Here is a 57,671-nt window from a genome sequence, read left to right on the forward strand (position 1 = left end):
TGACACCGGCCGAGTTCGCTCAGACCATCAACCCGCGACGTGATGCGGGCTCACGCAGCCGGAATGGCTCCGCACCGCAACACGCCGCTACCGCCGCAAAGGCAGCAACCGAAAACCGCCGGAGCGAACTCAAAACTGGATAAAACTTGGGGGCAAGGTCAAGCAGGTCTGTAAGCGCCATCTGCGCTGCCAGCCGCTCTACAGGTCCATCGGCGGCAATGCGGGCCAGTTGATCGCCGGCTCTCCGGCGTTGCCTTGGCCAGCAATGTCTTCAGGTCATCGAGGCGGAAAACCGTTTGTTCGATTGTTGTTTTGTAAGCATGTTACGGTTCACCCGTTGATCAGCGCCAGCGCTTCGTCGTGCAGTTTCGAGTTGGCCGACGCGAGAACCCGGCCATCTGAATGGACCGATATAGCCTTTCCATCCCAGTCGGTGATGCAACCGCCTGCACCCTGCACGACAGGTACGAGTGCCATGTAATCATAGGGTTGCAGCCCCATCTCCAGAACCAGATCGCAGTGTCCGGAGGCGATGAGGCCGTAGATGTAACAGTCGCCGCCGAACCGGCGCAGCCGCGTTGCCCGTGACAGGCGCTCGAAGCGATCGGCATCGCCACCGGTGAACATGTCGGGCGAGGTGGTGTAGAGGCGGGCCTCCGACAGGCTTTCGCAGAGGCTGCTTTGGGCGATGCTTCCGGAAAATAGCGTCCCGCCTGGTGAACCGATCCAACGCTCCCCCGTTGCCGGGATATCGATCAGCCCGCAGAAAGATTTTTCCTCGTGGGTCAGTGAAATCAACGTGCCGAAAAGCGGAAAGCCAGTGATGAAGCTCTTGGTGCCGTCGATCGGGTCCAGCACCCAGGTGAAGGCATCACCCGGTTTGACGCCCATTTCTTCGCCATGGATGCCATGGGTTGGGAAACGCTCTTCGATCATGTCGCGAAGCTGCTTTTCGATTGCACGGTCAGCCACCGTAACGGGGCTCTCATCGAGCTTGGAGATCACGTCCAGCGGCGTGCGGAAATAGGAGAGGGCGAGGGGACGCGCGGCATCTGCCAGTTCGCCGGCAAAGGCGAGATAGGTTGCGGCGTCCGCCGGGCTGATTGTATCAATTTGCATCAGACAGCCTTCAGGAAAAGCGGCCAGCGGGGATCGTGGATGATGGAGCGGGCGCGCATGTGCTTCCAGATCCCGTATTTGTAGAAGTCGAAGTGGAGCGTCGATACTCGGTTCTGCACCATGGCCCAGGTACTCCATTTTATATCAGCAAGCGCTTTGTGCACTATCAAGCGGGCATGCTGGGATTTGTCGTAGCGGCCGAAATACTCCTCGATAATGGCGCAGTCGATGTCTTCGGGGAAAAACATCTCGCCGCTCCAGATTGCCAGATCGTAGAGGCGCTCGTTGTTCGATGCATATTCGAAATCGATCAGCTTGATCGACTTGTCGTCGCCGATGAGGAAATTGCCCGGCATCGGATCATTAAAGCAGGCAACGAGATCGAGGCCTGATGCCTCCAGCGCTGCACGTGCCTGTTTGTAGGACCGATAAAGCCAGTCGTGGTCCAGCGGCCAGTAGCCGCCGAGCTCGCGCACCTGGGTGAAATGCTCCTCAATCATGTCGAACACGGTCTTGGTTAGCGGCAGGGCCGGGGCCTGATGAAAATGGCGATAGACCCGCACGGCTTCATTGCGGATTGCCGGATCTGCGAAATCGCGATGGGTGGACGGTCGCCGTCCCTCGATGAACTCGGCGATTTCGATGTCCAGATGATTGAGGTAGTCGAATGTCCTTGGGCCGACACCAATGGCTTCCGCCTGCTTGCTTGCGGCCGCCGCGGCCTTGCGATCGATGAACATTTCTGTGCCGCGACCGGGTATCTTCAGAAAGTAGCCTAGGTCTTGCCCCTCGACATCGATGCGGAAATTCGTGTTGCTGATCCCGCCGGATACGGCGCGGTAGCTGAGGCGTCGCCCTTTCCATGGCTCCACCTGCACGATGGCAGCCTCCACCGCCCGCTCGGCATCGGATCGCGCCATTCCCAGTTCCTTCATCACCGTGTTCCCCTTTTTTGTTTTTCAGAGAGCCCGCAGTTTTGCCTCGAAATCCGGATGGCCAAGCAACATCCGGCATCGGAGAAACCGCCAGCCGGCATATTTGAGGAATTCGATGCCGCGCGGAGGTGAGCGCAGTTCAAGCACCAGACTTCGCAGCGCCCAGTAGAGATCATCGGCGGCAGCATAGGCGCGGCATCGGCTGAAGGCGTGCTCGCTGAAGGTTCCGTCGTGCATTTCCAGCAGCGGCTTCATCTGGCTTTCAAACTGGTAAAGTTCGTTCATCTGCACACCCAGTTGGTAATAGGGGTCGATGTCTGCGGCCAAGTCGAAGTCGACAAGCTGGATCGCGCCATTCGGACCCAGCATTACATTCGATGAATGGGGGTCGCCATGGGCGGGTTTCAAATCGATGCCGGAGGCTTCGATGGCCTGACGGATCGGCGCCATCCAAGACAGCAGCCACTCTGCATCGCCGGGCAGATCCATCGCGCCCTCAGTGACGATTTCCCAGAGCTGCGTGATCCCGTCGAAAACGGACCAGCTGTGGCCGAGCGATACGCCTGCGGCAATCTCCTTTTGCATGCCGATGAGCCGTGCGACGGTTTCCGGCTGCATCAGGTCATCGATCTTCGCCGCTTTCCAATCCTCCCCGAGCGCGGTGAAAAGCATGCTGCAGCTGGCGGCATCATATCCAAGCGGTTCAGGGGCAAAGCCCAGCTGATGGAGGCGCAGAGCTGCGGCAAAGGCTGCCTCGCCGTCCACGAGATCGGCAACCTCATCCAGACACAGTCGCAGGAAAAGCGGCGTGTCGCCATCCTTTGCCACAACGAGGAAGCTTTGCGATTCCACGGCGTGGTAGGACGGCGATGCGACGGCCGGTATTGCGGGTATGCAGGAGGGTGCGTCTCCCAGTCTATCGGCGAAGGCGGCAAGAGCCTTTTCGACCCGGCTTTGCACCCCAGTTACGGCAGATCCCGGTTTCGTCATTCTGCCGCCTCGCTGACTTCCATCACCTGAAGGCCCTCGCAGGCAATTTTGTAGAGTATGTCGGCCAGGATTTGTGTTCCCAATGCCTGATCTTCCGGCGAGGTGAATTCGGTAGGATGGTGGATGACACCGTCCCGGCTCTGTACGGCCAGAACCACCGCGGGGCATACATCCGACATCGCGACAGCATCGTGACCGCCAATGGTATCGAGATGGCGAGCCGTCTGCCCAAGGCGCGCGGCAGCATCTTCCGCCAGGGCAATCAGGCTGGATGAAAACGGGCCGGCCTTGCGGCGATCGATCGACCGCACCTGCGATGTCACACCAGCCTTCACGGCCGCGTCCTCGATCCGGACCAGCATCTTGCTTTCGGCCTCCGCCAGAACATCAGGTGCGGCTGAGCGCAGTTCGATGAAGAGTACGGCCTCCGCCGGGACCACATTCGGAGAGTTAGGGAAAACCTCAAGGCGGCCTACTGAGGTATGCAGATCAAGGCCATGTTCGGTAGAGATCTGTTTGAGATCGCTAATCAGATAGGCGGCAGCCAGAAGCGCATCTTTCCGGTCTGCCATTGGGGTTGCCCCGGTATGGGCCTGGCGGCCGAGGAAGGCGAGGCGATATTTCGTCGCCCCCCAGAAGCGCGTAAAGATGCCGAACCGCTCTCCAGCATTGCAGAGCGTCGTGTCTCCTTCGATATGCAGTTCGATCAACGCCTCCGGACACTCCACTTTGTCGGTTCCGGCATAGCCGATCTCGTTCAGCGCCTCGCGCACAGATATGCCATCGCCATCGGTGCGGTCCAGCGCCCATTCCAGATCGGCGGCACCGGAAAAGACGCTGCTGCCCAGAAGGCTGGGTTGGAAGCGCGCGCCTTCTTCGTTGGTCCAGTTGACGATCTGGAAATTGCAGGCGGAGAGGCGCCCTTCCGCCTTCAGCCGTTCCTGAACGGACAGAACGGCCTCGCAGGCAGCAATGACCCCGAGCGCGCCATCGAAGCGGCCACCATTCGGCTGGCTGTCGATATGCGATCCAACCATGATGACCGGGGCGTTTCGCCCGGCAAGCGTCAGTTTGCCAAACTGATTGCCGATGGGGTCGATGGCCTGTTCGAAGCCGTTTTCGGCGAACCAGCGGCCAAGCCAGTCGCGTGCCATGCCATCCTCGCGGGAAAGCGTCAGACGGTTCATGGAGCCGTCGGGTCCACCTCCGAAGGTGGAGACGGTTTCCATGAGGAACTGGAGCCGTTCGGCATTGATGGGGGTCGGGGAAGCGGGAACGTCAGGCATGTATGATTTCCACGTTGGATTGGTTGAATTGGTCGGAAAATTCCCGGGCCATCACACCGCTCGTCACAACGGCGTCGACGTCGGTGAGGCCAAAGGTATGGATGGAGCCGAGCCTTCCGAACTTGGAGCTGTCGGCCACGACGACGGAACGTTTCGCCTGCGCCTTGGCAACGCGCCGCAGGATTGCTTCGTCCTCGCCGAAATCCATGAAGCCCCGTTCGCTGTGAATGGCGCTGATGGCGATGATGGCCAGGTCAAAGAAATGCTCCTTCAGGGCCGTCACGGTCTCGTGGCCGTAGGTCGCCTGGTAATCGGGGCGCATTCTGCCGCCAAGCACGCGGATGCTGGCATGCTGCATGTGGAAGAAATGGGCGGCCACCGCCAGCGAATTGCTGACGATGGTGATGTCCTTTCGCGCCTCCAGATGCTTCAGGCAAGCGAGCGTGGTGGTTCCGGTATCGATGAACACCTTCATGCCATCTTGAACCAGCGTGGCGGCGGCCTCGCCGATCCGTGCCTTTTCGCGTGCGCCAAGCCGCAGGCGATCCGAAAAAGGTTGATCGCTTTCCTGCTGCTCAAGGACCGCCCCGCCATAGACGCGGCGGGCATAGCCGCGCGTTTCAAGCTCCTTGAGGTCGCGCCTGATCGATTCCTGGCTGACCTGTAGATGATCGGCCAGTTCGTTCACACTGACGCGATGATTCTGCTTCAGCATGTCCAGAATGACCCTGAGGCGATTTTCCGTGAAACTCATGAATGCACCTTGGATGAGCAGTGTCGCGGCACCGTCGAGCCGGGCCACGAAGGTTTTCAGGTCGAAACCATGATTTGAGCGGTCGGCATGTCTCCACCGGCGACGGATGGCACGAGGTGACAGGCTGCGAAATCCTGGCTGCCGCGAACGGTGAGCGCTGGTGGCAGGCTGCCGCATTTCTCCAGTGCACGCGGGCAGCGAGACTTGAAGCTGCAACCGGGAGGAATGTTGATCGGGCTTGGCGGTTCGCCTTCCAGCAGGCAATCCTCCGGCTGGTAGCGGCGTTCTTCTAGCGTCGGCATCGCGCTCAGCAAGGCCATCGTGTAAGGGTGGCCGGGGTCGAAAAACAGTCGCTCGTTGTCCGCCAGCTCGAATACCTCGCCTAGATACATCACCGCCACGCGGTTGCAGACCTTCCGCACCATGGCAAGATCGTGCGAAATGAAGATATAGGTGAGATCATATTCCTTTTGCAGCTTCTGGAAGAGATCAAGCAGCTTGAATTGCTCCGTCTGGTCCAGCGCCGAGAGCGTTTCATCCATGATGAGGATTGCCGGCTCTAGAACCAGCGTGCGTGCGACATTGATACGCTGGCGCTGACCAGCGCTCAGACCCAGCGGCAATTCCTCGTAGAGACCGGCGGAAAGCCCTACTTCACCCATCACCTTCAGAACACGTTCGCGGATCCTTTCGCCGTCTTTCCAGCCATGGGTGCGCAACGGCTCCTCCAGCATCCTGCCGACAGAGGTGCGCGGTGGCAGTGAACCGAAGGGATCCTGAAGCACCATCTGGAGCTTCTTGCGAAAGGCCAGAAGATCCTTGCCGCCAAGGCTTGCAATATCGTCTCCGCCGCACAGAATCTGGCCGGAACTCGGCAGTTCAAGCCGGCTCAGAAGGCGCATCAGCGTGGACTTTCCGCAGCCGGATTCGCCGACGATCGCAAAGCTGTCTCCGCGGCGGATATCGAAGGTTACGTTGCGCACGGCCCGCACGTGGTTGAAGCCGCCGAAGCCGGTGCGCCTCCTCACCTTGTAGACCTGCGATACATCGCGCAGGCTCAGGACCACGTCGCGCTTGTCGTTCAGCCGCGGCATTTCGTTCTTGCCGATCCAGATCTTCGGCGTCTGTTCGACAAGCTCCCGCGTATAGGGATAAAGCGGTGCTGCAATCAGCTGCTCCGTTTCCTGTTCTTCAACGATGCGGCCTTCCTCCATCACAAGGATGCGGTTGCAGGCTTCACGCGCCACAGGCAGCGAGGATGATACGAAGAGAACCGCCGTATCGAAGTCGTGGGACAGTTCCTTCATCAGCCGTATGACCTGAGCCGCCACGGTAACATCGAGTGGCTGGGTGACATTGTCGGCAACCAGCAGAGCGGGATTGGTCGCCAGAGCATCAACGATAAGGGCTCGCTGCATCATGCCGCCGGAAAACTGCGAGGGGTAATCTCCGAACCGGCTGGCGGCAGAGGGAATGCGCACGGCATCCAGCAATTCTATCGTGCGCCGCCGCGCCTCCTGCCGTGTGGTGCCCGGCACAACGGCGCAGATCTTTTCAACGATTTGTGCGCCGACAGGCAAGGTAGGGTCGAGGGCACCCATGGGATTTGCCCCGACATAGGCGACGCGCCTGCGCAAGGTGCGCATCTCCATCTCCGAGAGGCCATATATGTCCGTGCCTTCGAACAGCACAGTGCCGGACGAACGGGCAAGCGGTGCTTCCAGCCAGTTGACGACCGCCTTGGATAGGACGGTCTTGCCCGAACCACTTGCGCCAACAACGCCAACGATTTCGCGCGGGGCCAGCGTAAAGGAGATGGAGTCGATAATGAGCCTTGCCTCCCCGGCTCGACCGGCGGCAACAGACAGGTTTTTCAGTTCAAGAAGCGGCTGGCTCATTGATCGGACCCTCCGTGAATGGTGTTGCGGGCGCGTTCCAGTGAGGCACCGACAAGGTTGATGCTGGTGAGCGTCAGACCCAGGAAAACGCCGGGCATGGTGGCGATCCACCAGGCGTTGAGAAGATACTTGCGGCCATCTGCGATGATATTGCCGAAGGTGGGGGTGGGCGGCTGAACGCCGAGACCGAGGAAGCCGAGGATCGATTCGAAGATCATCATGCGGGCAACATCCAGAACCGAGGTGAATACGACCGGCGGCAGCAGTAGCGGCACCAGCAGGCCGAGGATGATGCGAATGTCCGTCGAGCCTCCAAGCTTTGCCGCGCGAACATATTCGCGCTGTCGTTCCGTCATGACGATACTTCGCATGATGCGGGCATAGACCGGCCAGCTCGACAGCCCGAGAACCAGAATAATGGCCGGTATGGTGGGCCGGGATACGCCAAGCACTGCAATGGCGAGGATAATCATCGGAATCGAAAGCTGCGCATCGGTCAGGCGCATGATGAGCATGTCGATCCGCCCGCCGAAATAGCCTGCAATGGTACCCAGCGCACAGCCGATGAGCAGCGTGACGGCCACCGAAGAGATGCCGATCAGGAAGGAGTAGCGAAGGCCGACGAGCGAGCGAACCAGCATGTCGCGGCCGATCTGGTCCGTGCCGAGCGGGTGGAGCCAGCTCCATTTGTCGCCAAGGAAGAGAGGCGGAAGCAGCCGGGCGCGAACGTCCATCTTCGTCGGGTCGATGCCGCTGATTTCCGGATAGAAAGCAGCGGCGATAGCCAGAATGAGAAAGATTGCAAGCCCGATTCGGAAGCCGGGAGCTGACACGGCACGGTCGAGGATACGTCGCGCTATGGAGCGGCCGGCAGATTTGGCCACGACCGGAGTCTCGAGTGCGGATGTGATGGACATCAATATTCAAGCCTCGGATCAATGGTGGTTGCGACGAGATCGACGGCGATGTTGATGAGCACGAAGATGGCGCTCGTCACGATGGCGATGCCCTGGATCAGGGGGAAATCGCGCTGGAGGACTGCATTGATGGTCAACAGTCCAAGGCCCGGATAATCGAAGATGTATTCAACGATAATCACCCCGCCGAGCAGGCTGGAAAACTGCACGCCAAGCAGATTAAGAAGCGGCACGGATGCATTGCGCAAAGCATGATTGAAGATGATGCGCGAGCGGGCAAGGCCGCGCACGCGCCCGACCGAAACATAGGGCTCCATCATCTGCCCGGAAACTGAACTGACCAGCGTGCGGATCAGCACCGGCGACAGTTCCACCGCCAGTACGATGGCGGGCAGGATCGTATAGGCAAAGCCCTGATAACCAATGGCAGGCAGCCAGCCGAGCTTGACGGAAAACAGCAGCGCCAGCACGATGCCGAGCCAGAAATTTGGCAGCGAAATGAAAATCGAGGAGATGTAGAAGGCCAGTTTGTCTGGCCAGCGGCCAATGCCAAGCCCTCCTGCAATGCCAATGATTGCGGAAAATACAAGCGCAATAACCAGCGTGACGGCGGCCAGTTGAAGGGTCATCGGCAGGGCGTCGAAGATCAGGTCAAAGACTTCGGCCCGTTCGCCGCGGGTCGTGTCGTTGAATGTCGCGCCGCCGGTCGATGCGCCATTGGCTGGCCGCACGAAGGACTGCCCGAGATCGCCATGGACCACGCCGCCCATGTAACGGCCGAACTGGACAAGGATCGGATCACGCAGACCCATGTCGGTGGCGATCTTTTCGATCAGGGCTTCCGGCGCCATCCCCCCGGCCATCAGGCGCACCGGATCACCCGGCACCACCCGAAGCAGGGTGAAGATCAGCAGGGAGACGAGGAAGATGATGATGATGCCCTGAATAAGGCGCCGTAGCAGGAAATTCACGGTGAACATTCTGTCGTTCCCTTGAGGATTCACGGGAAGGCCCGCACGCCGGCAAAGCGCGGCGTGCGGATGAAAGGTCTCAGGTAGCGGGCTTGGAGGCGTCGATCGACCCGTCCGGGTAGATGTACATGCCTTGGAAGTCCTTCTGCATGGCGTGAATCATGACGGAGGTGAACAGCGACAGGCACGGCATCTTGGCAGCGATCAGTGGCATCGTCTCTTCTTGGAGAACCTTCTTTCGCTCTTCGAGCGTTGGTGCGTTGCGCTCCTTGTCGAGGCTGGCGTCAAGGTCCTTGTCTTCAATGCCGCATATGCGATGCGAAGAGGAATGGAAATGCGTGCGCAGAACCAGGTCCGGCTCCGGCGAGGCCGTAGACCAGCCGCAGTCGACCATGTGGCCGGGACCGCCGCCGGGGCGGTGATAAAGCTGCTCATTCCAGGCTGCCGGTTCGAGCACGGTCAGGCTTACGTCAAATCCCTGCTCCTGAAGCATGGCTGTAATCAGTTCGCCATATTCCTTGGTCTTGGGATAGAAGCCTACGGACGTGATGTATTCCAGCGGGGGCAGGCCCTTGCCATTGGGGAAGCCTGCTTCTGCCAACAGTACCTGCGCCTTTTCCGGATCGTATTTCGGATAGTTCGGAAGGTCGACATAGCCGAACTTCACCGGTGAAACGAAGTTGGAGGAGGCGTGGCCAGCCGAGCCCATCAGTTCCATGACCAACTCGCGGTTGATCGAGTGGCAGGCGGCGAGGCGAATGCGCGGATCGTTGAACGGAGGCTTCGAGCAACGGAACCAAAGATACTTGTTTTCGACCGAGACGACTTTGTTGATGTAGATCGCAGGATTGTCTTTGATCGAATCCACCTGTTCCGGCTCCAGACGCTCCACGATGGAGGCCTGGCCGTTCATCAGCGAGAGCATGCGCGTGGTGGAATCGCCCGTGAAGGTGAAGTTGATGCCGGGGATGGCTGGCTTGCCTTTGAAATAGCCATCGAATGCTTCCATCACCGTGTCATTGCCGCGCTGGGCCACGAACTTGAACGGGCCGGTGCCGTTAAGGCGCTGCGACAGCGGACCTCCGGGGCCGCCGGCCACATCCTTGGCCGACATGATCGGCAGGAAGGAGGCGAGGAAGATGAAGAGGTGCGCGGGATATCCACCCTTGGAGGTATCGACAATGACCGTATAGTCGTCGGGTGTCTCTATGGTCAGCGTTTCGCTCGGGCCCGGATACCACTGGGCCGGCCGGTCGGTGCGTGAGCCATACTCGAACGTCGCCTTGACATCCTCGGCCTTGAACGGCTTTCCATCGTGAAACACGATGCCCTGGCGCAGCTTGATCTGGAGGCGATGCGGGTCAAGAAGCTTTATCTCGGTCGCCAGCTCGTAGACGACCTCGCCGGGATTATCGAGCTTCATTGGCGTGCGGGTGAGGAAGCCCATGACGAAGCCTTCGATATTCTTCTGCGAAAGCGTCGTATGGGCCGTCGGATCCCAGTTGCCCGTGATGTTTTCGGCGGACAGGAAGGTCATGGTCTTGCCGGTTTGTGCAAAGGCCGACGAAATGAAGAAGTCAGGATTAATCTGCATGTAGCCTGCGACGGCGGCTGCACCCGCTGCGCCTTGCAGGAAGCGACGACGATTGAATTCCGAACCCATTGAGTTCCCCTTTTTCTTTTGGAAACCGTCATACCAGTCAAAACGGTCAAAACGGTCAATGCAAATGACATGCCAGGTGGGGATTGAGGGATGGTACGGGTCCTTTGAAGGGTGGCGTGTGTGGTTTTTGAATGTTTAAGCGGCCGCGTGATGTTTTTTTATGCGGCGCGATAGATCGGCCTCATGCATGCCGGAAGGCAGGGGGGCATGCTGCATCACAGGACGGATGCTGAGTGTTGTGCGAGCCATGATCACCGGCTTCAGGACTCATACAGAACCGGAACATAGCGCCGCCTTTTGGGAGCACATTGACGAGCAGTACAGCGACCATTGAAACGCACCGCGCCTGCACGATGACTGGCGCGATCTGAACACATGAGGTCCGCGCGAGCGGATGGGAACCGATGCAGACCAGGAACGACGGAACCCACGATATCTTGCCTGCGGCCGTGCCGATCACACGATGGCCAAAAGATCAGCAGAAACACGACCGATTAGGAGTGCAAGATAAAGCGAACCGGGGTTCGCCCGAGCTCCGCTCGTAAGTGATTGTCTGCACATTGTTTTCCAGAGGGAAAACGGGGAAGCGTCGAATATCGCGATGTGAGACGAATTCCAGGATCGGCTGATTTTCTCTGTGCGCCAGGATGATAGCGGCCAACTGCCGCGAGGTGCGATACCCCAATCTATGGGCTGCAAGTCTTGTTCCGCCCACCTGCGATGACGGTAATTCGCTGCTTGTCAGGCCGAGGGCCAGCGTCGAACCTGCCGATATGGCAGATCGTGACGACGACAGTTTCCGCATCAAACCGGGCCGACCGAAGAGCCGGGGCGCCCACGCCAGCCTGCACTCGAAAGCGTTCATCACCCAGGTGAAGATTGCCGTGCGCAAGGCTGGCGGAAACCCCGATCGGATTGGCGGGGAGTCAGACAACGGGAGCGGGCACTTCAATGCCCGAGGCCGTGGCGCGAAACTGGCGCCGTCGTTTGCCAAAGGCGGTGGAGCCTTGACGCGCGCTGGCAGCGGCACCCGGTTCCGGTCGCGGCGCGTCGTCGTCAAGGCGCGGGTGGTCAAGCTTGCCCCGCAGCGGGGTCAATCGCGTGGTTCAAAGTTCCGGGCAACGACGGCCAAAGCGGTCGATGCGCACCTGCGCTATCTGGAACGCGATGGCGTCACCAAGGATGGCGAGAAGAGCAGGGTCTATTCCGCATTCGAGGACGAGGACGACGGCAAGGCATTCGTCGAGCGTGGACGAGACGACCGGGATCAATTTCAATTCATCGTCGTACCCGAAGATGCAGTCGATCTGGGAGACCTGCGATCCTTCACCCGTGATCTCATGAAGCAGATGGAAAGCGATCTGGATACTCGGCTGAATTGGGTTGCCGTCGATCACCACAATACTGGTCATCCCCACACCCATGTCTTTGTCCGGGGCGTTCCGGAGGATGGCCGCATCCTCAATATTGCCGGCGACTATTTTGCCCATGGGGTCCGCTACCGGGCCGAGGCACGGGTGACGCTGGAGTTGGGCCAGCAGAGCGCGTTGGAGGTCGCGGAAAAGCTGCGGCATGAGGTGGAGGCCGAGCGCCTGACCCGGCTCGAAAGGATGCTGATCGCGGAGAGCCAGGAACAGGGCATCATCGATGTGCGTCTCGATGCCTCCGGTCGCTACCCGGTCCGGGCCAATCGAGCCCTTCTAATCGACAGAGCCAAGCGCTTGGAGCGGTATGGCTTGGCGGATGAGATCGACTCTGGTCGATGGACGATCCGGGACGATGTGGAACAGACCCTGCGCGCCCTTGGCGAGCGCGGCGATATCATCAAGACCATGCATCGGGCGTTGGAGGATCACGGCCTTGCCGATGAGCGTAGTGCCCGCGATTACATCACACACGGCAAAAGCATCACCGAGCCTGTCGTCGGGCGGGTTATGGCCAAGGGACTGGCGGGGGACGAGATGAGCGACCGGCTACATCTGGTCATCGACGGCGTGGACGGTGACGTGCTCCAGGGCCGGTTTGGCGAGCGGGAGTGGTCCCGGGGTGGTTCGCGGTTTTCCTCCGAGCGGGAAGCCGCACCTCGCGCCCGGCCATATCCGTCACAGTCCGGCGGCCGCGATGGAGGTGCAAAAGAGACGTCTTGTCAGAGTTACGGACGCATCACCACCTGTATCTCAGACCGGCCAACGCCGTCCGCTCACTGATCGCCCGCTTCCCGTCTCAGGACCTTCCCCGGATTGAGAATGTTGTCGGGATCGAGTGTTCGCTTGATGAGGCGCATCAGGCTGAGCTTGGTCGCATCGGCCGTTGCCGCAAGGGGGGCGATGCGCTTGCTTCCGATGCCGTGTTCGGCGGAGAAGGCACCGCCGGCGGCAGCGAGGTCGGCATAGAGGATGTCATCGATCCTGTTGATACGCTCGGCCGCGACGTCGTTGCCGCAAGCGTTGATCGCGATGTGGAGGTTGCCGTCGGCGAGGTGGCCGAAAACGTAGGGGGCAAGGTTCGGGTCGAGGCGCTTGAGCGCCGGCAGGCAGCGCGCGAGGTAGGCGTCGAGCTCGGACAAGGGGATGGAAATGTCGTGTGAGGGCGCGCCCGGATGCTTGCGGTAGATGACATCCGTGTCTTCGCGCAGGCGCCAGAGATCCTGTTCCCGGGCAAGCGAGGTGGCGATCACGGCGGAGATCTCCCCGTGTTCGGCGGCGATATCGCAGTAGATCGCCTCGCATTCTTCTTGCAGGCGTCCGGCATCGTTACCGCCGAAAGAAACCAGCAGATAGACGGGATGATCGTTCCGGAAATCCGGCGCCGACCAGCGGTGATGGCTTGCCGCCAGCTGGAAGTAGGTCGCCCACATCGCTTCGGCGGCGCGCAGCGTCCCATAGCCGGCATTCAGGCAACGGCTTATGACTTTCAGCACGGTCGCCACGTCCGGCAGGCCGAACAGCATGGTCGCGGTCGTTGCCGGCAAGGGCTCCAGCTTGATGGCAATGCGCGTGACGATTCCGAGCGTGCCTTCGCTGCCGATGAAGAGGTGCTTGAGGTCATAGCCGGCCGCGTTTTTGACGACGCGGGTGAGGTCCCGGTAGATCGAGCCGTCAGGCAGCACGGCTTCCATGCCGAAAATGCGATGGCGCATGACGCCGTGTCGGAAGGCGGAGATGCCGCCGGCATTGGTGGAGACCATGCCGCCGACCGTCGCCGAGCCGCGGGACGGCAGGTCGATCCCCGGTTCGAGCCCGAGCTCTGCCGCTGCCACCTGCAAGGCCTGCAGCGTCACCCCTGCTTCGACGACGGCGACGCGTTCGCTTGCGCACATCCGGACGATCCGGTCGAGTCGACTGGTCGACAGGATGATTTCGCCCGGCCGGGAGACCGCGCCGTCCACCAGTCCCGTGCGCCCGCCATGCGACACGATCGGCACGCGGTGAACCCGGCACAGCTGAACGACCGCCGCGACCTCTTCCGTCGTGGCGGGCGCGACGAGCACGCCGGCGTCGAGATTGGCGGGGTTGCCGCCGGGATCGATGGTCGTGGCAATCGCCTCGGATTTGCAGTGGGCCGGACCGACGATTTTGGCGAGGTCTTCGAGAAAGCCGGGAGGCAATTCGGGCATGGTCGGTCCTGTCGATAGGCGCTGGGGCTCAGCGGATGCGGTGGCGGTTGAGGTGCGCTTCAAGGAGGTGCACGAGTGAAATCAGAACAAGGTTGACCAGCAGGTAGAAGGCGCCGGCAATCGTGAAGACTTCGAGGATGGCGAAGGTCTGGCTCATCAGCCGTTTGGCCTGTCCTGTCATCTCCAGCACCGTCACGGTCGAGGCAAGGCTCGTGCCTTTCACCAGCAGGAGCAGCTCGTTGCCATAGGCGGGCAGGGCCTGGCGGATGGCGAGAGGGAAGGTAATGCGGCGGAAGCAGAGCAACCGCGACATGCCGCAGGCGCGCGCCGCCTCGACCAGCCCGGTGGGGACCGAGAGAAGCCCGCCGCGCAGGATTTCGGACGTATAGGCGGCGGTGTTGAGGGCGAGCGCCAGCACGGCGCAATGGGTGCCGTTGCCGATGATCCACCAGAGCACCGGATTGGTCTGAACGAAGGGGATCTGGCCGAGGCCGTAATAGAAGAGGAAAAGCTGCACCAGGAGCGGCGTGCCGCGAAAGACCGCGCTGTAGCCCTTGGCAAACCCGGCCACCGCGCGGTTGGCCGAAAGGCGCATGACGGCGAGCAGAAGCCCCAGATGGAACCCGATGATTACCGATGTGAGGGTCAGCAGGAGCGTCAGCCAGAGGCCGTTCAGCAATTTCGGCAAAGCGAGCCAGAAGAGTTCCATGCTCATCGCGCAGCCCTCCGGCGACCCTGCAACCGCGCTTCGAGCCAATCGATGCCGGACTGGCTGACGAGGGTGATCAGGAGATAGACCACGAAGGCGATGGTGTAGAAGATGAGCGGCTGGCGGGTTGAGCCTGCGCCGACGAAGGCAACGCGCATCAGTTCCTGCAGGCCGACGACGGAAACGAGCGCGGTGTCCTTGATGGTCGTCTGCCAGACATTGTTCATGCCGGGAATGGCGATGCGCAGCATTTGCGGCAGGATGATGCGGCGGAAGATGCGGCCACTGGAGATGCCGAGCGCACGCGCCGCCTCGATCTGGCCGGGGGGGATCGATTGCAGGGCGCCGCGAACGACTTCGGTGGAATAGGCGCCTGATATGGCGGTGATGGCCACCACGGCGACGACGAAGGCATAGGCATTGCCCTCCAGCCCCCCATAGCCGAAGGCGGCGGCGACCTTCGCCATGAATTCGACGGAGGAGAAGAACAGGAGGTAGATGACGAGAAGTTCCGGTACGCCGCGCACGATGGAGGTGTAGACATCCACGAGCAGCGTGAACGGAAACAGCCGGAGCCATTTCGCCGTGCCGCACAGCGTGCCGACGATGGCGCCGAGCAGGATGCTGGCGATGCCGAGCATCACCGTCACGGTCGCGCCCCGCAGGATGGCGCCAATCCAGCCGCCTTCCCAGACTTGCAACAATCCGAATTCCATCGACTGTCCCCGTATTCCGTCCACCAATCGCCTGCGTCCCGCCGGCCCGGCCAAGGCGGTCATGGCCGGCGGGCGCTCGTCACGTCACTTGTCGCGTCAGTTCACTTGCAGGGGCGCGAGATGTCCTGCTTGAACCAGGTCTGGCTCGCCTTGGCGATGGAGCCATCGGTGATCAACTCGCACAGCGCCGTATCGATCTTGGCCTTCAGCTCGGTATCTTCCTGGCGGATGCCGACGCCGATGCCCTCGCCGAGGGACGGGTCGAAGGTGCTCTGCACCTTGACATCGACGAGCTGGAAATCCTTGCCATCCGGGCGGTCGAGGAAGTTCTGCAGCGCCGATGCATCGGCAAAGCCGGCCTCGACACGGCCGCTGGCGAGATCGATCTGCATCTGGTCCAGCGTGTCATAGGTCTTCAGGATGGCGTCGGGGACGCGCTTTTCCATGAAATGCGCGTGGGTGGTTCCCGCCTGCACGCCGACCGATACGCCGTTAAGACCCTTCAGCAGCGTCTCGATGTCCGTCGTGCCGGCCAGGGGGGAATCTTTCTTGACCACGAACATGTTGGCCAGTTCGGCATAGCCGATCGAGAAGTTGATCTGCTTCTTGCGTTCGGCGGTGATCGACATGCCGGAGATGATAATGTCGAAGCGCTTGGCCTTCAGCGCCGGGATCAGGCCGTCGAAGGCCTGCACGACGAACTTGCACTCCATGTTGAGCTTGGCGCAGAGCAGGTTTCCGACATCGGCGTCGAAGCCCGTCACGTTGCCGTTGGCGTCCGCCATGCTCCACGGCGGATACTCGCCTTCCGTACCGATGGACAGGACGGTTTCCGCAGCCTGCGCCGTGGAGACGCCCGTCAGGAAGACAGCAGCGAGGAGAAGAGATTTCAGACTCATGCGTTGGTTCCCCTTTTGTGTTTGAGCCTTGTGGTTCATGTCTGCGTCCGGCGCGGCCCGAAACGGGACGCGCGGCTGCGGACGCAGGACGTCAGAACGTGCGCGCCAGGAACTGGCGCATGCGTTCGGAGCGCGGATTGCCGAAGACCTCGGCCGGCTCCCCCTCTTCCTCGACCATGCCGCGGTGGAGGAAGAGAATCTTGTGCGAGACCTCGCGCGCGAACTGCATTTCGTGCGTGACGAGAATCATGGTGTTGCCTTCCTCGGCGAGCTGGCGAATGACGCGCAGCACCTCGCCGACGAGTTCCGGGTCGAGCGCGGAGGTCGGCTCGTCGAAAAGCATCAGCTTCGGCCGCATGGCGAGGGTGCGGGCAATGGCGGCGCGCTGCTGCTGGCCTCCGGAAAGCTGGCCGGGATAGGCGCCGTGCTTGTCGGCCATGCCGACCTTGCGCAGCAGCGCATGGGCATGCTCGACCGCCGCGCCGCGTTCCTCGCGCAAGACATGGACCGGTGCCTCGATGATGTTTTCGAGCACGGTCATGTGGGGCCAGAGATTGAAGCTCTGGAACACCATGCCGACCCGCGAGCGGATCCGCTCCACCTGCCGGCGATCGGCCGGCAGGCTGGAGCCGTCGCGCCCCGTCTTCATCCGGATCTCTTCACCGTCGATGATCAGCTGACCGCCATTGGGCTGTTCGAGCAGGTTGATGCAGCGCAGGAAGGTGCTCTTGCCGGAACCCGAGGAGCCGATCATCGAGACGACTTCGCCGGGCTTCGCCTTCAGGCTGACGCCGGTGAGGACCTCCAACGGACCGAATCGCTTGCGGATGCCGTTGGCCTCCAGAGCCAGCGGGCCGTCGGGCACGACTTTGGACGACGTCGTTGCAAACACAGGCGCGGCCGCGACCGCAGAGGGCAGGCTATCGGCCGTGAGCGCGCCGAGCGCCCGGTCGAAGTGGCTGAGCGCGACATCGACACAGGTGCGCTGCCAGGTGTGATCTTCTGGAATGAAGGCTTGGCGCAGCGCCGTCTTGATGCGCTCGCCTTCGGGCGTCGCCAGCGGCCTGCCGGACCGGTGCAGTCCGTTGTCGTCCCGCACGGTCTTGGCCACCGTCTGCACGTCGAGTGTTCCGCATTCGATGACAAGCGGCAGGATCCGGGCAGCGGGCAGCGCCCGGAGAAGCGCGGCGGAGACATAGCCGGTCGCCGTTGCTGCAATGCCCGTCGTCGTCTCGGCCCCGGTGCCGGTCAGGACGGTCGTCATTGCCGGGCCGAAGATCTCAGCGCCCCAGCCGATGCCGGGATGTTCGGCTTCCGCCACGGCCAGAAGGGCCGGATAGCCGTAGGGACCTGCCCCCGTATGGAGATCGAAGGCGATGATGTGCTTCGCAGCGCCGGCATGGTCGGCGAGGATCGCATGCAGCGTGCGGTTCGACCAGACGGCGCCGTTACCGCCGTAGAAGAGGCCGTCGGGAAAGGCGTACTGCCCCGCCTCGATGATCGGCTGCAGCCGCGCATAGTCGCTGCTGCTCGATGCCTGCGCGTCGGGGGAGGCCATGAGCCCAGCATGGAGCTCCGCATAGGCGGCGTTTTCAGGCGGCGCCGCGCTCCAATCGATGAAATTGCGGTTGAGGTCGACATTGTCTTCGTTGACGCGCCGCGACCAGGCGGTGCCCCAGGGATTGATGAGGTGAATGGCGAGGAGCGCGGTGTCGTCGGGAAGCGAGCGGACGGCCGGCTGCGCGAAGAAGACGGTCTGGGCGGCCGATCCGAACGGGGCCTCGACCCCGTGGGTGCCGGAGATGGTGATGAGGAGTTTGGCGGCATCGCGCCGGCCGAGGAAGGCAACGTCCGTCGCCAGCGCGTGACCATCGGGCCCCGGGAGCGGATGCGGATAGCTGGTGATCGCGGCGCTGGCCGAACGGGCCGCCTGCAGAAAGCGCTGGCGCATCGTGGCCGTGTCGCCCGGCATGAGGGCGGCAGCGGTCGGATCCGGGCAAGCGCCCGCGGGCGACAGGGATGGGCTGTCCGGCAAACCGATCCGGTTCGCCGTCTCAGGACATTGCTTTGCACTCATTTTCTGTTCCCACTGGTCGTTTTTGACCTTTTTTGTCCGTCTGACAGGCTTTCAGATCATCCGGTGACGAACTCCCGCAGCGCGCCGGCGAAGCGCGCATTCTGGTCGTCGGTGCCTACGGTGACGCGGATAAAGGTCTCGAAGCTCCTTTCCCGCCAGGGCTTGACGACGATGCCGCTGGACAGAAGGTGCTCCTGGACGCCGAGGCTGTCGCTGCCCGTGTCGATGAAGAGGAAATTGGTCTCGGAAGGGGCGACGAAGAGGCCGAGGGCGCTGATCTCATCAGCAAGCTTCTGCCGCGCGTGGCGCACCCTGTTGACGCTTGCCCGCATCCAGGCCTCGTCCTCAAGGGCAGCAATTGCTGCGCGCTGGGCGGCGGCATTGACGTTGAACGGCGTCTTGGCCGCCGACAGCACGCGGGCGAGGCGCAGGTCGGAGGTCACGGCATAGCCGACGCGCAGGCCGGCAAGGCCATAGGCCTTGGAGAAGGTACGCAGCACGGCCCAGGCGATGTCGGTACCGGCCAGCATTGCGAGGCCATCGGGCGTATCGGCATCGCGGAATTCGACATAGGCCTCGTCAAGAACGAAGAGCGTTTCCGGCGCAACGGCCGCGATGATGGCCGCAAGGCCGGCCCGATCCAGCGCAGGGCCAACGGGATTGGAAGGGGAGGCGAGGAAGAAGAGAGCCGGCTTCGTCTGAAGCAGGGTCACGATGGCGGGAACGTCGAAGACAAGACCGGGGCCCATGGCGACTTTCTCGACCGTTGCGCCCGCTGCCAGCGCCTCGATCTCGTGCAGGCCGAAGCCGGGCACCACGGTACCGACGCGCGCCCCCGGCCGTAACGCGGCCCGACAGAGGGCGGCGATCATCTCTTCAGAGCCGTTGCCGACGACGACCCGTTCCGGGGTGATGGCAAGCTTGTGCGCCAGCGCGGCCTTCAGCTCCGTGCAGTTCGGGTCGCTGTAGCGTGATGGATCGAACCCGGTGAGCGCCCGCAGGACGGCCGGCGAGCAGCCATCGGCATTCTCGTTGCTTGCCAGCCCCGCGATATCGTCGCGCCCGCTTTTCTCGCGTGCGACGGCAAGGTTCATGCCCGCATTGTAGGGCGGCAGCGCCTCGATATGCGGATTGAGCGGGAGTGGCAGTCTCTCGGCTTTCATCACGGCGTTTCCTTCGGCATCGGTTCCGGGCGGTCTCAAGGGTCAGAGGTCAAGCACGATCGAGGAGACCGGCCGCGAGCAGCAGAGGAGCACGCGGCCCTCGGCCAGCGGATCGAGCGGTTCTTCGTGGTAGGCGACATCGCCGGCGATCAGCCCCTGTTCGCAGGTGCCGCAGATGGCCGCCCGGCAGGAGAAGGCCGGCTCGATCCCGTGTTCCTCCAGAAACGAGAGCAGCGATGGACTGGAACCAGTCCATTCAAGGTCGCGGCCGCTACGCCCGAGGCGGACGGAGATCGCGCCCTCCGGCACGCCGGTTGCTGGCTGATCAGCGCCAGCGACCGTGGTAGCGGCCGCCCTCTCCACCGTCTCCTCGCTCAGCGTCAGGCTCGCGGGTCCGAAGAACTCGTAGGCGATCCGCTCCTTGCGCACTCCGAGCGACAGAAGCAGCGCGTAGAGCGCCTGCATGAAGGGCGGCGGCCCGCAGAGATAGACCTCGTAGTCATCGAGCGGCAGCAGCGCCTGCAAGGTCGCCCGGCTGAGAAGCCCGCTCGAATGGCGCGGCAGCGTGAGGGATGCCGGATCGGCCTTCGGAACGCGATAGCACGTGTGCCGGTGAAGGTCCGGACGCAGCGCCGCAAGGGCCGCAACCTCGCTGCGGAAGGCTTCGACCGCCTCGTTTTCGCAGGCATGGATGAACCAGACCGGCCGGTCGCTTTCCCGCGCCAGCAGATCGAACATCGGCATCATCGGCGTGATGCCGACACCGCCCGAGATCAGCAGCACCGGCCGTGCGCTGGTGCGGTCGAGCACGAAGCCGCCGCGGGGCGGAGCAGCCTGCACCACCATGCCCGGCTCCAGCGCATCGTGCAGCCAGTTGGAACAGAGGCCTGAAGGCACGTCGGCACTCGGGGCCTGCTCCCGCTTGACGCTGATCCGGTAGGTTCCGGTCAGGCGCGGCGAGGAGGAGACCGTGTAGGTGCGCACCACGCTCGCGCCATCCTGTGTTGGCACCTGAAGCGTCAGGAACTGGCCGGCCTCGAAGTCCTGCCATCCGCTTTCATCCAGCGGCTGGAAGACGAAGGACGTGATGGTATCGCTTTCGCGCGTTTTCGAGACCAGCCTGAAGGGCCGCAAGCGCGAGCCATTGGAACCTGTCATCGGGACGCTTCCTATTCGGCCGCCTGTGCCGGTTGCAGCGCGGCCTGCTCTGCGGCGATCATTTGCGCGAGCTTGCGGCGGAAGCGGATCGGGCCGGCGTCGATCTTCAGGTCGAGATTGGGCGTCTGCATGGTCGCCATGCCCTGATGCACGGCTTCCAGCACCACGCGATCTTCCTCGAAGGCGCCGCGCACGGACCTCGCGAAGCCAGCCGAGACCTCGGGATCGTCGGGTGCGAAGTTGCGAAGCTGGAACCAGTAGTACTTCGTGTGGTTCTCATCGACGGGCGTCATGAAGTTATAGCTGTCCATCAGGAAGGTGTTATCGGGCAGCACCTTGCCTTCGCCGCCCGTAAAGGCCGGCGCGAAGATCGCCTTGATGATCGCGTTGCTGGGATAGCGCACCTCGTAGTGCTGCTTGCGATCCGTGTTGCCCGAAAATTGCAGATAGGGCGCGTAGAAGGGCGCGGGTTCGGAATCGATCATCCAGCGCCAGACAGTGACGCCGTCATCCTTGACCGTCGTTTCCAAGGGGGTTTCCTCGCAGGCCGAGCTTGCGAAGGAGGACTGGTGCACCCAGGCGACATGCGAGGGATCGAGGAGATTGTCGGTCATGTAGAGATAGTTGCAGTTGAGCGTCATCGACTCGCCGCGGTTGATCCCCCAAGCCGGATCGTCGAAATGCTCCACCTGGAAAATATCCTTGGGATCGGCCTTCTCGGCCTCGCCCATCCAGATCCACAGCAGGCCATAGCGCTCATGCACTGGATAGGAGCGAACCTTGGCGACGTGCGGAATACGCTCTGCACCCGGAACCCGCGTGCAGGCGCCGGAACAGTCGAAGGTGAGGCCGTGATAGCCGCACTCGACATCGTTTCCCTTCAGGCGGCCCATCGAAAGCGGCAGCTTGCGATGCGGACAGGCATCCTCGAGCGCGGCCGGGCGGCCATCCTCGAGACGGTAGAGAACGATGTTTTCCCCGAGGATACGGACGGGCTTCAGGCTGCGATCAACCTCGTGATCCCACGCGGCAACATACCAGGCGCTCTTGAGAAACATGCATGTCTCCTTGTCTTTTGCTAAGTCATCGTCGCCATCTTTTTTGCCGCCAACAAGTTGCCTTGGGCTGCGTTCTTTTTTAGAAATTCTAAAATGAAGCGGGTTTGAGGGAGAGATTTCGGCATGGGCAAAGCGTCTTTGCGCGCGCTGCAGGCTTTCGAGGCCATCGGGCGTTGCGGCACTGTCAGTGCGGCTGCGCGGGATCTCGGCGTGTCACCTGGCGCGGTCAGCCAGCTCGTGCGCGGACTGGAGCAATCGCTCGGCCTGACCCTTCTGGAGCGGCACGGTCGACGGGTGGAGTTGTCCTCTTGGGGCAAGCTTTATTTTCGCGAGGTCTCGAAGGGATTCCAGCAACTGGCCTATGCCGAGAATGTTCTGACCCGCGCGCGCAACAACAGCGGCATCGTCATTTCCGCTCTGTCATCGGTCGCCAATCGCTGGATCAGCCGCAAGATTTTCGACTGGCAGTCTCTCTGTCCCAACTCGGCCGTGCGCATCCTCGGCCAGGAGCAGGAGCCGCGACTCGGCTGGGAGGATGTCGATTTCCGCGTCACCTACGGGCGACGCTCCTATGTGCACGAACATGTCGGCACGCTCTTTACCGACTGGGTGGTGCCTGCCTGTTCACCGGCTCTGCTGGCGGGACGGACGATCGAAAAGCCGACCGACATTCTGGACTTCCCGTTGATCAATGTTGAATGGGAGTCCGACTACAAGGCCTCACCCCAGTGGCGGGACTGGGCGAGGCTGGTGGGTGCCGATGACCGGGCGGCCTATTCGGGCCTGTCCTTCACGCTCTCCAGCAGCGCCATCGACGCGGCGGCAAGCGGTCGCGGCTTCGTCCTCGCGCAGATTTCGATGATCCAGGAAGACGTCGCCAGCGGCAACTTGATCGTGCCCTGCGACCTTAGAATGAAACTTGCCGAAAGCTACTATCTCGCCTGGGACCGGGCCGCGCTGGAGCGTCCTCTTGGCCAGCAGTTCCACAAATGGCTTCTCAATCTCGGCCGACAGCAGGAGCTGCTGTCGGCACCGAGCGGTGGCGTGCGGTAAACATCGGGTACGACCTGCGCCCTACCAGCGACAGCTGCTGCCGGCGATTCGTGCGGCGGGCCAGCCGCACGGCCGACGCCTCGCCGGCTATCACGCACTGGAATTGCTGTGCCTCGAAACGTCTTACCGTGACATGCCCCCCGGAGTTGACGGCCTGGGAAAGCACCCTCGACCGCTTCATCTGGCTCGACAAGGGCGACTTCATCGGCAAGGCGGCACTGGTGCGCCGGCCCACTGTCGCCAAGCACGCTTAAGCTGTCGATCCTCAACTTGGAGGCCAGACCTTGCTCTTTGCGGTGACAACGTCGCGGCCGCGCCTTTTCAAATCGTCGATCGAGGCAACGCCCATGAGGGCGAGGGATATGGATATCTCCCGTTCAAGAACGGCAATCACGCCCGCGACGCCCTGCTCTCCTGCCGCGGAAAGACCATAGGCATAGGCGCGACCGAGCATCACGCCATCGGCACCCAGACCAATCGCCTTGATGATATCAGTGCCGCGGCGGATGCCGCCGTCCAGCATGAGGCAGAAATCCGGACCAACGGCCGATCGAATTGCGGGAAGGGCGCGGATCGTGCTCGATGCGCCGTCCAACTGGCGCCCGCCATGGTTTGAGATGACAATACCGTCGCATCCGAGCTCGCGTGCCATCGCCGCGTCCCCGGGCGCGAGAATGCCCTTGACGATCAGCTTGCCAAGCCAGCGGTCGCGCAGCCACGCGATGTCCTTCCAGCACAGCGTCTTGTCGATCCCACGCGAAAGGTTGGCTGCCTGCGCCAAGGCGCCGCGTCCGAATTCCGGCCGGTGTTCGATCGCCCGCACGGACGGCAAGCCGTTGAGGGCGATGCCGGCCAGCCAGCGGGGCCGGAGCGCAAGGCGTGCCAGGAGGCCGGGCGTCATCTGCGTCAACGACCGGAACCCGTTGCGCACGTCCCGTTCTCGAATACCGGTAATGGCCGTATCAACCGTCACGAACAGCGTATCGACCCCGGCATGCTCGGCTGCTTGAAGAAGCTCCTCGCAGAGGGTGCGGTCCTCGAGCACGTAGAGCTGAAAATGGAGAGGCCCCTTCGTTTCCGCCCGCAGATCCGCAAGTGAGGCGATGGAGAAGGTGGAGAGGCAGAAAGGGATGCCCGCCGCATGGGCTGCGCGCACCGCCTTGAATTCGCCCTTGCCGGAATACAGGCCGAGAAATCCGACCGGCCCCAGCATGAAGGGCAGGGGATGGCGTACGCCAAGATAGGCGGTGGACAGGTCCTGCGCCTTCGGCTCTACCAGTACCCGTTGCTGAAGGGTGAGCGCGGCAAAGTCCGCGCGGTTTGCCCGCATGGTTTCTTCGTCAAAGGATCCGCCGTCGATATAGTCGAAGAAGATCTTCGGGAGCCGACGTCGCGCGCGTTCACGGTAATCCAGCACATTGACCAGCATTCCATCAGCCTCGATCCGGATCGATGCTATCGAAGAAGCGGGACAGGGTATCCTCGCAGCCAACCGGCTCACTGCCGGCCATCACCGCATATGAAAGACCGATCAGGGATGAAACGGGGTTGTGGCTCGTTGCGCCCGCTCGAAGATTCATGACGAGCGTCGGGCAAAGGAAAAGGCCGAGGCGGACGACGCGGCGCCAGTCGGACGGTAACATGCCACGCACCTTGAGCTCGGCAAGCAGTGGGCGCCACATCGCTTCGCCCTTGACGGCCAGAAGCTCGCGCCTGACGTCGCTTGGCGTGTGGCTGCAGGTGACCTGCAGGAGGTTGCCGTCGAGCGTGGCGCTGGCTGAATAGTGCTGTGCCGCCAGCGAAGGTTCGTAGAGCCAGAGCGGGTGGGCGAGGATGTTGTGAAAGGTGGTCTTCACCTCTGCCAGAAGCGTCGGGATGTTCTCGCCGGCAAAGGCGGGATCGAAGAAGGAGAGGTGCGCCGTATCGCCGTGCGCCTCGTACCAGACATTGGCGTTGTGGGCGTCCCCATGCGCGGTCACCCCACCTGCGCCGGCAAGGCGGTTTGGATTGAGCCGCTCATGGGCTTCATCGAAGAGCGCGCCCAGACTGTCGCGATATTCGGTGCCGTTGATTGAAAAGCGAAGACGGGAGAGGGTCTGCCAATCGAGCGTAAGGCCTGGAAACGCGAACGACTTGCCCACGTAGAAGCTGGCAAGGCGCCCGCCCGGATAGGCGCCTGTCGGCGGGTCGATCAGGCGCTCATAAAAGAGCCTGTGAACCGGCTCGGCAGATACCTCCGCCGCAGTGACCGCATGAAGCGTCTTGCGGTAGACGCCGAGCAACGCCGCGTTCAGCTTTCGCTCGGCATCCACGGCTTTGGCGCGTGCTGCCGGATCATCGTTCAGGTCAAGCGCGCGCAGCACGTCCGAGAAACGAGGGTCCGTGCGCCGCCGGTAGACGAGGATCTGTTCGCCCGGCAAGACCGACATCAGCAGCGGCTGATCGACCGGAAGGCCGGCGCGCGCAAGGATGTCGGCACGGTAGTATTCGCCGCTCATCGCCTCCTCACCTTCCTCCTGGTGGAACTTGAAGAAGAACTGGCCGTCCTCTGTATCGAAGAAGCCGTTGAGCGAGTTGAGACTGTACTGATCGTGGTTGATGGCGACGTTCCGCGCCTCGATCTTGAACAGGTCGCGCAGAAGGTCGGCGAGCATGCACTCGGCCATTCCATCTCCTGCTTTCGCGCTCTTTCTGATTGCCGCGGTGCGGCTGGTCGGCTGGGTCATGGCATTCATTCCGGATAGGTGTTCACTTGCTGCCGTGCAGATAGCGACTGCCGAGAGAATAGCGGCTGCCGACGTAGGTCAGCGTGTTGACGGTGGCGACGATCGGGCCGGTCCAGGTCTTGCGATGCAGGACAAGGCAGCTGTCGCCGGTACGGATTTGCAGAAGACGCGCATGGGTTTCGCTGGCTGGCAGGGCACTGATGAGGTGTTCCACCTCGGTCAGCGGCGTTGCGTTCTGAAGATAGTCGTAGGTCGCGCTGGTCGTGAAATCCTGGTCGACGTAGCCTGAAACAAGACTCGGATTGACGTAGCGCTCCTCAAGCTGCACCGGCAGATCGTTCTCGAAATGGATCACGACGGAATGGTCCACCGGCTTCGTCGTTTCAAACTCGAATGCGAGCAAGAGTTCGGGTTCAGGCCGCATGATGCGTTCCAGAACCACCACTTCGGCCCGGTGACGGCTGCCGCGCGCCTTGATTTCGGTGATGATGTTGCTGATCTCGATCAGTGTCGATTGCGGCCTGGGTGGTGCGACGAAGGTGCCGACGCCCTGGATGCGGCGCAGGTGCCCTTCCGAGGTCAGCTCGCGCAGCGCCCGATGCACGGTCATGCGCGAAACGCCGAGTGTGGAGACGAGTTCGTTCTCCGAAGGAAGACGGCTGTTGCGGGCCCACTTTCCGGTCCCGATATTGCCGAGGACAAAATCCTTGACCTTCTCGTAGAGCGGTGAGGCGGAATCTGAAAGTGCGGTCATGGTCACTGTCTCCGCCTTCGCATCGCGCGCCGGCATTCAAAGGAAGGGGCGCGGCGGATTATTCCGCCACGTCGATGATGGTTTTCAGCGCCTTGCTCTCGCCGCGCAGGAGGCGCTCATAGGCGGCCGGCACATCGTCGAGCGAAGGCAGGACCTCGATGAAGCGCTGCAGTGCGGGTGCGAGATCGCTCAGCAATGCCACGGCTTCCGGCAGTTCGTCTGAAAAGGCATGGCAGCCGATCAGCGAGATTTCGCGCTCGACGAGAATGTTGGGATCGAAATCCAGCTTGCCATGGCTGATGCCGACGAGAGCGAGGCCGCCACCGCCGGAGAGCAGGTCGATCGCGCGGGCAATCGCCTGGATGCTGCCGGTGGCGTCCAAGGCATGGCGAAGACGACCGCCGGAAAGCGCGGCCTCGATCTCGCCCTTGTCCACGGATGTGACCTTGCCGCCCGTGACATCTGCCACCAGCGCGGCTTTCTCGGCGTTGAGATCGGAGAGCAGCAGCGGGCCATCGTGCAGACGGGCAAGAAGCAGCGCGCACAGCCCGCCGATGGTGCCGCATCCTACGATCAGCACCGGCTCACCCCTCGGAACTGCAAGTCTTCGAACCGCATGCAGCGCTACGGCGAGTGGCTCGGCCATGGCCGCGATATGCGGCGAAAGCTGCGGATCGTGACGAACGAGCAGTTTTGCCGGCACCTGTGCTTCCTCGGCAAAGCCGCCGTTGCAAACTTCGCCCACGAAGCCGAGGTTTTCGCACACATTGCTGCGGCCACTCGTGCAGGCCGGGCACGTGCCGCACCACATCCGGGAGTCGGAGGAAACGACATCGCCGATGGCGAGATGGCTGACATCATCGCCGATCGCGATCACGCGGCCGCAGAATTCATGGCCGGCTGTGGAAGGACGGCGGGATATCCATTGTCCCGTGCGGTAATTATGAAGGTCCGAGCCGCAGATGCCCGCAGCCCTGATCTGAAGAGTGACGAAACCGGCCGGTGGAGCCGATGGCTTTGCCACCTCCTCCACACGCAGATCCTTCGCCTCATGAAGCCGCACGGCCTTCATGGCTCAGGCACCCTTCTTCAGGTAGGCATCGCGCACGGGGGACACTGCCAGCGCATGCGAGGAAAAGCCTTCGTAGATCGCCAGATTGTGCGCATGCTTGGCAAATTCCGGATAGGCGGGCGGGGTCACGTAACCGATCGAGCTGCGCTTGACGAAGTCGGTGACGGAGAGCGGGCCGAAGGTGCGTGCCCAGCGGCTCGTCGGCAGAACGGCATTCGGGCCGAGCGCGAAATTGGCGATGCTGACCGGCGTATGCTTGCCCATCAGGATTTCAGAAGCTTCGGTGATATGACCGAGATGGACGAAAGGCTCTTCCGACAGCAGCTCGAGGTGTTCCGGCGCATAGGCATTGACGAAGTCATAGCTCTCCTCAATCGAGGAGGTCAGCACGATGCCTCCGGTCTTGCCGGTCAACACGGTCTTGGAGAAGCTGACGCGCTGGTCGGTCATCTTGGCCCAATGGTCCGGGAGCGCGGCAAGCGCTTCCTCGGCGACACGGCGGCTGTGGGTGACGAGGTAAGCGGAGGAGTCCGGGCCGTGTTCGGCCTCGATGAGCAGATCAAGCGCTGCCAGGCCACCGTGGACGGTGTCATCGGCAAGGATCATCACTTCGGACGGCCCTGCGGGGAGGCCCGTATCGATCACGCCGGACAGCGAACGCTTGGCGGCAACCACCCAGGGGCTGCCAGGGCCGACGATCTTGAGCGCCGGCTGGACGGTCTCGGTCCCATAGGCGACGGCGGCCACAGCCTGCGCGCCACCCACCTTGTAGACGGTTTCAACGCCTGCGAGACGCGCAGCAACGAGCGTCGCGGCATCGACGGTTCCATCGGGCGCGGGCGGTGTGACGATCGCAAGGTTCGGCACGCCTGCGACAACGGCAGGGACGGAGGTCATCATCGTGACGGAGGGAAAGGACCCCTTGCCGCGCGGCACGTAGAGCGCGACCGACTGGATCGGCGTGAAGCGGTCGCCGGCGAAAGCGCCGGGGCGGATTTCCTTCAGCCACATGGCCTCGGGCTTCTGCTCCTCGTGGAAGTGGCGAATGTTGTCGATGCCGAACCGGATGGATTCGATGACGGTTGCATCGACCAGCTTGAACGCCGCGTCGAATTCCGCCTCGCTCACCTTCAGATTGGCTTCCGTTACATTCGCCTTGTCGAGTTCGCGCCCGAAGCGGGCCAGCGCCTTGTCACCCTCGGTGCGGACGGCCTCGAGGATTGGCGCGACCTTTTCGATGAAGCTTGAGATGTCGCTTTCCGAGCGGCGCAGCAGGGCGGCCTTTTCATTCGCGTCGAGCTTTGAATATTCGTAGAAAGACACTGATGCCATCGTCTTGTCCTTGATGTCCGGCCAAAGGCCATGGGTCATTTTGATTTGAGGAAGATGTCGAGACCGACGAGGCGGTCGAGCAGCGCGATCGCGATACCGGCGCAGGCGATGAACACCACCGAGATGGCGGCGAGATCGGGGGTAATGATCGAGCGGATGGAATTGTAGATCTGCACCGGCAGCGTGACGCTGCGCGCATCGACCAGCAACAGGCTGACGAGGAACTCATTGAGCGCGAGAATGAACATCAGAAGCGAACCGGTAATGACGCCGGGTAGCACGGCCGGCAGGGTGATGTAGAGGAAGCGCTGCAGCGGCGGGGCGCCGCAATTGGCTGCTGCCAGTTCAAGGTCGGGCGAAAGGTTGCTGGCACTTGCCGTCACCGCCCAGATCATGAAGGGCAGATTGATGACGGAACAGGCGATGCCGACCGGCCAGAGATTGCCGACCACGCCCATCTGGCCGAACACGAGCATCATGCCGATGCCCGAGCCGATCAGCGGGATGGTGAAAGGCAGGAGCAGGTAGATCTGGATGGAACGGGCAAAGCGCACGCGGTACTTGGCCAGTGCGATTCCAGCCAGCGTGCCGACGGGAATGGACACCAGCGTGCAGATCGTGGCCACGATCAGCGAGCGGAAAAAGGCCTGCCTGAGATCGGTGGCATTGGCGATCTTGCTATACCATTGCAGCGAAAAACCTTCCGGCGGGAAAGTAATGATGTTGCCCGAGGTGAACGAGGCGCCGAGAACCACGATGGTCGGTGCCGAAAGCATCAGGAGGGCGGTCGCGACGAAGGCCCAGATGACGATGGATTTGCTGCGGCTACCGGTCATTTGCGATCGCCTCCCATGGCGAGCGTGCCGGCACCGAAGAGCATGAAGACCACGCCGACGAGGATGGAGCCGACGGCGACGAGCAGCAGAGACAGTGTCGCCCCCAGCCCCTGATCGGAGGTGCGGAAGAACTGGTCGTAAATGGCGTTGGCTATGAAGTCCTGCGTGCCGCCGCCCAGAATGGCGGGAATGGCGAAATCGGTCAGGGAAAGCGTGATGACCACGAGCCCGGCACCGACGAGGCCGGGGCGGGAGAGGGGCAGGACGACGTGCCGGAATGTGCGCACCCAGCTTGCGCCGAGCGATGCGGCTGCGGCCTCAAGCTCGCTCGGAATGGCCGTCAGCGCAGGCGCAAGCATGAGCACGGCGAAGGGCAGCATGTATTGCACGAGCCCGAACAGAACAGCCGGGTAGTTATAGAGCAGGCGCATCGGCGGGACGCCGACAAGGCCGAGTGCTTCGTTCACCATGCCCTGATTGCCGAGGATGATGAGCCAGCCATAGGCGCGCACCACCTGGCCGATGAAGAATGGCAGGAACAGCGCCACCAGCAGGACCTTGCGCAGCGCGGAGGAGGGCGTGCGCACCATCAGGTAGGCATAGGGGAAGGCAAAGATCAGGGTGATCACGGTCACGATCACCGAGCCCATGAGGCTGCGCCCGGCGACGGTTGCGAAGAACGTCTCGGTCAGGGCGCGCTGGTAATTGGCCAGCGTGTAGGTCTCGGACATCAGGAACGTGTTGGTATCCAGCGTCCGCAGGCTCGTATCGCCGATCTGGATGAGGCCGAGAACCAGAAGGCCGACGAGAACGATTGCCGGCAGCAGCATCAGATAGGGCAGGCCCTTCTGGAAGCTGGATGGCCAGACAATGGCCGCAAGGCGTTCGAGCACATCCATGACGCGCCACGTCATGGGATATGCGACACGGGAAGCGCGCATGATACCGATCCTCGGGCGGTTCCGGCAAAGACACGAAGCGCCTTTGCCGGGGGGACCGCGGAATGTCTAAGTCACGAAAAGGGATGCCCGCCGCCACAGGGGACGGCGGGCAGCACAGGGTCTCAGCCCTGCATGATTTCCTTGAACTTCGCGAACCACTGGCTCTCGTTCTCGACCTGGATCTTGGAAGAGATGCGGATCAGGTGTTTGAATTCTTCCTCGGTTGTCGGGTAGGATGGATCGCCAACGAGGTCTGCCGGCGGGGTCACGCCGGGAATGACGCCCGGAAGGCCGAGGCCGTCGAGCCAAATCTGCTGGGCTTCTTTGGTCAGTGCATGGTTGATGTACTGCTTTGCCCAGTAGAGTTCATTTTCCGGCAGGCCCTTTGGAATCCACAGGCCGTCGGTGTCGAATTTGGCGCCCTCTTCCGGAACGACCCAGGCGATGTCGATGCCGTTCTTCTTGGCTTCGCGGGCGTTGGTGGAAATGGTGCAGGCGGCGTCGATTTCGCCCTTCTGGAACCAAGTGGTGAAATCAGGGTCTTCGCCGAGGAGCGGCTGCTGTTCCTTGATCTTCGAGATGAAGTCCCAGGCCGGCTGCATGTTGCCGGGGATATCCTCCAGCTTGCCGCCACCTGCAACCTGTGCCGGGAAGTGGAAGCCGATACCGTCATTGTAGAGCGCGATGCGGCCCTTCAGCTTCGGGTCGAGCAAGTCCTTCCAGGACTTCGGCGCGCCATTCGGGAAGGCTGACGGGCGGTACGCCAGGACATAGACGTAGCCGTAGGTATTGACGATCGGATAGCCGTCGAGGCCGACCGGCTTTGCGAGGTCGGTCGCGTCCTTGAGGTTCGGCAGGTCCGAGAGGTCTTCGGTCACGCCGCGCAGCGCCGACTTCGTGGCGTTGGTGGTGGTGTCCCAGTTGATGTGGATCGGCGGAACGCGCTTTTGCGCGACGGCAGCCCAGACCTTGGGCTGGATTTCGTTGTCTTCGGTGAGGTCATGGCGAACCGCAATGCCGGTTGCCTTGGTAAAGCTGTCGGAGACGCCGGCCTTCAGGGCGTCGACCCAGCTACCGCCCCAGGCCCGGACAATGATCTCGGCCGGCTTTTCCGGTTCCTGCGCGAAGGCGCGGCTGACGCCGAGCGTCGACAGGCCCGCAGACGCGCCGGCTGCGGCAAACGATGCGAGCAGCGTCCGGCGACGAAGCTGGGCTGTCAGGAATTTTTCATGCGACATTATACATTCTCCTCTGGCTCGACCTTCTGAGGGTCATTTTTGAAAGACATGCATATCCCGTGCATTCCAGCCGAGACGAACATCATCGCCCGGGCCGAATTGCAGATGGGATTCAGGATCGTGGTCGAAGACGCGCATCCGCGCGCCCCCCAGGGCCTCGGTCCGGATTTCATAAACCACACGTTCGCCTTCGAAGATGCAGTCTTCGACCTTGCCTTCGACCACCGTCGACAGACCTTCAAGTTGGCTGTCCTTCGGTGCGATACGGATTTGTTCCGCCCGTATGGCACCGGCACAGGTCGAGCCGAGCGCGAGTTTTTCGCCGGATACGGTGCCGGAAAGACGCATGCCGTCGGCTTCAATCGTCACATTCGGCGAGGCAATGGCGACAACCTTGCCTTCAATGAAATTGGTGACCCCGATGAAGTTGGCGACGAAAGCGTTCGACGGTGTGCGATAGGTATCCACCGGTCTCGCCTTCTGCTGAATCTCGCCGCCGTTCATCACGATCACTTCGTCCGACACGACGAGCGCTTCGCGCTGATCATGCGTGACGTTGATCGTGGTGACGCCGAGTTCCTTCTGGATGCGGCGGAACTCCAGTTGCATCTCCTCGCGCAGCTTGCGGTCAAGGGCTGCGAGTGGCTCGTCAAGGAGCAGAAGATCGGGCTCGAACACCAGGGCGCGGGCGATGGCGACGCGCTGCTGTTGACCGCCGGAAAGCTCGTGGATGCGACGACTTCCGTAGCCACCAAGGCGGACGAGATCGAGGTAGCGCTCAACCTTGTCCGGAATGGCGCGGGCGTCATGGCGGCGCATCTTCAGCGGGAAGGCCACGTTCTCGGCGGCCGTCATGTGGGGGAAGAGCGCGAGCTTCTGGAACACCATGCCGATGGCGCGCTGGTGTGGGGGAACGGCGCTGACCGGCTGGCCGTTGATGAAGATCTCGCCGGCGGTCGGCCGATCGAAACCGGCGATCATGCGCAGCAGTGTCGTCTTGCCCGAGCCGGAGGGGCCAAGAATGGTCAGGAAGCGGCCTTTGGGAAGGTCGAAGCTGGCATCCTTGACGGCATGCACAGTGCCGAAGGACATGCAAACGTCTTTCACGGAGACTGCAATCTGGCTGGCGAAGGAATCCGCCGGACGACGTTCGGCTGCTGCAGCGTCCATGACATTTCCCCTATCTCACCCTGTCAGCGACAGGCCACTGCAAGGCGTCTTTCTCCGGTCTTGGTGGCAGGCGACCGGCCGCGCTTGTATTGACTTGTCTATACATATGCCTGCAAATATTGTCAACGTATGTGCATAAATTTCGCGCTGCACCGTTGATTGCGTGTTTTTTATGCAGGTGCAAAAAGTCGGCCTTGCACCTCGCCAGTTCTGTTGCTCCGCGTTCGTAAAGACAAGCACCCAGCGCGGGTGTCCGGTCCCGTTTTTCAACCGTGATGGAGCGTGCCGTCTCAGATCGAGGCCAGATAGCCGCCGTCAACGGGAATGCAGTGGCCGGTGATATAGGCCGCAGCGTCGCTGCACAGAAACACGGCAACGCCGCCGATATCGCTTTCCCGGCCGAACCGGCGCTGCGGGATCTTGTCCAGCATGCGCGACTGCCAGTCATCGTTTTCGTAAAAGACCTCGGTCATGGCGGTGCGGAAATAGCCAGGTGCGATGGCATTGACGCGCACGTTGTGCGCCGCCCATTCGGCAGCCAACGCATGGGTCACGCCAAGCAGGCCGGATTTGGACGCCCCGTAAGGAACGGCCGTGGGAATGCCGACATAGGAGGTCAACGAACAGAGGTTCACGATCGCGCCGCCACCCGTTTCCGCCATGATGCGTCCGGCAGCCTGGGCGCAGAAGAACGCCCCCTTGAGATTGGTCGAAAGGATCTGATCCCACAGCGCCTCGTCGACATCGAAAGAGGTCCGCACGCTTTCGAAGCCGGCATTGTTGATGAGGATATCGAGACCGCCAAGGTGTTCCGCTGCCGCCTTCGTGACGCTGCCGCACGCCTCTACGTCGCGCACATCCTGCGCCAGTGCCGCGCATCGGCGTCCGGTTCTCTCGACAAGGGCCCGCGTCTCTTCGAGCGCCTCGACGGTTCGCGCGGTAATGGCCACATCGGCGCCAGCTTCTGCAAGGGCGGCGGCAATAGCCTGCCCGATACCGCGGCTCGCGCCGGTCACAAGGGCGCGGCGGCCGGAAAGATCGAAATTCGGGCGAGTCATGATGTCTTCCTTCTCCTCTTCGTCATGGGATGGCAGGCTTCCCATGGGAGCATGTCTATACATAATTTGCGAGTCTGATTTCTGGGACTGTGACCGTGAGATCGCACCGATGCATCATGGGGCCTGCAAATGGTCAATCCGGCATGGCCGCTCCGTGACGTTATCTGCCCGTTGTCAGCGTTGAAAACGATCAATCATGAAAGGTGCGAGCGGTGATGTGTCGAGATCGGCGCATCCGAGTTGCCGCATCAGGCCGGAAAGTTCCTCGGTGAAGATCTCCATCGTCCGGTGGACGCCGGCCCGGCCGAAGCCCGCCGCGCCGTAGAGAAACGGCCGGCCGGCAAAGACATAGTCCACGCCGCAGCACAGCAGCGCAAACACATCCGCGCCGCGCCGCACGCCGCCGTCGAACATGACGGGGAAGTCCGGCCCGACCGCTTCGCGTATGGCGGGAAGGCAATCGATGGCGCTGCCGGCGTGGATCGTGCCGATGCCGCCGGGATGGTCGGGGCCCCAGGCCGTCAACAGGTCGAGCGCCTCGGGGCCGCGCACCTCGCCGATCGGAATACGGTCCGGGCGGAGGCGGAGCGAAGAGCGCACGAGATCGGAGAGCGTGGCGACGCCATCCTTCGTCCGCATCGCGACCAGGTTCGGCGCGGCGCATTGCAGTTCGCGCGAATCCTCGATGATGACGACGCGGTCGGCAGTCTTTGCAGCCTCGGCGAGCAACGCGTTGGTCAGCGTCTTCTTGCCGGTGCGGAAACGACCGGCGGCAACAGCCCCTTGAAGCGCTCGCCGGTCTCGGGCAGTTCGGCCGAGACGCGCGGGGCGCCGGCATGGACCTCGGCGCCGACATGATGCGCTACCAGGCGCACGATGCGTTCGCCATCAGCGGGCGACAGTCGTTCGCCGGTATCGGACAGTCCTTCGGAGAGACGGTCGATCCAGATGCGGCCGTCCGGATTCAGCATCACCTCGACGGCGGCGGGATCTTCCAGAAACCGAGCGATTACGGGGCCGAGCGCGGTACGCAGCATTCGCGCGCCGCGCGTCAAACTCTCCGAATTCTGCTGCGATCCCGCCATCCCGTCCCCGATGTCGACGGGGACGACCCAGACGCTTCCCCGACGGGGATGATTAAAAGAGCCGGAAGTTTGGCTGGTTCAACACGTATCTAGCCGCGTGCGGTCATGGCGAAGGAAAGGCGACGATCGGCGGGATTGGCTACAGATCTCGTCGTAGCCGCCTTATGCCGGCATCAAGGACATTCGTGATGAGAACTGGTCTTCAAATCCGGTTTCTTTCATGAACCACGGGTCAATACCATCCAATCTTGACATTTCGTTCTATACCGAAACAATGCGTTTAGGACGGAGATGGCGACATGACGCAGACTGCGGCGCCCATCGGTCATCTCGATATCGCAGGCGACGACCTGAATGCACTCGCGGATTTACACGGTGGCCTTCTCGGTTGGTAAATCACACCGCGCGGACCGGATTATGCTCAGATCGAAACCCTTGGCTTGCGCGGTGCGATCACGAAAGCGCCGGCTGCATCATTGACGTTGGGCGCCATCGTTGACGATCTCGACGCTGCACTTACTGAGGTCATGGCGTTGGGCGGCGCAGTCGTCATGCTGGCGACCGACAACGGCTGGGTGCGGAAGGGACAGGTGCGCGATCCGGCCCGGCCACCTGCTGACACTGATCCAGAAGTGACGTTGGAAAGTGGTGCCCTCGACGAAGCCCTGCGGGCGCTGGGGCATCTCGACAGGCGGGCTATTTTGCGCGTTTACCTAACGGAGGAACAAGCGGCGGGGGATCTGGCGGCGCTATCGGATCTGTCGCTGGCCACCGTGTCCGAACATCTGAAGGTTCTGCGAAAGTCGGGCCTGTTGCGGCTGGATCGGCGGGGCCGGTTCTGGATGTATCGGACCGACGCCGCCTTGCTGGATGCGGTGACTTGTGCGTTCCAAAAACTGGGAGATCCATGATGGGGCGTGAGGCACTGATCCATGCGGAGATCGGCAGCGAGGCTGGAGAGGTGCGCGCGCTGCTGGAAAGCACAGAGATGATCCTGCGCGGAGAGATTGGGCGACGCTATCCCAAGGAGGCGATGACGGAGGTCACCGTTGTCGGCGGCGTCCTCCACTTCCGGTTCGCCGATGAATCGGTACGGCTCCATCTTGGTGGCAAGATGGCGCAAAGCTGGGCTGCGGCCATTGCAAAGCCGCCGCCCAGCCTGCGCGTCAAGCTCGGACTCGACAAGGGAAGCCTGGCCATGCTCATCGGCGAAATCACGGACGCCGCGCTGGCCGAAGCGACAGCCGGGTCCCTGGTCGCGCACGGCGCGGAGGCGCAGATGATGATCGCCGTTATCGACAATCCGGGCACTCTGGCGGAGGCGCGACGGATTCACGGCTGCTTTCCTACCCTGCCGCTCTGGACCGTCTATCCGAAGGGAAGTGGAGTATCCTTCGGCGATACGGCCATCCGCGCCCTTCTTCGGGAAGCGGGGTTCCGGGATACGAAATCTTGCGCGGTGTCCGACCAGTTCACCGCCACGCGCTACAACCCAACATAGCTGTCGCAGCAGTTCTGGGGTCGCTGGATTGTCGGCGGCCGCGTGCGAATGGCGTCCGGGGTTGGATCAATTGCCGGGTTATGATCAACCATGGCCGTCTATGTCCCGCTATAGTTCCTTCAGAAACCGATCGCCGGTCGCCAGCCTTCGCCCCAGCAATTGCAGGAACTGGTCGAACCGCTCCGCGCCCTTTGCACCGGCCGACGCCTGCGCGCTATCGGGCAGCGGCGGGGTCACGGTCAGCCAGAAGCAGGTGAACAGCGACAGCGTCTCACCGAGGATGGCGAGATCCTCGTCCAGCCCTTCGACCTGTCGGCCGAACTTGTCCATGCGGCGAGCGAACACCGCCTCCAGCCGTTCGGAGGCATCAGCCGACAGGAAGGACGCGACGGCGGCTTCGATCACGGCGGACTTGGACACGTTGCGACGTGGCGCCAGCGCCTCGACCTTCTTCAACAGGTCTGGCTCGAAATAGACGTTCATTCGGGATTTGATCTGCACGGCGGCGGCTCCTTATACGGGTCCTCACTGATCAGAACCCATTTGCCCATTCTCTTCGTCCGATGGACATGATGCGCCAAGGCTGGTTTTGGGGCTTTCGCCAAGCGTCACAGCAGTGAGCGACGATATCGTCATAGACTTGAAGACGCGGTTCGACAGCCAGTTTTCATGCATGAAGTGCCAGAGATTTTCCACCGGGTTCAGTTCCGGCGACTTCGGCGGCAGTGGCAGGATCGAGATGTTGCCTAGGATGACGAGATTATTGGACATGTGCCATGCCGCCTGATCCATGATGAGGATGGAATGCGCATCATCGGCCACGTGCCGAGAGATTTCAGCCAGGTGCTGCGTCATCGCGTAGGTGTCGCACCAAGGCATGACCAACGCCGCCGCTTTGCCCTGCTTGGGGCAGATGGCATCGAAGATGTAGGCCGAGCGGGTTCGCTGGTCGTGTGGTGCGGATGGCCTTGATCCCCGCTTTGCCCAATGGCGGGTGATCTTGTTCCTTTGACCAATCCGGGCCTCATCCTGGTACCAGATGTCTATTCGTTTGCCTTGAGCCGCCCCGCTTGCGATCTCTGCCACTGCGGCGGGGAAGTTATTTAAAAATCCTCAATGGCTTGAGGGTCCTGCGCATAATGTTTCGGGCGGGCAGCGAGCTTGCGGTAACCCATGGCGCGCACCTCCCGGCTGAGCGTCTGCTCGCTCACCGAGACGTGAAACTCCCCCCAAATCCATTGGGCCAGATCGCACAGACGCCAGAGCACGACACCGTCGAGATAGGGTGTCGGCCCCCGTTCGATGGCCTTTGCCAGGGCCGCCCGCTGAACATCGTTCAGCAGTGACTTGGGGCCAGGAGCCTTGCCATCGATCAGCCCATCAGGTCCGTTCGTATTGAACCGCATGACCCAGTCCCGCACGATCTGACGAGTGACATTGCCCAGCCGCGCCGCATCCAGGCGCGAACCGCCGTCATAGATCAGCGCAAACGCCAGCAATCGACGCGCCTGGGCCGCATGCTTGCTTTGCCGAGCCAAACGCCGAAGACCTTCAGCATCAAAATCTGCCTCTAGTGAAGTTCCTGTTCGCATCCCAAACTTCCGGTTTGCACCAGAGATTCAGATTAACCGCCGTTTGAAAAGCAAAAGGAGTCACGGTCAGTGGGGAGGCCCATAACCTCTTGCATCTCGACAGCCATTATTACGAAGGCGCAACCTGGTGGGAGTTCCTCGGCCATTATGGCCTGAATTACACGCTGCCGGGCGGTGTCTCGACCTTCAACAACTATATTCTGGTGGTTCATGCCGTGCTGGCCGGAGCAGGAATCGGTCTCGGCGGGCAGCACTCCGTGGGAGACCTCGTCGCCAGCGGCGCCCTGGTACGCCCCCTGAAGGAACAGCAGACGACCGGCAATGATTTCCTTCTGGTCTACCGCAAAGGGCGCCCCCTCACGCCACGGGCTGCCGCCGTGCACACATGGCTTCTCAGTCTTGGATCCCGTTCCACATGAGGGATCCGCATCTGCCAACGTCAAGGCACGCCTGACCGACGACAGGCAGGCCGGCTGGCCGACCTGCTGTTGCACGCAGCGCTCGATGCGCTTGTGCTGCCGATCGTTCCCTCAGCTTTGCGAAACGGGCCGGCCTTCGGCATCGAAACGATGCAGATGCTGTGCTTGCGGGCGCAGGTTCAGGTGTGTGCCGTTGGCGTGGTCGAGCTTGCCGGGGCGGCGCACGATCAGCGGTTCGGCAGCACCGATCTCCACGAAGAGATAGTTGTCGGAGCCGAGATCCTCGGCGTGGATGACGGTTCCGGTCCATTCGCCTTCGCCATCAGCCACGATGTCGATGTGTTCGGAGCGGATGCCGAGTGTGTGGCAGCCGTGTTTGGCAGCGCGCGCGCCGTCGAGGAAATTCATCCTCGGTGAGCCAATGAAGCCGGCGACGAAGATGGAGTTGGGTTTTTCGTAGAGGTCGCTCGGCGTTCCCACCTGCTCGACGCGTCCGTCCCTGAGCACGCAGATGCGATCGGCGAGCGTCATCGCCTCCACCTGATCATGCGTGACGTAGATCATCGTTACGTCATTCATCTCATGGTGCAGCTTGGCGATCTCAAGGCGTGTGGCAACGCGCAAGGCCGCATCGAGATTCGACAGCGGCTCGTCGAAGAGGAAGACGCGGGGGTCGCGGGTGATGGCCCGGCCGATCGCCACGCGCTGGCGCTGGCCGCCGGAAAGTTCCTTCGGCAGACGGTCGAGCAGGTGGTCGATCTGCAGCATGCGTGCCGCCCTCGCGACGCGCTCGTTGCGTTCTTCTTCCGATGCACCGGCGAGCTTCATGCCGAAGGCCATGTTCTCGCGCACTTTCATGTGCGGATAGAGCGCGTAGGACTGGAACACCATGGCGATGCCGCGCTTGGACGGAATGACCGTGTTGACGCGCTCGCCATCGAAGAGAAGGTCTCCGGAGGTGATGCTTTCAAGGCCGGCGATCATGCGCAGCAGCGTGGACTTGCCGCAGCCGGAGGGGCCGACGAAGACCATGAACTCGCCCTTGCGGATCTCGAGGTCGACGCCCTTGATGACTTCGAGGACGCCGAAGCTCTTGCGGACGGCTTTCATCTGGATATTGGCCATGGAACTCTCCGCTCAGCCTTTGACGCCACCAGCCGTCAGGCCGGCCACGATCTTGCGTTGGAAAATGAGGACGAGGATGATCAGGGGAATCGTGACCAGAACCGAGGCTGCCATGATCGGCCCCCAGGGAACCTCCTGCTGGCTCGCGCCGGACAGAAGCGCGATGGCGACCGGCACGGTGCGCTGCGTTTCCGAAGCGGTGAAGGTCAGCGCGAAGAGGAACTCGTTCCAGGCGCCGATGAAGGCGAGAAGCCCGGTGGTGACCAGCGCGGGCCAGAGGAGCGGCATGAAGACCTGGGTGATGAAGACCCAAGGTGTGGCGCCATCGACAATCGCGGCTTCCTCGATCTCCAGCGGCAGATCGCGCATGAAGGTGGTCAGCACCCAGACGGTGAAGGGCAGGGTGAAGATCGTGTAGGAGAGGATCATCGCAAACGGCGTGTTGAAGATGCCGAGAAAGCGCACCAGTTCGAAATGGCCGGCCAACACCGCGATCTGCGGGAACATGGAGACGGCCAGAATCGTCATCAACAGAAGTCCACGACCGCGAAAGCGCACCCGCGCCAGCGCATAGGCCGCCGTCACGGCAAGCAGGAGTGCGCCTGCGACCGTCACCGTGGCGATCAGCACCGAATTGGCCACGGAGCGCAGGAAGTTGGCGCCACCGAGCACGGCGCGGTAATTGTCGAGGTTGAAGCTTTCCGGCAGATAGTTGACCCGGAAGATCGCCGTGCCGGTCTCGAAGCTCGTGAGGATCGCGTAGTAGAACGGGAAGACGGCGACGAGCACGATCAGCGCCACGGCGCAGTAGAACATCACCTTCCAGAAGATATCCGAGAGGGTCATTTGCCTGCACTCCCGCTCAAGTCGACCTTGCCCAGCCAGATGTAGAGCGACACGAAGATCGCGATGATGGCGAAGAGCAGCGAGGACTGTGCCGATCCATAGGCGAAGTTGTTGAATTCGATCATGTTCTCGCGGCTGATGATCGACATGGTCTTGGTGGCCGAGGAGTTCGGCGTCAGCACATAGATCAGGTCGAAGATGCGTAGCGCATCCAGAAGCCGGAAAATGACGGCGACCATCAGGGCCGGGCGCACCAGGGGCAACGTCACCTTGAAAAAGACCCGCACGGGATGGATCCCATCGAGCTTGGCGGCCTCGTACATGTCTCGGGGGATCATCTGGAGGCCGGCAAGGCACAGCAGCGCCATGAAGGGCGTCGTCTTCCAGATATCCACGACCAGAACGGCCCACATTGCGGTTTCCGGCCGGGCGGTGAAGGCGATGTTCTGCGAAATCAGTCCGACGCGCAGCAGCATGTCATTGAGGATGCCGAACTGGTCGTTGAGCATCCAGGCCCACATTTTGGCGGAGACGATGGTCGGAATGGCCCAGGGAATGAGGATGGCCGCGCGCCCAAGCCGCGCCCCCTGAATTCCGCATTCAGGACCAGCGCCACCAGCAGCCCGAGGATCGTCTCCAGCGTGACGGAGACGAGCGCGAAGCGCACCGTGTTCCACACAGCATTCCACCAGGCGGGGTCGGCAAGCGTGCCGCCCCAACGGATGCGGCCGGACTCCAGTACCCGCCAGCGCAGGTAATTGTCGAGGCCGACGAAACTGCCACCATAGAGATTGTCGAGCTTGGTGTCCGTCAGCGAAAACCAGATGGAGCGCGCCAGCGGCCATGCGGCGACGAGTACGAGGAGAACAAGCATGGGAGCCAGAAACCAGAAGGCCGCTCGGGCCCGCTGTTGCTCAGGCTCATGGTTCGGCTTTTGTCCGGTGGCGGTGTCTTGATACTGGCGGCCATATCCTGCCATTCCCCTCCTGCAGCGTGTGTCATGACGCCCGTGCGCCGGGGCGCACGGGTCCATTCAGGCCTTGCCGACAGTCGTCTGCAGGCGTGAGGTCTGGCTCACTTCCAGCCGTCGCCCTTGAGGTCGGACAGATCGGCTTCGAGGTCTTCCAGCGCGATCGCCGCCTCCTCGTTGCCCGAGAGCACGTCGTGGACAGCGGACCAGAACTTCGAGGACACTTCGTTGTAATTGCCAAGTGTCGGGGCCGAAGGACGGGGAACGGCCTGCAGGAAGACATCTTTCCAGCGCGGCATGAAGGGCTGCTGAGCCGCGATATCGGGATCGTCGTAGAGACTGACGAGCGTCGGCAGGTTGGACTGGGTAAGCGCGCGCGCTTTCTGGGCTTCCGGGCCGGCAAGATAGAGCGCGAGGCTGATGGCAGCTTCCTGCTTGGTGCTGTATTTTGAGACGGCGACATTCCAGCCGCCGAGCGTTGCGGCCGAGCTGCCCTTGTCGCCGCCGGCGGGGAGCGGCACGACGTCGAACAGGCCCTTCACGGGCGAGTCGCTGCCGTTTCCGAGCGTGTAGGCATAGGGCCAGTTGCGCATGAAGACGGCATTGCCCGTCTGCCAGAGACCACGCGCCTCCTCCTCCTGATAGGCGAGAACGCCTTCGGGGCTGATGGTCCCGACCCATGACTTGGCCGTTTCCAAAGCCTTGAGGGCATTTTCGTTGTTGACGGAAATCGTGCCGTCGGGCTCGACGATCTGCCCACCGCCATAGGACTTGATCCATTCCAGCGCGTTGCAAGTCAGGCCTTCATAGGCATTGCCCTGCCAGACAAAGCCTCAGAGATCGGCCTTGCCGGCGGCGCGCTCGCCATCCTGAACGGTCCTTGCGGTGGTCGTCAGCTCCTCCCAGGTCTTGGGAACGGAAAGTCCGTACTTTTCCAGCAGGTCCTTGCGGTAGAAGAGCGCCGGCGCATCCGTAAAGATCGGCAGGGCGACGAGCTTGCCCTTCACCGTTTGCGACTGGACGATCGAGGGGAAGTTCTGCGGAATGATGTTCTTGGCGGCTTCGGTCAGATCCACGAAATGATCTGCAAGCTGCGGCGCCCAGATGACGTCGGTCTGGTAGAGATCGATATCGGGGTTCTGGGCGGCAAGCCAAAGGCGATACTGGCCGAACTGGTCGCTGGTGGACGCTGGCATCGGCACCAGCGTGACGGTGTTGCCGGTCGCCTCTTCCCATGGCTTTACGAGCTTGGGAAACTCCTGCACGGCGGTGCCGACCGCGCCGGAGACCATCTTCAGCTCGACGGCTGCCGCCTGCACGGCCGAGGCCGCCAGCAGGGCGCACAGTATCGTTGACCGCAACGCGGCCTTCTTCATCTCGATCATCTGACTTCCTCCCAAGAAGTGGGCTTCCCAATGCCTGTCTGCGGGCGAAAAGATTATCTGCAAGACATCCGAAGCGTTTCGGACATTAGGAGAGAAGCCGGAGCTTGTCGTCGCAGCCGGACCTCAATTTCCATAATCCCGAGGTGCAGGACTATATGCTCGGCACCATGCGCTTCTGGCTGGAACGCGGCGTGGACGGTTTCCGGCTCGACGTGGTGAACTTCTATTTCCACGATCGGCTGCTGCGCGACAATCCGGTTCTCGAGCCGCGCCCGGCCATCCCGGCTGTCCGCCCCTTCGACATGCAACTCTCCATTCACCAAAAGACCCAGCCGGAAAATCTTGTTTTCCTGCAGCGGCTCCGGGCCCTGCTCGATGAATATGACGCACGCACGACGGTCGGCGAAGTCGGTGAGTTGCAGCGGGCGATCGAAACCATGGGCGCCTACACAAGCGAGCGTCGGCTGCACATGGCCTACTCCTTCGAGATGCTGGGTCCGGTCTTCACGCCGGCACATTTCCGCACGCAGATCGAAATGTTCTTCGCGACAGCTCCCGAGGGGTGGCCGTGCTGGGCGTTCTCGAACCATGACGTCGTCCGTCATGTCAGCCGATGGGCGCAACCAGGCCAGGATCGCAACCACTTCGCCAAGCTGTGCGCAGCCCTGCTCCTGTCGCTCGAAGGTTCAGTCTGCCTCTATCAGGGCGAAGAACTCGGTCAGACGGAAACTGACTTGAACCGCGACGAGATCATCGATCCCCAGGGCATCGCCTTCTGGCCGGACGACAAGGGCCGCGATGGCTGCCGAACCCCGATGACCTGGCAGGCAACTGCGCCCAATGCCGGCTTTTCGCAAGCGAATCGAACCTGGTTGCCGATCAAGGCCACCCAGCAAGCGAATGCGCGTGACCTGCAGGAGGCGAATCCGGCCTCGGTGCTGTCCTTTTACAAGACGATGCTCGCTCTGCGCCGAAGCCGCGCTGCGCTGCGCACCGGCCGCACGAGGTTTCTTTCCTCTCCCGAGGGCGTTCTGGCTTTCCGCCGCGGTGACGGCGTTCTGTGCGTCTTCAACCTTTCCGCAGAACCCCGCATGTTCACGATCGACGGGCGGTTTCATATGGCCCTGAGCAACAGTGCGTCAGTGACTGATACCGGCCTTTCCCTGCCGCCGTGGGCATGCGCGATCGCCGACCTTTCCGCTGGCGATTGACAACGCGGACAGCATGAAGTCGCTGCGTCGTGGATCATGCTTGGCGACGACACCACGCGCGTCGCCGGATGAAACCCTCTCGCCGCCGTCACGATCTGGATCCGGTGAATGTCGATGGACCCTAGTGGAATGAATTTGACATTTGATACCCATCTGCAGCGAACTCGCGGATAAAATGTCAAATTCAAAAATTCCACTAGAATCATATAGTTGCTAGTGGTCTTTTGAGATTTTGACATTTGCTCTCAAGGGTGCCGCGGACGGTAGCAAATGTCAAAATCAGACCACTAGGCGGTGACCTCGTTCCGTCTCGCCATGCGGTGCATGAGGGGATGCAGGGCCTGATAGGTTTCCTCGTAAAAGGAGAAGGCCTCCCTGTAGCGCCGGTGGGCTGTCATGTCGGGTTCCACCACATGGTCCTCGCGCACCATGTGGGCGGCCGCATCGGCGAGGCTCGCATGCAGGCCTGCCCCCACCGAGGCGGCGATTGCAGCACCGAAGGCGGTGGCATCCGGCACTTTGGGGACAATGATCGGGATCCCCGCGACGTCGGCATGCATCTGCAGCAGGAAGGCGCTGCGGGTCGCCCCGCCGCAGACGACCATGGTTTCGACCGGCACGCCGTTGCCGGCAAGCGTGCGCAGGATGTTCGCCGTCCCATAGGCCACGGACTCGATCAGGGCGCGCAACATGTGCGCCGGCGTGTGTTTCAACGTCATGCCCCAGATGGCCCCCTGGAGATCGTAGTCGATATAGGGGTTCCGGTTGCCCTGCCAGAAGTCGAGGGCCACCAGCCCGTCGGCACCGATCGGGATCGCCGCCGCCTCCCGCATCATCGCCGCATAGGCATCCTCTCCCGGCTTCAGCGCTTTGCCGATGTGGTCGTGCCACCAGCGGATGATGGAGCCGGAGGAAACCTGTCCGCCCTCCATCACGAAGAGGCCTGGAATGACGCAATCGGGATGCGGCCCGAAAATGCCGGGAACTTCGATATCCTTGTCTGTCATCGGCAGCACGAGATGGGACGATCCGGTGATGAAGGCGGTGCGGCCCGGCGCGCAGACATTGAGGCCGAGCATGGCGACGTAGGCGTCCGTGCCACCCGCCACGACGGTCGTGTCCCAGGACAACCCCATGGCCTCGGCAGCATCCGGCGTAATCTTGCCGATGGCGGTGCCGAGCGGCACGATGCGTTGCGGGAAGCGCTCGGTGATGCCGTCAAGACCGATATGGCTGAAGAAGGCCTCCGGCCATCCGCCCCGCCGCCCGTCGAAGAACCACCGATTGGTGATCTGGTTGTGGCCGAGCGTCAACTTGCCGGTCAGCTTCAGCGCCAGATAATCCGCCATCTCGACGAACCAGCGCGAGCGGCGAAAGATCTCCGGACGGTTCTCCTTCAGCCACAGGATCTTCGGGATCGCCCATTCCGAGCTGACGCCAAGCCGTGACCGGCGCAGGGCCGGATCGTTGGACTGCGTCATGCTGCGCGCCTGCGGGGAGGCGCGGTTGTCCATCCACAGGATGGCCGGCATGGTGGGCTCGAGCTGCTCATCGAGCGCCACGACGGTGCTCGAGGTGCCGTCCGCGCAGATCGCGAAGATGCGGTCCACCGGGATCGCGGCGCCGGTGATCAGCTTGCGCACGGCGACGCAGGCCGCCCGCCACCAGTCCACCGGCGTCTGCTCGGCCCAACCGGGCAGCGGAAAGGTCGTCTCATAGTCATGCGTTGCCATGGCGACGACGTTTCCGTCGAGGTCGGAGAGCAGCGCACGCGCCCCGCCCGTGCCGCCATCGAGACCGATCACATAGGCCTTTTGTGCTGGGGACATGGCTCAGGCTCCCGTCGCATGCGCAGAGGGGGATCGGCTCGCGCGCATGGCCACGGCGACACCGAGGAGAAGAAGCAGGCCCTTGATGATCTGGCGCTGATAATCGGCCCAGCCCAGCATTGCGCTGCCGCTGACGAGCACCGAGAGAAGAAGAATGGCGGTGGTCGTGCCGATGACGTTCGGCTTTCCGACGCGGATCATCATTCCGCCGAGAAGAACGGCGGTCAGCCCGTCGATAAAGTAGGAATTGCCGATCATCGGTTGCCCTGAGGAAAGGTTGGCCGCCAGCAACACCCCGGCGATCGCCGAGCAAAGGCCTGAAAAGACGAAGAGGAAGAGCAGGAGGCGGCGCGAGGAAATGCCCGCCTCGTTCACGGCCGCCTCGCTCTGGGCCGTCGCGAAGATGTAGTGGCCGAAGGTCAGCTTCTCCTGCGCGTACCAGGAGAGGGCATAGACGACCGCGACCACGATCGCGATCAGCGGGATCGGACCCCAGCTGACATAGAGCAACTCGCCGAGAATGCCGGGATCGGCGATGCGTACGGAGGTGCCCTTGCCGAGCGCGGCCGCCGCCGAGGCGCAGATGCCGCCCGTTGCAATCGTCACGATCAGCGGCGGCAGGCGCAGCACGGCGACGAGGAAGCCGTTCACGAGGCCGGCGACAGCACCGACCGCGATGCCGGCAAGCGCGGCGATCGTCCAGCCGCTGCCGCCGGCCAGAAGCCAGGCGGCCGTCATGTTGCCGAGGGCCGCGACGTGCATGAAGCTGACGTCGATCTTGCCGGCCGCGATGAGCCAGGTGAGGCCGAGCACCATGATGGCCATCAGCGCAGAGGTGCGCAGGATGGTGACGATGTTGGCGGGATCGAGGATCTGTGGACGGAGCCAGGCAAAAACCGCGATCATCAGGAAGAGCGTCACGGCCAGCCAGTACCGGCCTACGAAGGAAGACAGCATGCCGGAATGTCCTTGGCGTTCAGTCGGCGCTCTGGCCGCGGTATCGGTCATCACCTCGGTCATGGCCGTTTCTCCCGTGGTTCGCTTGCCGGAAGAAGGAAGGTGGACAGGTCATGGAAGAGCATGCGAACCCGCTGGTCGAAGAGCACCACCCCGGCCAGCAGGATCGCGCTCACCACGCCGTCGCTGTAGTAATAGGGCACCCCGATCAGCGAGAAACCGTCGAGCAGCATGGTGATGAGGAAGGTGCCCGCCAGTGTCGCCAGCACGGAAGTGCCGCCGAGCAGCGCCGCGCCAAGAAAGACGCCGGCATAGGCGGGCATGAGGAGGTTTGCGCCCTCATTGGTATCGGCCGTGCCGGATTCGGCAAGGATCAGTACCACGGCGAGCACGGAGGTCATGCCGCAGATGACAAAGGCGAGAAAGGTGTAGAGCTTCGTCGGCACACCGGAAAAATAGGCCGACACCGGATTTTCCCCCGTTGCCTGGAAGGACGCGCCGTAGCGGGTGCGGTGCATCAGGAACCAGGCGACGGCGTAGATCGCGATCAGGAAGAAGAAGGAGACGCTGTAGCCCAGAATGCGCGCGTCGTTGAGATCGATGATCCCCGATTGCATGAAATTCTGGAAGATCGTGCGCCCCTTGGAATAGAGGAAGGCAAGGCCGCCGGCGATCGATCCCGTCGCGATGGTCGTGACGATGTCCGGCAGGCCGAAGACGCTGATGGCGATGCCGTTGATGGCACCGATGGCCGCGCCGGCGGCAAGGCCGACCAGGATGCAGACCCACAGGTCATAGCCGTTGGCGATCAGGAAGCCGATCGTCATGGCCGCAAAGCAGGCGGTCCCCGCAAAAGACAGGTCGAACTTGCGCACGATGACGACGAGGGTGAGGCCAAGCGCGGCCAGCCCGTTGGTTGCCATGTGGCGCGTGACGGCCGACAGGTTCTGGCTGGACAGGAAGCGCGGTTCGATGAGCGCAAAGGCGCCGGCAACGACCGCGACCAGAATGAGGAAGGCGACGAACCGGCCGAAGCCGGCGGGCAGAGTCAGTCTGTCAGGCATCGCGTGCTTCTCCGAGAATGCCGGCCAACAAAAGCTGGTTGCGGGTCATGATCTCGCCGGCACGCATGATCGGCCGGCCCTTGTAGAGGGCGAAGCTGCGGTCGGCGAGGCCGTGCACCTCGTCGCAGTCGCTCGACATGACGATGACGGCGGCGGTGCGGGACAGATCCCGCATCAGCCCGTAGAGCTTGGCGCGGGCACCGATATCGACACCGACCGTCGGCTCCACGAAGATGTAGAGGTCGGCGTCGGCAAAGAGCCCCTTGGCGACAACGATCTTCTGCTGGTTTCCGCCGGAGAAGCCGGAAACGGGCATGGACAGGTTCGGCGGGCTGAGCGCCACGCGTGCCGCAAATTCCTCGCTTTTGCGCCGGTTCAGCGCCCGGCGCAGGATGCCGGCGAAACCGGAGGCACGGCCGAGATTGCCGATGGTGATGTTGAAGACGGAGGACTGCGTCAACGCCAGGCCTTCAAGGCGCCGGTCGCCGGGCACGAGGAAAATGCCGGCTTTCAGTGCCTCGCGCGGTGTGCGCGCGCGAAGCGGCCGCCCCTTCAGCGATAGCGTGCCCTCCGTTGGTGGAAGGGCGCCGAAAAGGACCTTTGACAGTTCGTCAATGCCCGAGCCGACAAGGCCGAAGATGCCGAGGATTTCGCCGCGCTTCACCTCGAAGCCGACCTGGGAAAAGGCCCTGCCGTGACCGAGCCGCTCGACGGACAGGACGGTTTCGCCCGGCGGGAAAGCGGCTTTTTCCGGGAAGACAGAGGACAGCGTTTCGCCGAGCATCAGTTCGGCCAGCGACAGGCCCTGCTCGGCGGCCGCCGCCGGTGTCATCGTCGCGACCTTGCGGCCGCCGCGGAACACCGAGAAGCGATCGGCGATCTCGATGACTTCCTCCAGCCGGTGCGTGATGTAGAGAATGGAAATGCCGCTGGCCTTCAACGTCCGCATCAGGCGGAACAGCACCGCCTTTTCGACTTCCGTCAGGGTCGAGGTCGGCTCGTCGAGAATGAGCACGCGGATGTGGTCGCCCGCCAGCGCCTGCAGGATGGCGACGATCTCGCGCTCGACGGCCGGCATCTCAGAGAGTTTGCGCGACAGATCGATATCGACGGGAAAGCGGGCCAGAAGCGCGTCGCCGCGCCGTTTCAGTGCTGTCCGGTCGATCCGCGCCAGAAAGCGCGGGCGGTCTGCCTCACGGCCGAGAAAGATGTTCTCGTAGCCGGTGAAATCGGAAACGAGCTCCGGGTGCTGCTGCACCGTCGCAATGCCGGCCATCATCGCATCATGCGGCGTGCGGCAGTCGACGGCCTTTCCATCCACTTCGAGCGTTCCGGCATCGCGCGTATAGACGCCGGAGATGATCTTGATGAAGGTGGATTTCCCGGCGCCATTGACCCCGAGCAGGGCATGCACCTCACCCGGTTCGAGAACGAAATCCACGTCTTTGAGCGCGTTGACCGCGCCGAAGCGCTTCGACACTGCGGTCGCGCGCAATGCTGGCCCTGTCATTCGCTTCACCTCCCAATAAAGCCGATGTCATGCCGAACGGTGTTGCGGTGCCCCGGCGGGATCGGGCCTGGTAAGGCCTTTCCCCGCCGGGGCTCGTCCTGGGACTAAACGGCGCGTGTCCAGCCCAGCGCTTCGGCGCGGCCGGGCACGTCGAAGTCATCGGGGATGCCGTCCTTCAGCATCGATTCCGTCACGGCGTAGGTGGGCGTGATGACCAGACGCGGGATCTTGCCGCCGGCCAGATGCTGATGGGCGTAGAGCACGGCGAGATAGGCCATCTCGTAGAAGCTCTGGGCCATGGAAAGCTTCAGTTGCGAGGGACCTGCAATGTAGCTGAAGGCCTGCGAACCACCGTCAATGCCGGTGATGATAAGGTTCGGCCGGTCGGCAGCACGCGCGGCCAGCGTGCCTTCGACGGCTGCGCCGTCCCATGCGCACCAGATGGCATCGATGTCGGCATTGGCGGTCAGGATGTTATCGACGGCCTGACGCGGCGTGACGTTGCCAGCCAGCGCGAATGCCCAGTCGGCGACGATCTTGATGTCGGGGTAGCGGCGCAGCGTCCATTCCATCCCGAGCGTGCGTTGGTCCCAGCTCTCGTTCTGCGGCAGCAGCACGCGGGCGATCCGGCCTTTGCCATTCAGCGCCTTGGCAATGTATTCGCAGGAATAGGCGCCCATGCCGAAATTGTTCGACATGGCTGTGGTGTTGACGGCGACGCCGGGCACGGCGCTATCGGCGCAGAAGACCGGAATGCCGGCGGTGATCGCCCGCTGAACGGCCGGTGCGATCGCCACGGCGTCGGCGGGTGTGATGAAGAGGGCGTCGGGCTTGGAGGCGATCAGCGAGTCGATCTGGTCCGACTGCACCTTGGCGTCGAAGCCAGCGTCCGTCGTCGTTAGGGTTCCGCCCAGTTCCTGCACGGCGGCGGTAAAGCCGTCCTGCAGGTGTCGGCCGGAGTCATAGGTCGTCCAGCCGAGGGCAGCGGCGAACTTGCGATCGGCCGCCTGTGCATGCGCGCTCGTTGAACTGAGAAACTGGGCTGCCAAAAGAGCCGCCGAACCGCCGAGAAGGGCGCGACGGGAAAGGTCGAAAGAAAAATCGGTCATGGTACTCCTCCCAAAGTTAAACCGATGAATCCGGGCAGGAACACTGTCCGGCATGCTGTCCGATGCGTCGCAAGGGTCTGCGAAACATCCCTGGCCGGCGTTCCCAATGCCTGCCGAAGTCGAAGGGATGGCGCTTTCTGCTTCCATCCCTGGCGGCGAGGGGACGGTTCGTCTCTCCTCGCGCTACGTGTCTTCTTTTTCTGCTGCGCGGCCCGGCGAGATCCTCCGATCACCGGCCGCGTCCTTATCGGCTGGCCTGCGCCATCGGCCCGGCCGTCATCTTTCGGGCGGCCAGAATGCGGTCGGCGATTTCCACGAACCCTTCCCCGCCGCGGCTCGGCGCGACGAAGGCCGGCAGCGCATGCCCGCTGTTCTTGAAATCGATGACATTTGCGACGCCGCAGGAATGCGGAAAGAAGGTGAACATCGGTCCGTCATTCGGGCTGTCGCCGACGAAGATGATCCGCTCCTTCTCGGCATCGAGATCGATGCCCATGATGTCCGCCGCAAAGACGCGGCTCATCGACAGCTTGTCGTAGTCGCCGAACCAGCCGTTGACGTGGATGGACGAGAGCTTGGCGACCGCGCCTGCCTGCTTGAAGAGGGCAAGCACCCGATCGACCTCCGAGGCCGGCAGCGCCGGGACATCCTCACAAACATCGACCGCCAGGTCCGCCTCTCGGTAAAGCTGGTCCGATGCAATGCCGGTGCCCGGCACGTCGCGCAGGATGCGCTCGCGCAGCGCATCGAGCTTGCGGCGATTTTCCTTCCGCTCCGCATCGGTCGCGAAGAAGCGCTGGCGCATCTTGCGGGCTTGCCGGTCGTAGGAGAAATAGAAGGCACCATTTTCGCCGACGATCCCGGCCACCGGCCAGAAGCGGGCAATCATGTCGCACCAGCCGGCCGGCCGGCCAGTGATCGGCACGACCGCAAGCCCGGCTTCGGCCAGACGGTGAAGCGCGGCATAGGATTCGGCCGGCAACTGTCCCTCGCTGGTCAGCGTGTCATCGATGTCGGTGAAAACCGCGATGACGCCGGCCAGGGCATGGTCGGAAAGCGCGGAAAGCGGCTGCATCAGCATTCCTCCGCGATGAAGTCTTCGAGGATGCCCATGTCGGCGGCGAGGTCGAGCATGGAGTAGCGGTCGCGCATCTCTTTCGAGTAGCGGACTGCATCGCGGTAGAGCGCGCGATCCATGCCGATCTCTTCCGCACTGGCTCCGCCTCCGGCCGCTCTCAGATGCGCGGCGAGCGTGGCGGAGGGCATCGCGACCGCCTGCAATTCGGCGCGAAGCTCGGGCCAGATCCGTTCGAGCGTGGCGTTGAAGCGGGCAGCGGCCGCCGCATCCATCGCTTTGCGGCGCGAGGCCGTCAGGCAATCCTCGACGGCTGCGGCCGGATACCGGCTGCGGATCGCGGCCTCGTCAAACTGCGTGGCGCGGATCTGCGGGGCATTCGGGCTTGCGAGGATCATTTCCTGCAGGCGCGCCATGGTCACGGAGGCGACGCCGACCTGCTGGCCATGCACCGTGCCGGGATGGCGCTCGCCTGCGAAACTGTCGATCCAATGGGAAATCTGGTGTTCGCCCATGGAGCCCGGATGGCTCATGCCCACGACACTGATGCCAAGGCCACCGAGCGTGAGGATGCGGTGCAGGACGCCGATGGCCTCGTGGTCGCGAACACCCAGATCGGCCGATCGGGCGAGCATGTCTGCCTCGTCCTCCACCTGCAGGACATAGGGCGCCGTGCCGTAGCGCGTCGCCAGCAGGCGGTGTGAGAAGAGCCAGTCCACCTGAGCGGTCGGGCGGCAGAGGCTGTCGCCGAAGCCGGCGGCGATGAGATATTGCGGCGCCTCGGCGCTCACGCCGATATCGAGAAAAACGCCTTTGGCCGCATGGGCGGGCTGCGTGGTCTTGAGGCCGGAGTCGAGCGTGATCGAAGCGGTCGTGGACGTGTAGCCGTTCATCGAGGGCGCGGTGCCGAAAACGCAATAGGAACGTCCATCGCCGGCGGTGACGTATTTGCACAGATCATTGATCGTGCCGGAGCCGACGGCGACGAGGGCGTCCACATGCCGCGTCTTTTCGCGCAGTGACCGTATTTCCGCTTCATCGGCATGCGGGTGCTTGAGAACCACCACCTCTGCGCGCCCGCCAAGTGCTGCCGCAACGGCGGCGCCCATGACGTCGTAGGTGTTTTCATCGGCAACGACGGCATAACGCTCCGCCGGCAACACGCTGTGAACGAGGTCCCCTTCCGCGCCGGAAAGCTTGTCCTCGATGCGGATCGTCTTGAATGGCACGATAGCGGGTTTTCCCGTGTCGGGATCGATCCACCGGCCTTCGCTCACGTCGCGGATCAGCGCATTCCAGTCGCGGCTCGCCGCAGGCGCGCGCACGGCGCCGGCTGAAGTCGTCATTCCATCCTCCCAGATATGTTGGTGGAAATTTTCACCATATAATGAAAAATGTCAATGACGTTTTTCATGAATGATTGACGTTTGCCATAGAGACGACAGCCAAGTGCTTGAAGAGGCACGGCGAATGACGTCGCCTGAGATCGCACGGTTTTGAAAATTCATCGCAAGAGTGCACGGACCAGCATCTCGGGCAAACGCGCCGCGTCGGTGATCCGGTGTCAATGGGAAAGACGAGACAGGGCCGATCAGCCGGATCCCGGTCAAATGCTGCGTGCTCTATGCGCTTGTTTTTATGGCAGTGTCCGATGCCGAAGCGATCATGCTTCGGCTGGCAATGCTAGCTACCAGCCGCATCCCGCACGAAGGCCTGCTTCGCACGCAGGGCCGAGAGGAAGGCGGCGTAGCTCCAGGTCAGGTTGCGGACGGATTTTTCAAAACCGCTCGTGCCGTCGAACTGCTCGCTGAGCTCGTAGTGATTGCTGTGAAAGACGATGGCGCGCATCATCCGGTCGCCGGCGTCCTGAAGCGCCTGCGCGGCATCGGCGGGAGGTGTCGCATCGCTCACGCCCACCTGCTTGAAGAAGGTCCGGGACCGGTCATCGAGCGGAATGGCACCTGTCTCGAAGACATGGCGGGCGAGGCGGTAGTAGAGTTCGGCGAAATTGGCCGTGCAAAGGGGCCAGGGATGTCCGCCGCGCACCGGGTGGGCGGTATCGCCGTCGTAGATGTCGCCGGGATAGCGGCCCAGCAGCGGGCCGATCCCCTTTTCGGCATCGGCGAGATTGATCGGATAGAGCGCATCCGATGCCGGGTCCGACCACAGGCGCCGCAACTCGCCGGCCGTTGCGAGAAGCCGGGTGTCGTCGCAGGCGATCGCGCCATAGATGGCGGCACTGACAATGTCGATGTTCGGGTCGTAGCCCAGGGAAGGCGGCAGGCTGGACGTGCCGGGCGCGCCATCCGGGTCCAGCATGGAGACGTAGATCGTGCCGTTCCAGTGCCGCTCGATTTCCTGCTCGAGATAGGCGATCGCCGGGCCGACGCCCGCGGGTACGGCAAGACCGATCGTGTTGGCCGATACCTGACGCAGGCACCGCAGGTGGATCGCGCGGGCGAAGAAGGACTGCGCGACGTGTTCCTCCCACAGATTGGTGGTCGGCTTGCGGTAGACCTCCAGGAGATAGGTGATGTTCGTGCCGAGCACCTTCAGGGCGGTGGCTTTCGCGGTGTCGCTCAACTGATCGAAGGCTTCAAGAAGCGCGATGGACTGGATGCCGGGGCCGTCATTCTGCTCGGACCAGGGGCGGGCTTTCCCTCGGATGGTGTAGCAGGCGTGACCAAGGGTCGGCGTGGCATTGTCCTGGCAGAGGCTGGCGAAGGCCACGTAGTCGTTCAGCGCTTCAACGCCTCCGCCGTCCGGCGTGCCGGGAAGGCCGGCTGCGGCGATTTCAAGTGCGGTGATGGCGGCGTCGCGCACCCAGTGGAAGACGTAGTTCTGGTCGACGCCCGGCGTATTGGCCGGGTAGGAAGGGGCGGCGATCACGCAGCCCGGCAGCGAGAATTCCCCGGGATTGCAGGGGTCTTCGACGACGAAGCCATCGCTGGTCACGTTGCGCATCATCATCAGGAACAGGAAAGGTGCGAGCGCGGTCAGATCCGTCTGCCCGTGGGCGGCGCGGGGCGCGTGCTTTTCGAAATCCTGATGGGCGCCGCCGCAGGCGCGGCCGGACGTCGGACTGGTCATGGGCTTCTCCGCCAATCGCGCCGCGTCGGCTCTCGGGATCGAAAGACGGCCAGGCTGTACCTACGCTTTTCAGATGAAACGCGTTTGCCTGCGAAAAGCAACCTGACGTTCGGTATTTTCCGTCGATTTCGGGTTTCTTTAAGCAGACTACTAGCAGGGGGGCAAAGGTTGGTAATAGGCGTGAAAACTGCCTTCCTCGCGATGCGGCGCTCTACTCATTGCCGGCGGGGCGAAGGAAATGCACGTGCGGGCGTTCGTCCGCCGAGGGCAGGTCGACCTGTGCCTTCACCTTGAAGACCTCGCGCAGCATTTCCTCCGTCAAGACGTCGCGCGGCGTGCCCTCGGCCACGATACGGCCTTCCTTCAGGACGAGCAGCCGGTCACAGAACATGGCGGCGTGGTTGATGTCGTGCAGCGCGATGATGCTGGTCACCGGCAGATCGGCGATCAGGCTGAGGAGGCCGATCTGGTGCTGGATGTCGAGATGGTTGGTGGGCTCGTCGAGGATCAGTTCGCTCGGATCCTGGGCCAGCGCCCGGGCGATGTGGGCGCGCTGGCGCTCGCCGCCGGAAAGGCTCTGCCAGCGGTCGTCGCGTTTGCCGGCCATGCCGGCACGGGCAAGGGCGCGGTCCACGGCCGCGTCGTCGGCTGCCGTCCAGCCTGAGAACATCGAGCGGTGCGGAAAGCGGCCGAGCTTGACGACGTCGGCAACCTTGAGGTTCTGGTTGGTCGCCGCATGCTGCTCGACGAAGGCAAGGCGCCGGGCAATGGCCTTGCGGGGGATGGAGCGGATATCCTTGCCATCCAGCAGCACGCGGCCGGCGCGCGGCTGTTTGAGGCCGGCCAGAAGCCTGAGCAGCGAGGTCTTGCCGGAGCCGTTTGGGCCGAGCAGGCCCAGCATCTCGCCGGGCCGCGCCTGAAAGGAGACCGCGTCGAGAATGCTCTTCGCGCCGATCGTCCAGGAAATGTCTTCGGCAAGGATGCTCATGTTGCACGCTGGAAACGATAGAGGATGACGGAGAAGAAGGGTACACCGACGAGCGCGGTCACGACCCCGATCGGCAGGACCTGCTGCGGAACGAGCATGCGTGCGGCGATGTCTGCGATCACCATGAAGATCGCGCCGCCAATGGCACAGGCCGGCAGCAGGCGGAAGTGCAGCGGGCCGACGATGAAGCGCGCGACATGCGGCATGACGAGGCCGACGAAGCCGATGGAGCCGACAATGCTCACGATGGTGGCTGTCAGGAGCGCCGTCAGACAGAAGAGGCCGATGCGGGCGCGTGCCACATTGACGCCAAGGGCGGCGGCGGCCTCGTCGCCAAAGGCGAAGGCATCGAGCACCCGGGCATAACACAGGCACAGCACAAGCCCGATGCCGACGACGACCGACACCAGGGCAAATTCTGGCCAGCGCACGCCACCAAAACTGCCGAGCAGCCAGAAAATCACGTCGCGGGCCTGCTGCGCGTTGCCGGCGGTGGTGACCACATAGGAGGTCACGGCATTGAAGAGCTGCGAGGCGGCGACACCGGCGAGGATCGTGCGGTCTGCGCCGCCGCGTGTGCCGTTGGATAGAAGGGCGACGAAGAGGAAGGCGGCGAAGGCGCCGGCGAAAGCACCTGCCGAGAGCGACACGACGCCGGAGCCAAGACCGAGAATGACGATGCCGACGGCGCCGGTCGATGCGCCGGCGGAAATGCCGAGCACGTAGGGTTCGGCCAGCGGATTGCGCAGCAGGGACTGCATGATGGCGCCCGAAAGCGCCAGGCCCGCGCCGCAGAAGGCAGCGACCAGCGCCCGGCTGAGGCGGTAATCCCAGATCACCGCCTCATGGATGCGGCTGATCGTCACCGACGTCCAGCCAAGCTTGTTGGTGATGGCAAGGAAAGTGGTGCGGATCGGGATCGGCAGGTCGCCAATGCCGACGCTGATGGCGACGACCAGCAGCACCACCATCAGCGACACGGCAATGGCCGCGCCCGAGATCAACCCGTTTCGCATGCCTGCCATCTCGGGTCTCACTGAAGGAGACCGCGTGCCTTCAACTGTTCAGCCACCTGTTCGGCACCGAAGATGGTGCGCACGGTGGGGTTCATCGCCTGTCCGTCCATGACGAAGATGTTGTTGTTGCGTACGGCATCCATCAGGGCGGTGGCCGGGTCGGTGGTGAGGAACTTGATCTTCGCCTCGGGCTTGTCCAGCTCCCAGCGGTTGCGGTCGAGGCTTGCGACGACGATCACGTCCGGATTGGCGGCGATGATGGATTCCCAGCCAAGGGCCGGCCATTCGGCCTCCGAGGAAATGGCATTCACACCGCCCAGCAGGTCGGCAATGTAGCCGGACGCGCCATTCCTGCCGCCGAGATAGGCGTCGGCGGACGGAGACGGGCTGGAGAACCAGAAGACATAGGAGAGCTTCTTGCCACCCGGGGTGATGATGGCGCGCAACGCGGCTTCGCGTGCCTTGAGGTCGGCAATCACAGCCTGGCCACGATCGGCAACGTTGAAGATGCGCGCGAGTTCGTCGATCTCCTTGTAGAGCAGATCCATGGTCCACAGGGCGCCGCGGCTGCCATAGACGTCCGTGCTGCTGTTCGTCTTGAGGCATGTGCTCGGCGACAGATAGGTGGGAACGCCGATCTTCTCGAAGTCCTCGCGCTTGGCGACCTTGCTCTCCGGGCCGAGAAGGCTCGGCAGGGCGGCGGCAACGAAATCGGGGTCTTCGGCAAGGATGCTTTCGAAGGTCGGGAATTCCACCGTCAGCAGCTTTACCTTCTCATTGGCCGCGGCCA

The 57,671-nt window shown here is 62.7% G+C and carries 49 protein-coding genes and 6 pseudogenes (1 of these 55 running past the window's edge); 8 read left to right on the plus strand and 47 right to left on the minus strand.

Going from position 1 to position 57,671, the window contains the following annotated elements; genetic code table 11:
* Positions 1-143: pseudogene (locus F3H41_RS13410) on the plus strand (IS3 family transposase); the annotation flags it as partial.
* Positions 144-163: 20 nt separating this feature from the next.
* Here F3H41_RS13410 and eutB read toward each other — a convergent pair.
* From eutB to F3H41_RS13460, 10 genes and pseudogenes are all read right to left on the minus strand, one after another.
* A pseudogene (gene eutB / locus F3H41_RS21540) lies at positions 164-263 on the minus strand (ethanolamine ammonia-lyase subunit EutB); the annotation flags it as partial.
* A gap of 67 nt (positions 264-330) precedes the next feature.
* Positions 331-1,119: a histidinol-phosphatase gene (hisN, locus tag F3H41_RS13420; protein WP_149739207.1), complete on the minus strand. Its 789-nt coding sequence runs from the start codon at positions 1,117-1,119 to the stop codon at positions 331-333.
* Positions 1,119-2,054 carry a choline/ethanolamine kinase family protein gene (locus F3H41_RS13425; RefSeq protein ID WP_149739208.1) on the minus strand — a complete coding sequence of 312 codons (936 nt, stop codon included), beginning with the start codon at positions 2,052-2,054 and terminating at the stop codon, positions 1,119-1,121. The genes hisN and F3H41_RS13425 overlap by 1 nt, the downstream gene beginning before the upstream one ends.
* 24 nt (positions 2,055-2,078) lie before the next feature.
* Positions 2,079-3,044, minus strand: coding sequence for a phosphotransferase (locus F3H41_RS13430; protein WP_188129463.1), 966 nt, complete (start codon positions 3,042-3,044; stop codon positions 2,079-2,081).
* Positions 3,041-4,330 (minus strand): Zn-dependent hydrolase, encoded by a 1,290-nt coding sequence (locus F3H41_RS13435; RefSeq protein WP_149739209.1) that lies wholly within the window; start codon positions 4,328-4,330, stop codon positions 3,041-3,043. Before F3H41_RS13435 ends, F3H41_RS13430 begins: the two co-directional genes overlap by 4 nt.
* On the minus strand, positions 4,323-5,084 hold the full coding sequence (locus tag F3H41_RS13440; protein ID WP_149739417.1) for a DeoR/GlpR family DNA-binding transcription regulator: 762 nt from the start codon (positions 5,082-5,084) through the stop codon (positions 4,323-4,325). The genes F3H41_RS13435 and F3H41_RS13440 overlap by 8 nt, the downstream gene beginning before the upstream one ends.
* Before the next feature lie 56 nt (positions 5,085-5,140).
* A complete protein-coding gene (locus F3H41_RS13445) occupies positions 5,141-6,982 on the minus strand; it encodes an ABC transporter ATP-binding protein (protein ID WP_149739210.1) in 1,842 nt (613 codons plus the stop codon).
* Complete coding sequence (locus F3H41_RS13450) at positions 6,979-7,899, minus strand: ABC transporter permease (protein WP_149739211.1); 921 nt, start codon at positions 7,897-7,899, stop codon at positions 6,979-6,981. The genes F3H41_RS13445 and F3H41_RS13450 overlap by 4 nt, the downstream gene beginning before the upstream one ends.
* Positions 7,899-8,879, minus strand: coding sequence for an ABC transporter permease (locus F3H41_RS13455; RefSeq protein ID WP_149739212.1), 981 nt, complete (start codon positions 8,877-8,879; stop codon positions 7,899-7,901). The genes F3H41_RS13450 and F3H41_RS13455 overlap by 1 nt, the downstream gene beginning before the upstream one ends.
* A 70-nt stretch (positions 8,880-8,949) precedes the next feature.
* Positions 8,950-10,533, minus strand: coding sequence for an ABC transporter substrate-binding protein (locus tag F3H41_RS13460; RefSeq protein ID WP_149739213.1), 1,584 nt, complete (start codon positions 10,531-10,533; stop codon positions 8,950-8,952).
* Between the two features lie 773 nt (positions 10,534-11,306).
* Between F3H41_RS13460 and F3H41_RS13465 the strand changes: the two genes are divergently transcribed.
* Positions 11,307-12,740, plus strand: a complete 1,434-nt coding sequence (locus F3H41_RS13465; RefSeq protein WP_244616190.1) for a DUF3363 domain-containing protein — start codon at positions 11,307-11,309, stop codon at positions 12,738-12,740.
* On the opposite strand, the gene F3H41_RS13470 is transcribed toward F3H41_RS13465, so the two are convergent.
* The 8 genes from F3H41_RS13470 to F3H41_RS13505 all read right to left on the minus strand — a co-directional run bounded on the left by F3H41_RS13470 (position 12,734) and on the right by F3H41_RS13505 (position 21,929).
* A complete protein-coding gene (locus F3H41_RS13470; RefSeq protein ID WP_149739214.1) occupies positions 12,734-14,149 on the minus strand; it encodes an FAD-binding oxidoreductase in 1,416 nt (471 codons plus the stop codon). The genes F3H41_RS13465 and F3H41_RS13470 overlap by 7 nt on opposite strands.
* A gap of 28 nt (positions 14,150-14,177) precedes the next feature.
* Positions 14,178-14,864, minus strand: a complete 687-nt coding sequence (locus F3H41_RS13475; protein WP_149739215.1) for an ABC transporter permease subunit — start codon at positions 14,862-14,864, stop codon at positions 14,178-14,180.
* Positions 14,861-15,574 carry an ABC transporter permease subunit gene (locus F3H41_RS13480; RefSeq protein WP_149739216.1) on the minus strand — a complete coding sequence of 238 codons (714 nt, stop codon included), beginning with the start codon at positions 15,572-15,574 and terminating at the stop codon, positions 14,861-14,863. Before F3H41_RS13480 ends, F3H41_RS13475 begins: the two co-directional genes overlap by 4 nt.
* Positions 15,575-15,675: 101 nt before the next feature.
* Entirely contained in the window at positions 15,676-16,473 is a 798-nt protein-coding gene (locus tag F3H41_RS13485) for a transporter substrate-binding domain-containing protein (RefSeq protein WP_149739217.1), read from the minus strand.
* Positions 16,474-16,564: 91 nt separating this feature from the next.
* Positions 16,565-18,550 carry a DUF2817 domain-containing protein gene (locus F3H41_RS21740; RefSeq protein WP_348532494.1) on the minus strand — a complete coding sequence of 662 codons (1,986 nt, stop codon included), beginning with the start codon at positions 18,548-18,550 and terminating at the stop codon, positions 16,565-16,567.
* A 56-nt stretch (positions 18,551-18,606) separates the two neighbouring features.
* Positions 18,607-19,713, minus strand: a complete 1,107-nt coding sequence (hisC, locus tag F3H41_RS13495) for a histidinol-phosphate transaminase (RefSeq protein WP_149739218.1) — start codon at positions 19,711-19,713, stop codon at positions 18,607-18,609.
* A 42-nt stretch (positions 19,714-19,755) separates the two neighbouring features.
* Positions 19,756-20,871: an FAD-binding oxidoreductase gene (locus tag F3H41_RS13500; RefSeq protein WP_149739219.1), complete on the minus strand. Its 1,116-nt coding sequence runs from the start codon at positions 20,869-20,871 to the stop codon at positions 19,756-19,758.
* An 11-nt stretch (positions 20,872-20,882) separates the two neighbouring features.
* Positions 20,883-21,929, minus strand: a complete 1,047-nt coding sequence (locus tag F3H41_RS13505) for an aromatic ring-hydroxylating dioxygenase subunit alpha (protein WP_149739220.1) — start codon at positions 21,927-21,929, stop codon at positions 20,883-20,885.
* 123 nt (positions 21,930-22,052) lie between these two features.
* On the opposite strand from F3H41_RS13505, the gene F3H41_RS13510 reads away from it, so the two are divergent.
* The gene (locus F3H41_RS13510; RefSeq protein ID WP_149739221.1) at positions 22,053-22,982 is read left to right on the plus strand and encodes a LysR family transcriptional regulator; all 930 of its coding nucleotides are present in this window, start codon (positions 22,053-22,055) and stop codon (positions 22,980-22,982) included.
* Between the two features lie 128 nt (positions 22,983-23,110).
* Positions 23,111-23,236, plus strand: coding sequence for a hypothetical protein (locus F3H41_RS21715; RefSeq protein ID WP_280177046.1), 126 nt, complete (start codon positions 23,111-23,113; stop codon positions 23,234-23,236).
* Positions 23,237-23,247: 11 nt separating this feature from the next.
* Here the strand turns inward: F3H41_RS21715 and F3H41_RS13515 are convergent, their stop codons facing one another.
* The 12 genes and pseudogenes from F3H41_RS13515 to F3H41_RS13565 form a co-directional block, all read right to left on the minus strand.
* Complete coding sequence (locus F3H41_RS13515) at positions 23,248-24,411, minus strand: alpha-hydroxy acid oxidase (RefSeq protein ID WP_149739222.1); 1,164 nt, start codon at positions 24,409-24,411, stop codon at positions 23,248-23,250.
* 4 nt (positions 24,412-24,415) lie between these two features.
* Positions 24,416-25,636 (minus strand): hypothetical protein, encoded by a 1,221-nt coding sequence (locus F3H41_RS13520; RefSeq protein WP_210246662.1) that lies wholly within the window; start codon positions 25,634-25,636, stop codon positions 24,416-24,418.
* A 94-nt stretch (positions 25,637-25,730) separates the two neighbouring features.
* Positions 25,731-26,462, minus strand: coding sequence for a histidine utilization repressor (gene hutC, locus F3H41_RS13525; protein ID WP_149739224.1), 732 nt, complete (start codon positions 26,460-26,462; stop codon positions 25,731-25,733).
* Positions 26,463-26,520: 58 nt separating this feature from the next.
* Complete coding sequence (locus tag F3H41_RS13530; RefSeq protein ID WP_149739225.1) at positions 26,521-27,534, minus strand: alcohol dehydrogenase catalytic domain-containing protein; 1,014 nt, start codon at positions 27,532-27,534, stop codon at positions 26,521-26,523.
* Between the two features lie 3 nt (positions 27,535-27,537).
* A complete protein-coding gene (hisD, locus tag F3H41_RS13535; RefSeq protein ID WP_149739226.1) occupies positions 27,538-28,905 on the minus strand; it encodes a histidinol dehydrogenase in 1,368 nt (455 codons plus the stop codon).
* Positions 28,902-29,702 (minus strand): ABC transporter permease, encoded by an 801-nt coding sequence (locus F3H41_RS13540; protein ID WP_149739227.1) that lies wholly within the window; start codon positions 29,700-29,702, stop codon positions 28,902-28,904. The genes hisD and F3H41_RS13540 overlap by 4 nt, the downstream gene beginning before the upstream one ends.
* A complete protein-coding gene (locus tag F3H41_RS13545) occupies positions 29,699-30,643 on the minus strand; it encodes an ABC transporter permease (RefSeq protein ID WP_149739228.1) in 945 nt (314 codons plus the stop codon). Before F3H41_RS13545 ends, F3H41_RS13540 begins: the two co-directional genes overlap by 4 nt.
* A 122-nt stretch (positions 30,644-30,765) precedes the next feature.
* Positions 30,766-31,881 carry a PotD/PotF family extracellular solute-binding protein gene (locus F3H41_RS13550; protein WP_149739229.1) on the minus strand — a complete coding sequence of 372 codons (1,116 nt, stop codon included), beginning with the start codon at positions 31,879-31,881 and terminating at the stop codon, positions 30,766-30,768.
* 33 nt (positions 31,882-31,914) lie between these two features.
* Positions 31,915-33,051 (minus strand): ABC transporter ATP-binding protein, encoded by a 1,137-nt coding sequence (locus F3H41_RS13555; RefSeq protein ID WP_149739230.1) that lies wholly within the window; start codon positions 33,049-33,051, stop codon positions 31,915-31,917.
* 290 nt (positions 33,052-33,341) lie between these two features.
* Positions 33,342-34,109, minus strand: a complete 768-nt coding sequence (locus F3H41_RS13560) for a glucose 1-dehydrogenase (protein WP_149739231.1) — start codon at positions 34,107-34,109, stop codon at positions 33,342-33,344.
* 174 nt (positions 34,110-34,283) lie between these two features.
* Positions 34,284-34,592, minus strand: a complete 309-nt coding sequence (locus tag F3H41_RS21555) for an alpha-hydroxy-acid oxidizing protein (protein ID WP_244616202.1) — start codon at positions 34,590-34,592, stop codon at positions 34,284-34,286.
* Positions 34,572-35,194, minus strand: a pseudogene (locus F3H41_RS13565) (ATPase, T2SS/T4P/T4SS family); the annotation flags it as partial. The pseudogene F3H41_RS13565 and the gene F3H41_RS21555, both read right to left, overlap by 21 nt.
* Before the next feature lie 440 nt (positions 35,195-35,634).
* On the opposite strand from F3H41_RS13565, the gene F3H41_RS13570 reads away from it, so the two are divergent.
* Positions 35,635-36,105 (plus strand): helix-turn-helix domain-containing protein, encoded by a 471-nt coding sequence (locus tag F3H41_RS13570; RefSeq protein WP_149739232.1) that lies wholly within the window; start codon positions 35,635-35,637, stop codon positions 36,103-36,105.
* Positions 36,102-36,695 carry a hypothetical protein gene (locus F3H41_RS13575; RefSeq protein ID WP_149739233.1) on the plus strand — a complete coding sequence of 198 codons (594 nt, stop codon included), beginning with the start codon at positions 36,102-36,104 and terminating at the stop codon, positions 36,693-36,695. The genes F3H41_RS13570 and F3H41_RS13575 overlap by 4 nt, the downstream gene beginning before the upstream one ends.
* 108 nt (positions 36,696-36,803) lie before the next feature.
* On the opposite strand, the gene F3H41_RS13580 is transcribed toward F3H41_RS13575, so the two are convergent.
* Positions 36,804-37,196 carry a CopG family transcriptional regulator gene (locus tag F3H41_RS13580; RefSeq protein WP_149739234.1) on the minus strand — a complete coding sequence of 131 codons (393 nt, stop codon included), beginning with the start codon at positions 37,194-37,196 and terminating at the stop codon, positions 36,804-36,806.
* 31 nt (positions 37,197-37,227) lie between these two features.
* A pseudogene (locus F3H41_RS13585) lies at positions 37,228-38,287 on the minus strand (IS630 family transposase).
* Positions 38,288-38,376: 89 nt separating this feature from the next.
* Here F3H41_RS13585 and F3H41_RS13590 point away from each other — a divergent pair.
* Entirely contained in the window at positions 38,377-38,706 is a 330-nt protein-coding gene (locus tag F3H41_RS13590; protein ID WP_149739235.1) for a LysR substrate-binding domain-containing protein, read from the plus strand.
* 111 nt (positions 38,707-38,817) lie between these two features.
* On the opposite strand, the gene F3H41_RS13595 is transcribed toward F3H41_RS13590, so the two are convergent.
* The 4 genes and pseudogenes from F3H41_RS13595 to F3H41_RS13610 form a co-directional block, all read right to left on the minus strand.
* On the minus strand, positions 38,818-39,831 hold the full coding sequence (locus F3H41_RS13595) for an ATP-binding cassette domain-containing protein (RefSeq protein WP_149739236.1): 1,014 nt from the start codon (positions 39,829-39,831) through the stop codon (positions 38,818-38,820).
* Positions 39,832-39,843: 12 nt separating this feature from the next.
* Positions 39,844-40,677, minus strand: a complete 834-nt coding sequence (locus F3H41_RS13600) for a carbohydrate ABC transporter permease (protein ID WP_149739237.1) — start codon at positions 40,675-40,677, stop codon at positions 39,844-39,846.
* Positions 40,674-41,551: pseudogene (locus tag F3H41_RS13605) on the minus strand (sugar ABC transporter permease). Before F3H41_RS13605 ends, F3H41_RS13600 begins: the two are co-directional and overlap by 4 nt.
* A 200-nt stretch (positions 41,552-41,751) precedes the next feature.
* Positions 41,752-43,023, minus strand: a pseudogene (locus F3H41_RS13610) (ABC transporter substrate-binding protein).
* Between the two features lie 113 nt (positions 43,024-43,136).
* On the opposite strand from F3H41_RS13610, the gene F3H41_RS13615 reads away from it, so the two are divergent.
* The gene (locus tag F3H41_RS13615; protein WP_210246661.1) at positions 43,137-44,243 is read left to right on the plus strand and encodes an alpha-amylase family glycosyl hydrolase; all 1,107 of its coding nucleotides are present in this window, start codon (positions 43,137-43,139) and stop codon (positions 44,241-44,243) included.
* Positions 44,244-44,530: 287 nt separating this feature from the next.
* Here the strand turns inward: F3H41_RS13615 and F3H41_RS13620 are convergent, their stop codons facing one another.
* From F3H41_RS13620 to F3H41_RS13670, 11 genes are all read right to left on the minus strand, one after another.
* The gene (locus F3H41_RS13620) at positions 44,531-46,072 is read right to left on the minus strand and encodes an FGGY family carbohydrate kinase (protein ID WP_149739238.1); all 1,542 of its coding nucleotides are present in this window, start codon (positions 46,070-46,072) and stop codon (positions 44,531-44,533) included.
* Between the two features lie 3 nt (positions 46,073-46,075).
* Positions 46,076-47,092 (minus strand): ABC transporter permease, encoded by a 1,017-nt coding sequence (locus F3H41_RS13625; protein WP_149739239.1) that lies wholly within the window; start codon positions 47,090-47,092, stop codon positions 46,076-46,078.
* Positions 47,089-48,093, minus strand: coding sequence for an ABC transporter permease (locus F3H41_RS13630; protein ID WP_149739240.1), 1,005 nt, complete (start codon positions 48,091-48,093; stop codon positions 47,089-47,091). The genes F3H41_RS13625 and F3H41_RS13630 overlap by 4 nt, the downstream gene beginning before the upstream one ends.
* Positions 48,086-49,603, minus strand: coding sequence for a sugar ABC transporter ATP-binding protein (locus F3H41_RS13635; protein ID WP_149739241.1), 1,518 nt, complete (start codon positions 49,601-49,603; stop codon positions 48,086-48,088). Before F3H41_RS13635 ends, F3H41_RS13630 begins: the two co-directional genes overlap by 8 nt.
* A gap of 104 nt (positions 49,604-49,707) precedes the next feature.
* Positions 49,708-50,712, minus strand: a complete 1,005-nt coding sequence (locus F3H41_RS13640; RefSeq protein ID WP_149739242.1) for a sugar ABC transporter substrate-binding protein — start codon at positions 50,710-50,712, stop codon at positions 49,708-49,710.
* A gap of 244 nt (positions 50,713-50,956) precedes the next feature.
* Entirely contained in the window at positions 50,957-51,787 is an 831-nt protein-coding gene (locus tag F3H41_RS13645; protein ID WP_149739243.1) for an HAD-IIB family hydrolase, read from the minus strand.
* Complete coding sequence (locus tag F3H41_RS13650; RefSeq protein ID WP_149739244.1) at positions 51,787-53,133, minus strand: iron-containing alcohol dehydrogenase; 1,347 nt, start codon at positions 53,131-53,133, stop codon at positions 51,787-51,789. The genes F3H41_RS13645 and F3H41_RS13650 overlap by 1 nt, the downstream gene beginning before the upstream one ends.
* A 337-nt stretch (positions 53,134-53,470) precedes the next feature.
* On the minus strand, positions 53,471-54,877 hold the full coding sequence (locus F3H41_RS13655; RefSeq protein ID WP_149739245.1) for a glycoside hydrolase family 15 protein: 1,407 nt from the start codon (positions 54,875-54,877) through the stop codon (positions 53,471-53,473).
* Between the two features lie 211 nt (positions 54,878-55,088).
* On the minus strand, positions 55,089-55,865 hold the full coding sequence (locus F3H41_RS13660; RefSeq protein WP_149739246.1) for an ABC transporter ATP-binding protein: 777 nt from the start codon (positions 55,863-55,865) through the stop codon (positions 55,089-55,091).
* Complete coding sequence (locus F3H41_RS13665) at positions 55,862-56,881, minus strand: iron chelate uptake ABC transporter family permease subunit (RefSeq protein ID WP_244616203.1); 1,020 nt, start codon at positions 56,879-56,881, stop codon at positions 55,862-55,864. The genes F3H41_RS13660 and F3H41_RS13665 overlap by 4 nt, the downstream gene beginning before the upstream one ends.
* Positions 56,882-56,898: 17 nt before the next feature.
* Positions 56,899-57,671, minus strand: the 3' portion of a protein-coding gene (locus tag F3H41_RS13670) for an ABC transporter substrate-binding protein (protein WP_149739248.1). It continues 256 nt past the right edge of the window; 773 of the gene's 1,029 nt are visible here — the last part of the coding sequence; its start codon lies off the right edge, out of view — the gene reads right to left on this strand; the stop codon is at positions 56,899-56,901.

This window comes from Rhizobium sp. RU20A, assembly GCF_900155885.1.
Taxonomy (GTDB): Bacteria; Pseudomonadota; Alphaproteobacteria; order Rhizobiales; family Rhizobiaceae; genus RU20A.

Coding starts and splice junctions, on each gene's coding strand:
- hisN (WP_149739207.1), bottom strand. CDS start 1,119: ATGCAAATTGATACAATCAGCCCGGCGGACGCCGCAACCTATCTCGCC.
- F3H41_RS13425 (WP_149739208.1), bottom strand. CDS start 2,054: ATGAAGGAACTGGGAATGGCGCGATCCGATGCCGAGCGGGCGGTGGAG.
- F3H41_RS13430 (WP_188129463.1), bottom strand. CDS start 3,044: ATGACGAAACCGGGATCTGCCGTAACTGGGGTGCAAAGCCGGGTCGAA.
- F3H41_RS13435 (WP_149739209.1), bottom strand. CDS start 4,330: ATGCCTGACGTTCCCGCTTCCCCGACCCCCATCAATGCCGAACGGCTC.
- F3H41_RS13440 (WP_149739417.1), bottom strand. CDS start 5,084: ATGAGTTTCACGGAAAATCGCCTCAGGGTCATTCTGGACATGCTGAAG.
- F3H41_RS13445 (WP_149739210.1), bottom strand. CDS start 6,982: ATGAGCCAGCCGCTTCTTGAACTGAAAAACCTGTCTGTTGCCGCCGGT.
- F3H41_RS13450 (WP_149739211.1), bottom strand. CDS start 7,899: ATGTCCATCACATCCGCACTCGAGACTCCGGTCGTGGCCAAATCTGCC.
- F3H41_RS13455 (WP_149739212.1), bottom strand. CDS start 8,879: ATGTTCACCGTGAATTTCCTGCTACGGCGCCTTATTCAGGGCATCATC.
- F3H41_RS13460 (WP_149739213.1), bottom strand. CDS start 10,533: ATGGGTTCGGAATTCAATCGTCGTCGCTTCCTGCAAGGCGCAGCGGGT.
- F3H41_RS13465 (WP_244616190.1), top strand. CDS start 11,307: ATGGCAGATCGTGACGACGACAGTTTCCGCATCAAACCGGGCCGACCG.
- F3H41_RS13470 (WP_149739214.1), bottom strand. CDS start 14,149: ATGCCCGAATTGCCTCCCGGCTTTCTCGAAGACCTCGCCAAAATCGTC.
- F3H41_RS13475 (WP_149739215.1), bottom strand. CDS start 14,864: ATGAGCATGGAACTCTTCTGGCTCGCTTTGCCGAAATTGCTGAACGGC.
- F3H41_RS13480 (WP_149739216.1), bottom strand. CDS start 15,574: ATGGAATTCGGATTGTTGCAAGTCTGGGAAGGCGGCTGGATTGGCGCC.
- F3H41_RS13485 (WP_149739217.1), bottom strand. CDS start 16,473: ATGAGTCTGAAATCTCTTCTCCTCGCTGCTGTCTTCCTGACGGGCGTC.
- F3H41_RS21740 (WP_348532494.1), bottom strand. CDS start 18,550: ATGAGTGCAAAGCAATGTCCTGAGACGGCGAACCGGATCGGTTTGCCG.
- hisC (WP_149739218.1), bottom strand. CDS start 19,713: ATGAAAGCCGAGAGACTGCCACTCCCGCTCAATCCGCATATCGAGGCG.
- F3H41_RS13500 (WP_149739219.1), bottom strand. CDS start 20,871: ATGACAGGTTCCAATGGCTCGCGCTTGCGGCCCTTCAGGCTGGTCTCG.
- F3H41_RS13505 (WP_149739220.1), bottom strand. CDS start 21,929: ATGTTTCTCAAGAGCGCCTGGTATGTTGCCGCGTGGGATCACGAGGTT.
- F3H41_RS13510 (WP_149739221.1), top strand. CDS start 22,053: ATGGGCAAAGCGTCTTTGCGCGCGCTGCAGGCTTTCGAGGCCATCGGG.
- F3H41_RS13515 (WP_149739222.1), bottom strand. CDS start 24,411: ATGCTGGTCAATGTGCTGGATTACCGTGAACGCGCGCGACGTCGGCTC.
- F3H41_RS13520 (WP_210246662.1), bottom strand. CDS start 25,636: ATGCTCGCCGACCTTCTGCGCGACCTGTTCAAGATCGAGGCGCGGAAC.
- hutC (WP_149739224.1), bottom strand. CDS start 26,462: ATGACCGCACTTTCAGATTCCGCCTCACCGCTCTACGAGAAGGTCAAG.
- F3H41_RS13530 (WP_149739225.1), bottom strand. CDS start 27,534: ATGAAGGCCGTGCGGCTTCATGAGGCGAAGGATCTGCGTGTGGAGGAG.
- hisD (WP_149739226.1), bottom strand. CDS start 28,905: ATGACCCATGGCCTTTGGCCGGACATCAAGGACAAGACGATGGCATCA.
- F3H41_RS13540 (WP_149739227.1), bottom strand. CDS start 29,702: ATGACCGGTAGCCGCAGCAAATCCATCGTCATCTGGGCCTTCGTCGCG.
- F3H41_RS13545 (WP_149739228.1), bottom strand. CDS start 30,643: ATGCGCGCTTCCCGTGTCGCATATCCCATGACGTGGCGCGTCATGGAT.
- F3H41_RS13550 (WP_149739229.1), bottom strand. CDS start 31,881: ATGTCGCATGAAAAATTCCTGACAGCCCAGCTTCGTCGCCGGACGCTG.
- F3H41_RS13555 (WP_149739230.1), bottom strand. CDS start 33,051: ATGGACGCTGCAGCAGCCGAACGTCGTCCGGCGGATTCCTTCGCCAGC.
- F3H41_RS13560 (WP_149739231.1), bottom strand. CDS start 34,109: ATGACTCGCCCGAATTTCGATCTTTCCGGCCGCCGCGCCCTTGTGACC.
- F3H41_RS13575 (WP_149739233.1), top strand. CDS start 36,102: ATGATGGGGCGTGAGGCACTGATCCATGCGGAGATCGGCAGCGAGGCT.
- F3H41_RS13595 (WP_149739236.1), bottom strand. CDS start 39,831: ATGGCCAATATCCAGATGAAAGCCGTCCGCAAGAGCTTCGGCGTCCTC.
- F3H41_RS13600 (WP_149739237.1), bottom strand. CDS start 40,677: ATGACCCTCTCGGATATCTTCTGGAAGGTGATGTTCTACTGCGCCGTG.
- F3H41_RS13620 (WP_149739238.1), bottom strand. CDS start 46,072: ATGTCCCCAGCACAAAAGGCCTATGTGATCGGTCTCGATGGCGGCACG.
- F3H41_RS13625 (WP_149739239.1), bottom strand. CDS start 47,092: ATGACCGAGGTGATGACCGATACCGCGGCCAGAGCGCCGACTGAACGC.
- F3H41_RS13630 (WP_149739240.1), bottom strand. CDS start 48,093: ATGCCTGACAGACTGACTCTGCCCGCCGGCTTCGGCCGGTTCGTCGCC.
- F3H41_RS13635 (WP_149739241.1), bottom strand. CDS start 49,603: ATGACAGGGCCAGCATTGCGCGCGACCGCAGTGTCGAAGCGCTTCGGC.
- F3H41_RS13640 (WP_149739242.1), bottom strand. CDS start 50,712: ATGACCGATTTTTCTTTCGACCTTTCCCGTCGCGCCCTTCTCGGCGGT.
- F3H41_RS13645 (WP_149739243.1), bottom strand. CDS start 51,787: ATGCAGCCGCTTTCCGCGCTTTCCGACCATGCCCTGGCCGGCGTCATC.
- F3H41_RS13650 (WP_149739244.1), bottom strand. CDS start 53,133: ATGACGACTTCAGCCGGCGCCGTGCGCGCGCCTGCGGCGAGCCGCGAC.
- F3H41_RS13655 (WP_149739245.1), bottom strand. CDS start 54,877: ATGACCAGTCCGACGTCCGGCCGCGCCTGCGGCGGCGCCCATCAGGAT.
- F3H41_RS13660 (WP_149739246.1), bottom strand. CDS start 55,865: ATGAGCATCCTTGCCGAAGACATTTCCTGGACGATCGGCGCGAAGAGC.
- F3H41_RS13665 (WP_244616203.1), bottom strand. CDS start 56,881: ATGCGAAACGGGTTGATCTCGGGCGCGGCCATTGCCGTGTCGCTGATG.